Source organism: Mucilaginibacter jinjuensis (assembly GCF_028596025.1).
In the GTDB taxonomy this organism is placed as follows: domain Bacteria; phylum Bacteroidota; class Bacteroidia; order Sphingobacteriales; family Sphingobacteriaceae; genus Mucilaginibacter; species Mucilaginibacter jinjuensis.
In genome coordinates this window covers 2,245,682-2,303,352 of the sequence record NZ_CP117167.1, presented here as the reverse complement: position 1 = coordinate 2,303,352, position 57,671 = coordinate 2,245,682, and the positions used below count along the sequence as shown (strand labels likewise).

Genomic DNA, 57,671 nt, shown 5'->3' with positions numbered 1-57,671 from the left:
TGGAGGAATTTTGAATCCCCTTTATTAATGTTGAACAACCCGCCAACTTCCAGTCCCTTAACCCCAGCAGTATAACCTCCTATTAGGTTGAGCGAAAAATTGTTTACCACTTGGGGACTGAACATTCCATGCGTACTCAATCCGGGCGTAAGCGATACCTGAAACGGTCGTTTAGCAAAAAAATCAGGAATGTTTAAACTCTGTATCTTCTGGCGCGTTGAAATAAAGAGGTCACCCCAACCCGTATGCTCTATCCGGTTATGTTTATGCACGATATTTTTATAGCTACTATTATCTGCATGGCTGTTTACAAAAACAGCCTGCAAAAAATTAATACTCGTGTCCTGGTACCGAAATTTGCTGACAGTTAAACGAATCGGCGTACGGTAATCAGCTTTTAGCTTTAACCGGAAGTATCCGTGCTCATCACTCAAGGTTGCGGCAAGTTGCTGCTTTTCATAAATGCTCGCATTCACCAGGCGCTCGCCGGTACGCTCGTCTGCAACAATTCCGCTTATCGAATAATTGCTTCCTTCATCTGTTATATCCGTGTTAATCAGTGCAAAACGCCTTAACTGAGGCGTTATAATCAGATAATTTCTACGTTCTGTATATAAATAACGATTTTGAAAAAGACGTAATAAAACTGAGGATAAGGTTTCATCTTTTACAGATATCGAAACTAAACTGTCCCGTTCAACCAAATCACCATCATATGAAAAATAAAAATGTCCCTGCTTGCCCATTTCGTCTAACACATCTGCAACACGTGTGTGTTCAAGATTCAGGGTAAGGGTACGTTTTAATAAACTTTGCCCTATAGACGGATGACTAAATAAGCAGATAAAAACAAATGTGAAAAGTATAATGGCAAAGACTTCCGATCTGGCGTTAGAAAATTTCATTAAATTGTTATTTGAGCAGGATCGTATTATTGGTTCTTATAACGCTGATGTTGAATGTATGGCTAATGACATCCAGAACATTTTCTAAAGATTCGTTTTTAAAAGTGGTATTAAGCTGGAGCGTATCCAGTTTCCGGTTTTGAATAATGATATGGCTATCGTAAGCTTCATTTAATATGCTTATCATCTGCGTTAAAGGTGTATTGTTTGCGACAAATTCATGGGTACGGTAATACTGGTAAAGCCGGTCATGATTCACGGTTTTCACTAATGTGCCTTCCGATGCTCCTATTACCAACTTTTGACCGGGCCTGATAAATATAGTTTGGCTGCTCCTACTTACTGCCACAAGACCGGTTTCCACAATGATTTCAACTCTTCCGTTTTTACTTTTGACATTAAAGGATGTGCCTAAAACCTGAATCCGTACTTTTCCTGAATTGATAATGAAGGGCTGGTCAGCTTTATGGGCCACATTAAAAAATGCCTCCCCCTGGCTAAGCAGCACGCTTCTCTGTCTTCCTTTAAAACGATTTGGATAGTTGAGCACTGTATTTTGATTCAGTGTAATGATAGACCCGTCCGATAAGGTATCGGTTTTTACTTCGAACTTTGCAGTTGTAACCGATACATGAGAAACACGCTGTTGTAAAATATAAAACAAAGCACCGCCAGCCAGCAGCAATACAGCGGCTGCGATTTGTAACCAGTTATACGATTTAGAAAGCCGCACAATCCGGACAGGTTCTGCCTGGCGGTTTAACGACTGTTGATTAAACCGCTGCAATGAAGCTTGTGCATCCATTTCCGGCTTTAAATTCAAATCACTACTTATGTCCCAGATCACTTTAAACTGTGTAAAACGCCGCTCATTTGCAATATCAATAGCCCGCCATTTTTCGACCGCTTCCTGTTGGATCACAGTTGCCTCCCCCAGTATATAACTAATTAATATATCGTCGCTAATTTTCATTGTATGATAGGTTTCTAAAATGAATTAAACAGGACCCATAAAATTATTGGTAAATAATCCGTTAACTGTACGCGAAGCTTTTTTAACGCTCTGCTCATCTGCGTTTCCACGGTTTTTACTGACAGACCGAGTTGCTTCGCAATTTCCAGGTATTTGAGGTTCTCAAAGCGGCTGAGCTGGAATATCGTTCTGCACTGTTCGGGCAAGGTATTAATAGCCTGTTTTACTTTCTTTTCCAACTCTTTGTATTGCAATTGCGCCGCTGCGTCTTCAAATTGATTATTCTCAGAATTTGTAGCGCGTGCCTGGTAAGCTTGTTTCACTTTTTGGTGTTTTAAGTAATTCATGCATTCATTATAAACAGACCTGTATAGATAAGCCCTTAACGAAGTATGGACTTTAACGCCACCACGCATTTCCAGCATCCTCCAGAACATTTGATGCACCATTTCTTCAGCAATGACGTCATCGCCAACAAAGGTAAAAGCATATCTATGCAATGCATTGAAATGGGCAAGGTACATACTTTCAAATTCCGGACTGCCTCTTTTTAGCATAACTGGCTCCTGCCTTTGATCATGTTGGTTTGTTTCCAAGTTTGTCTAATTGAAAAGTAACGTTTTATTAGTGCAGACAATTCACGTACACCCCACCCTTACAACCCGTAATTTTATTTATAATTTAATTTTGCTCACGGCTCGCGCCCCGCATCTATCAAAGCCTCGCATCTGAATTTCCACTGTGTTTTAGTGGGGTCTTTACGAATAAAAAAACGGCAAAATATAAGTTGAGAAATCTATTTAGTCAAAACGAACAAAATCCGCATAAGCGAACAGAAATGCCTATTTGGCATCTAGTATTTCCAGTACCTTGTGGGCTGGTCACCGATGGATTAATTATCTAATCCACAGTTCCTGAATTCAGCCTAGTTCTTTTCCAAATAGATGTAATTCTAAATGGATAAGTCGGGTAGCTATTTAGTCCATTAAAAAGATTAAAGATTAGCGTCAATATAAATTTCGTGAGGTTCAAAATGTCCAATCCCCCGTACGTCCTGATCGGTCAGCAGCAGCAAAAGCCCGCTAAGATTTACCTGGAGCTGGGCTTTGAGACACTTCCGCATTTTTCTTATGCCTTTAAAAAGCAGTTCGGGCTGGCACCGAGCGAACTGTGCAGTCAGCAAAGCGAGGGGATCCTGCTAAGTAGACCTGATTCCCTAGATCATTTGCTGCATTGATAAAACCCGCGTTCAGGCAAAGCAATATCGCCAGGCGCAGGTTTTGCGCAAAACTTCTTAGTTCTCCCGTCTGTCGCAGCATTTGATATTCAATCGCAATTGCTTTGTGCCCGACGCGCAGGATATGCCGGCCGGGTCCTTTAGCAGGAGCTCCCTCATCAACCAAAGTTGGGCTTCGCCGGACCGGAAACTTCCGCTTTATATATCTTATTCACTGTAATAACTTTCAAAAGCCCCTTTACATTTCTGGATAAAATAAGCGGGATCTGTAAAGAGGCTTTTGTGGCACACCTATGGGTAGTATTTAACTATAATGAAGCTTTGAGCCCATCGATCAGTTTAACACTATTGGCCATTTTTTCCTGATCGGTCAGCCGTGAATCAAACCCTACAAATTTATACCGGATTATTCCCTGGCGATCAATGATAAATTGGGTTGGTATGCCTAACATCCCCAGCGTATTATAATATTTATTTTGCTTGCCATCAGTACCGGGCTCATCAAAGATCACATGAAAATCGTAATTGTGTTTTTTCATGTCTGCTTTGGCCAGCTGGATATAGTTCGGCGCTTTTTCTCGGGTGTCGATAAAAAGAAATACCACATCGGCATCAGCTTTATAATGATCCGTAATTTGTTTCATGGCCGGGAAGTTCTCATGACAGGGCACGCACCAGGTGGCCCAAAAATCAAGGATCACCACTTTCCCTTTGAGTGCAGCCAGACTGACGGTTTTGCCCGAAAAATCTTTCAGGTTAAAATCCGGCGCAGCTTGGTTGAGGGCAACCGTATCGACAACAGCAGCTGGGGTTTTGGCAGACGCGTAAAATGGCAGAAAGCTAATGGCAAAGAATGATAAACTGGTAAGTAATTTCATATTTAATTTAATTGATAACGAATGTTTGAAACGCAAGGTTGCTTCCCTACGATTGATTCAGTTGTTGCTCAAAAGGTTTTTTGAGCTGTGAAATGGTTTTGGGTCGATCTGCCATTAACGGTTTCGTCAACGTTTTATCGGCGCCTTTCGGGCTGTAACGATCCGCCCAAAGCACCATCTCACATAACAGCGGAAACAAATCGATCCCTTTTTGTGTGGGACGATATAGAAACTTCGATTTGTTTTCAGGCGAGGTCCCTTTGATGATGAGGTCTTCTTTGACCAGTAAGTTTAACCGATCAACGAGGATATTGCTCGCAATCTTTTCAGATGAATTCAGAAACTCACTGAAAGATCGTTTTTGTCTGAAAAGGATATCCCGCATGATGAGCAAAGTCCATTTATCTCCGAACAGATCAAGTGTAAAGCTGATCGGACAGGTCGATTCTATTCTGGCGTTATTCATGAGTTGTTGATAAAAGTTATTGCAAAATAAAACAGCTTTTTAAAAAAGTTATTGCAATTTGCAACAACAAAAGTAAACATATTTATTAATCTTCAAACGATGAAAATTGGAATATTAGGCGCAGGCACCATTGGTAAAACATTAGCGGAAAAATTAGTCGCAGCGGGCCATGAAGTGGAGATATCAAATAGCAGCGGCCCTGAAAGTCTGCAAACTTTCACTGCAAAAATCGGCCCGAGGGCTAGAGCAGTGAATAATCAGGAAGCAGCTGGAAACGAGGTGATCATTCTGGCGGTAAGATGGGAAAACACGGACGAGGTGTTAAGTCAGCTCAAAGATCAATTACAGGGAAAAATCCTGATCGATGCGACTAATCCTTTCAGTCAGAATAAGTGGTTATTCGTCCTGCCCAAAGGGGTTGCTGCCAGTGAGATCATCGCTGCTAAAGCACCCGGCGCTAAAGTGGTCAAAGCATTCAATAACCTGATCGGCGATTGGCTGGCCAGCCCGCAGATCCTGACTGGCAAAAGGGTGATATTTATTTCAGGAGACGATGATGACGCCAAAGCCACGGTAAGCCGCCTCGTTGCCGATCTTAATTTTGCGCCCATTGACTTAGGCACCCTAAAAGACGGAGAGCTATCGCAGGGAGGAAGAGCGCTTGCCGGTCAAAACCTGGTACTGCTCGAAGGTTAAGTCTTGGATCAAAAGAATCACGTAGCTGTTATGATGAAGCAAGACATCACCCTTGTTGAGCAATATTTATCATCTGCTACACAGAATTTTCGACATAATATTGTTCCCAAAGACTTGTTTCTTAATGTAAAGACTGTTTTGATAACTCAAAACAGTCTTTACAAAACGGCCAGAAATATACCTGCCGCCGGGCGACGATGTTTATTGAACAGCGGCACGAAAAGCGGTTGAATATGAGTGACCTGACTGAATTGTATTTGCACCTGATTATTTGTTCCTTTTGCCGGGTCTATAAGTGCAGCGTATGATGATCCATTGCACCTTGGATAAGATCATCCGTAGCGAAGCCGCTAAAACGGTCGTCCTGAGCAGTGATGTTAAAATACAGTTGCATCAAATGATCGATCAGAAGAACAGTGGACAATAACTATTAGCGATTATGGACCCCAACACATTCGAAACTTTAATTCTTCAATTAGCAGGATAGTACCCTTTTTCTTTCCTCGTATTTTATGTCTAAAGTTTAGTAAGTCAGCGATCGCTCGGAAATTGACTTTGCCTTTTTCCAAGTAATGATTAGTCATCTTAAGCAGTTGCTGCCCCTTGACCTCGCGGGTATGAAGGATACAACGCCTAAAGTCGCTCTTAGCTACCAGTTCCCAGAAGATAAGCTGCTGCATTTCCCGATATCAGTCTCTGTGATAGGTTGTTTTGTAGTTTCGTTTTGGCCGTGACTTCACTTCAGCCAGCCCACATTTTATCAATGACAGGGTTTTGCTACCGCTTAGGATCGAAAAAAGATTAATTGTGATATTGGATGGTTTTGATAAAAAAGAAAAATCAATCGACCTCATTAGTGAAATGATTCGATGGCGCGATATACTAAAATCATGACCACACAAATTTACGCGAGAGTTCAAGAGAAAAAAATCAATCGTGATATGGCCATGCTGGAAAAGAAACTACAGTATATTTAATGAATGCTACTAATCAAATCAAAGATCATCAAGTTTAAATGTAAACTAGCATTCGACTCTTCTTACAAATAATTCCTTTCAAAATCAATAACGCTATATGCCTTGCAATGGCAATAAGTATCAGTGTATTATTCTAAATGACTTACAACGAATTGGTAAAATAAGTTTGCGCTAGTGAAAGCAGCAAACTCTTGGTACTCATCCTTCTTCGGATTGCTTTTATGAGAATCTCCGAAATCAGATATAGATTTTATAATAAAAGGAGTCAGCTTAGGGTGGGAACAATTATCAGCCGCATAAAATATAGCGTAAGATTCCATGTCAAACCCCAATAATTGTCCATGTTGCTCTTTAATTTCATTAAGCTTGTTCTCGTTCGCGATAACAGCTGAGCCAGATGCAAAAGGCCCTATCCTAGCCATCAGTTTGTTATTATAATCATGAGGCCACGATGATTGTATTTGGTCCAAATATAGGTTTTTTAAAATAATATTTGAAAATTGCGCTGCCAATTCTTTATTTAAGGCAATTTGATTGATGTAGGGTTTGAATGCTTCTATACGCTTTTCATCTACTTTTTTGATGATGTGCTTTCCGCTGCCATAATCCCATACTCTATCTGCAATAATCGGATCGCCGATTTTGCCTTTACCTTTTATGCCAGCACAAATACCAACCATGCAAATATACTTTGGCCTGTAACGTTGGATCATCTTCATAGAAAGCACAAACGCGGCCGGCATTCCCATAGCATTATCTGTTGAAGCAACAATTACACTTATATTTCTGCTATTTTTTAAAATATCCTGTGTAATAGAATGTTGGGTCGTTAGGAAATTTATGTTCTGTCCAATGCCCATCTAACTCTTTTACACTCTTTTATTACCAAAAGCCTTAGCCATTCTTAAAGCTTATAATTATCTCGATAATCAAGGTATATTGCTACCTGTAATTTCTAATCAAAAACTAAACGCTTCTCTGAAAGAACTCGGCACTGAAATTGGTACGTCCAAGCACTTAACCCATCATGCGGCAAGAAAAACCTTTGCCTCAACAGTACTTATAAATAACGATGTTCCTATTGAAGTTGCCTCTTTTTTACTCGGGCACACTAAAGTATCTACAATCGAAGAATTCTATGCGAAGGTGCAACTGGAGCGGGTTACTAAACATCTTGCTAAAATTGCTGATCCACCAATCCATCCCGCTAAATAAATGTTGCCATAATTAGCACAAACGAACAAAAGCACTTGAATTCTATTAAATTTTTAGTTATATTTCATTTATAATGTTCATTCAAACTCAGTCAAAAATAAACGAGATATTCGGTTACTTAATCGGTTACCCAACAACCATAAAGTAATGAAATCCGCGATATTTAAGCGCATAAGGGTATGGGGTTCGAGTCCCGTCCACGCTGAATATTTGAGAGCGAAACTTTTGTCGCTAAACATAACCGAAGATTCTGTCAAATTTTACCTATAATATCTAATTTTTAGAGGTACGGACAATAATAACTCAATTAGGAGCATTCAGTATTTAAGTCTTAGCTTTATAATATTCTTAGATAGCTTTAATTTTAATGAACTAAATAACGTACTCTACTCAAGGCTTAGCGTATTAAATTTCTAAGGATACGTAAAAAGAATTTTTCAATATACCCAACAACAATTATTCTAATTCTTACTCTACAGACCGCCTTAATCGCCATAATCTTTCTCGTGCTCCACCGATTAGACGTTTTAATTTAAATCTACATTAAAAATTAAAAATGATTTTGATTTTTAATCTATACTTATAACTTTGAGATATAATTTCTTAGTAGTTATTATAAAACACCTAACCTATGTCTATTCGCAATTGTCTATCTCAACTTATAGTACTATTCTGGCTATACACAATCCAAACTATTTTCTCGCAAGCAGGAACTTAAATTTAGAACTTAGTATTTAATAATATCAACACTAGTTTGCAAGTTGCCTTGTTTAATTGAATGCGATAGGATCTATTGCGCTTTTCTCCAAGAATATATTATTCGAATATATATAACGGTTGTTTTCTGCAGAAACGATCAACCTGAGTACATACAGGTAAAGCTATGTAAAACCTTAATCCAAAAACAAATGAAAAATTCTAGACTGAAAGCAATGCTTCAAGCTGGGCAGTATCCAGCCAAATTAAATGGTAATGACGAACTCGTTATCTTAAATGAAGAAAATCTAAGCCATTTACAAGGCGGCGAAGGCGTAGAACCAAAATGCGGCACTAATGATTGTGGAATAAAATCTGCAACATGTACCACCAACTCTTGCACTGTCAACATCTAATTCCACAAACCGCAAGGAGGCGAAAGCCTCCTTGCTTATAACCTAAACCAATAATGAAATTTAAACTGTCACAATATATTCATCTATGTACTGATGATGACATTTTACCCAGCAGCTCGTTGCTTTACAGTACGAGATCGGGGGCTTTACTGGAAATTTCGAATAAGGATATTGAGTGCATGAAAAGAGGAGAATTTGATGCCTTGTCAGAAAAAATGCGAAAGAAACTTATTCAATTTGAAGTACTAGTTCCACATGCTGAAAACGAATTACTTAGCGTTTTAAATTACAACAAGTCTCAAACCAAAGACGAACGATCACTCAGCTTCACGATTCAGCCGTCAGGAAATTGCCAATTAGGCTGTCATTATTGCGGACAAGTACATACAAAAAAGGTTATGAAAGACGAAGTAGCCGATCGCATGTATAACCGAATTAAAGAAAAAGTGATCAATCGTACTGGTGCTGTAGAATCTATAGACATCACATGGTATGGTGGCGAACCATTAACGGGCCTGAGCAGTATAGAACACAACTCAAAAAGGTTAATCTCTCTAGCTGAAGATTATAATTTGAAATATTCTGCAAGTATCGTAACCAATGGACTTATATTAAAGGAAGAACTATTCAAAAAGTTTGTTCTCGACTATAAGGTTATGAACTATCAAATTACGATTGATGGAACGGGCGAATTTCATGACAAACGTCGAATGTTAAAAAGCGGTAATCCCTCATTTGACATAATTTTCAAAAACGTCGTTACCATCGTTAATTCAGAGTTCTATCAGAGTTCTAAAGCCAAAATAGCAATACGGTGCAACGTCGACGCGGAGAATAAAGATAATGTATTTGAATTGATTGACTTGTTAAGAACTAATAACGTTCTAAATAAGGTAAATTTTTATATATCCCCTATACATGATTGGGGCGATAATAATGCATCAAAAATAAACGGCATAAGCAAGGAAGAGTTTGCACAGCTTGAAATCGATGTATTTATGGAGCTTCTAAAAGACGGACTAAATGCAAACGATTTAGTACCGCAGCGCAAAACTTATGCGTGCATGGTTGTTAGTGAAACCTCAGAAGTATTTGACGCTTTCGGAAACGTATCTACTTGTTGGGAAATCCCACTAACTCCATCTTTCGAAAACACCCCTTATATATCCGGCAATCTACTTGTTGATCCAGATATTGACACCACCAAAGTCTTAATGCGAGATTGGTATAACGAGATACCTACAAATGAAACTTGGTGTAAATCTTGTAAATTTCTACCTGTTTGCGCGGGTTCCTGCCCAAAAGAATGGTATAGCAATAACCCTGCTTGCCCATCATTTAAATTCAACATCGATGATCGTCTATTTCTAAGTAAACTTCAACAATATGAACAATCTGTCTTATAACTGTAGCAACAAATTAAGCGTAATGGCAGGTTTACAAGAAGGAATCGAAGCTGTTCTTGGTAAATTTATCCTTGCCGAAATTAAACAATCGCAAACCAATGGCTTTAATGCGAGACACATTTTTCACGATCTTGAAGAAAATTTCAAAGATAATTTAACGGAAGACGAGGTTTCGACGATGTTTTATGCTTTTTTAAAATATGAAGAAGCGCTGTCTAAATTCAAACAAAAACAACCCTCCTCCGGCAACTTCATATTAACACATCTGCAAGCTTTGGAAATTGAATATAACAAAAGTGTTAGATCAGGGATGAATTCACTATTTAAAGCTGTGGTAGCCTATCAAGCCTACGCGGAGTTAAATTACGAAGCAGCTCTTTACGAATTATCTGATGCTATACAACTGGCAATAGATCAAGGTGAAACCTTTCCTTTGTTTCTCGCATGCGTTCAGGAGCAATGGTTAAATAAACTGCGCGTATTATTTAAAGCTAAAAACTTATCAATATTGGAATCCGAAACCATAGGGCTTATTGTGTATTCACTTACCGGCAGATTTGAAATGGATCCCAGGGCAGAGGCTGGCTTTTTTAAAATAAATTCAGAAATGCAGACGCTAATGTTGGATCACGTCTTAAGAAATATCATCCTACGTCTGTCGGGACAAGACTTGCAATCTATTCAGGGCCCTTTTTATTTTAATGATTTTATCCAGGCTATTATCAAAGGTTCGTGGGAAAGGATTTCCAAAACACAAGTATTTAATTTTAATAATAACGTTATTAAGATGCTAAGCACTCTATATGTTGGTGACGCAGTTGGATTTTTAGCACAGCTTTACGATAATTTTGATGCCTTCTTAACTGCTAATATTATTTTAAGAAGCATTGTGTTGATGGAGCTATATCATTTACAAATATTGAATAATTTAGATTTATCCAATCATCGCAACTATCCAACTTATTTTGAATGCTTCAACCAACTATGTGATCCGGGACTTGAAAGATATGATAATAAAAAAAGTGTAGCATAAAATGAGATTCCCCAATTTTTCACAATTAAACTTTACCGATTGCGGACCTACTTGCTTAAAAATAATATTAAAATATTACGGTAAGAATTGTAGTCTTGAATATTTGAAAAATATCTGTCCCGTTACTCGATCGGGAATCAGTCTTGGCGACATTTTAAATGCCGCTAGAATATTAGGGTTCTCCGCAACACCCGTTAAAGTAACCACAGATAGTTTAAAAAAGAATTTGCACTTACCTTGCATCCTGCACTGGCGAAGTGACCATTTTGTGGTATTGTATAAAATTTCAAAGTCAGATTACTATTATATTTCAGATCCGGGTTTTGGAAGATTAAAACTTTCTACAGCGGAATTTGAATCTTTATGGAAAGATAAGAATAAGATGGGTGTTGCCTTAAATCTTATCCCAAGCGAATCGCTTCTTGAAACTAACTTTCCTTATAGCACGCCTGGAAACGAGCTGAAAAAAACCATTGAATTCGTTAAAATCAATTTCAAAGGTCACTACGGTAAACTATCATTATTGTCCGCGTTGTTGCTTTTTGGGGCATTTTTGCTCTATTTGCTACCATTAACTATGCAAAGGTTAATCGATCACGGAGTAAATCAGAAAAGCTTAAGTGTAGTTTATCAAGTCTTTTTTATCCAGATTGCCATCATCTTAGGACAAACTGCCGGCGAATGGTTTAAAGGTGTAATACGTGTCAAGTTCAGCATGCATGTTAGTGTAAACATCATAAAAAATTTATTAAATAAGTTAGTCAAATTACCTTTAACTTATTTCGACACGAAATTAAATACCGATATATTGCAAAGAATCGAGGACCAGCAAAAGATAGAGTCGTTTTTAACTCAGAAAATAACGCAAGCTATTTTTTCACTTGTATTAATTGTTATTTTTTCTGTACTCCTGGCAAGCTATAACATTCGTATTTTCTATTTATTTTTTGGGTTGAGTTGCTTTTCCTTTATATGGATTTCTCTATTTCTTAATAAGCGAAAAAACATAGACTACTATACATTTAAGTTGGCTGCCGATAATAGAAATTCGCTTACGGAGATCATACAAGGAATGAAGGAAATAAAGATAAATAATGCCCAATCACGTAAGATCAGTCTTTGGACAGATATTCAAAGAGAATATTTCAAATTAAAGATAAGGTCCTTAAATCTAAACTTATACCAAACTATTGGAGTGGGAACTATTACGCAAGTCAAAAACATTTTGATTACTTGCTCCTGTGCGATCTGGGTTATTAATGGTAAGTTCACATTAGGAGAATTGCTTAGTGTGAGTTACATCTCGGGGATGATGTCAGCGCCAATGGAATCATTGGTCGATTTTATACAGACAGGCCAGGAAGCCAAGTTGTCTTTTGATAGGATCGATGAAGTTCACCAAAAATCAGACGAAAATGCGTACTCGGATTCGGGGGCTCCAATATCACCTGCTAAAGGGATTTATTTTAATGATGTAAGTTTTAAATATGAAGGTAGTTTTAATCCCTATGTACTAAGTAATTTATCCCTGTCGATTCCAATTGGTAAAACTACAGCAATAGTAGGCAGTAGCGGTAGCGGAAAAACAACCTTATTAAAACTGCTTTTAAAATTCTATGACCCACAAATTGGAGATATCTACATTGACGATCTAAACATGAAAGATATCAACTCAGACAGTTGGAGGGAGTGTTGTGGAACAGTTATGCAAGATGGTTATATTTTTAGCGGTACAATAGCCGATAACATTGCCCTTGCAGAGGTGGAACCCGATTTAAACCATTTGGATTTTTCTTTAAAAACAGCTTGCCTCGACCAATTTGTTAGCCAGCTCCCATTAGGTTTAAATACCAAAATCGGAAGCGGGGGTAGCGACTTAAGTGGCGGGCAAAAACAACGAATTTTAATAGCTAGAGCGGTTTACAAAAACCCGCAGTTTCTGTTTTTCGATGAGGCGACCAGCTCATTAGATGCTAAAAACGAACGGGATATTATGGAAAATTTAAATACCTTTTTGGCTGGAAAAACAGTTGTTGTTGTCGCACATCGCTTAAGCACTGTAAAAAATGCGGACCAAATTATAGTACTTGATGCAGGTAAAATTGTTGAAGTCGGCAGTCATGAAACACTCGCCAAAAATCAGAAGTATTATTACAGTTTGATTAAAAATCAATTGGAGTTGGGAAGTTAAAATTAATTATCTCCGTTCGCGCTCTTTAATTATTCAAAGCCGTCTTAACCGCATAGATGCAAAATAGCGTTTAAACAACTTATCGATAAAAAAAACAACCAGACCGACTGCAAACAGAAGCAAAAAACGACGTAAGGTTAAAAAAGACGAATCTAGCACTTTAAACACAAGGGAGTTAAAACTTATACAAGCGCATATAAAAAATATAACACCAGTAAAAATTATACTTCCGCATAATATTGTTGTCTTTACACTTGATTTGAACTCTTGCTTTTCCTCTATCCGATCAAGTACCTCCTCTGTCAAATGATTGATGGCAATGTTGGCAGGCGCATTTAGTGTCCGGTAAAGTCTTATATACATATCGGTGTCCTCGTTTTCGGGAACTAAAAAATGACCGTCGAGCATTTTTTGGATTTCCTCATCAGTTAATTTTCCCATCTTTTAGTTTTGAATAGCGTTGTAGGTTATCTTTTAATTGCTTACGTGCTCTGAACAAATAACTCTTCACTGTACCTGCTGGTAACTGGGTTATTTTTTCAATTTCGTCGTAACTATGTTCGTTAATGTGAAATAATGTTAAAACGGTTCTATACATTGTTGGTAATCGACCAATTTGCTCCATCAAAAAATCTTTTTCATTTTTTTTGATAAGCAAATCTTCCGGCGTCATCTCCAAACCTCCGTTTTCATTAGCGCTGTTTTCTATTTCGCGTACGTAGACCTTATTCTTCTTGAGATAATTAATTGATGTGGTATAAGCGATTTGAGCAATCCATGTAGACAACTTACTTTGAAAGTTAAATCTTTTCAAATTCTTGAAAACTTTTATGAAGACATCTTGCGTCACATCTTTTATATCATTTTCATCGGTAATAATCCTTGATACGAAATGCACCACCAGTCTCTCGTTCGCACTAATGATTTGCTTAAAGGCATCGAGGTCACCATCAATAGCCGCTATTATAAGTTCTTTCTCAGATCGCATTTAGTCGTGAGACAATCCGTGTAGAATAAATGTTGCAGAAACCTTTATGTATTTAGTTAAAATAATTGCAACATTTATTATCCGGGTAATGTCTCACTGATAAATTTAAAGCAAAATATCATGGAAAAGAATTTAACGCTCGTTATATTATTTGTTTCGACTTTTGGTTCTATCAGTTACATCATTGGTGCGGTCTTGAATTACCGGTTAAAATCCAAGTTCCTCAACAGAGGACTTAGTGATGTAAGCCTAATTAAGGCGATTGATAACATAAGAATAGACTCTAGGCTCAATGCGCTAAAATGGGCGTTGATCCTGAGTTTTTTGGGAATCGGTTTAATCATTAATAAATCCTTCGCATTAGATCCTAATTCAATTACGCCATATATCATCCTATCTTTCTCAATCGCTTTAGGACTTTTATTATTTTATCTGATTAAGTCTAAACCAGCCAAGGAAAAACAGTAATACAAAGCTATAGTCTATTTAAAATGATCGACAAACATCTGTAGATCATTTGCATAATCGTGGAATGACGAATCTAAGTTTCGATTAATCACAATAAACCTAATCTTATCACATGATAAACACATACATTGCTACGGCAAAATATTTCCTATTGCGTAAAAACTTTTCATTAAAGATTGTTTTAACTCTATTTATACTATTCTTATCAGTTTCCTGCGCAGGTCAAAAAATAATTGGGTCAATCGTTGATTCCGAAAATCATCCGGTTGATTCTGCGTTAGTCGAGTTATTTAAATCCTCCAACGGCCTGTCCGTACAGTATCAAAAAACTAATGCGCAGGGATCGTTTACATTTTTGCAGCTGGAATACACGGATTATTTTTTAAAAATATCCCGTTCAAATTTTCGGGATACTACGATTAAGGTCCATCTAAATCCTATCAAGAATGAGAGCCAAATAATCAATATAGGTTCCCCAACCATCAAGGAACTCAAGGAGGTCATTATTAAATATCAAAAACCAACATTTGAAAAAAAAATCGATCGATTTATATTTAACATGCAAAACTCAAGCCTGGCGGTAGGAAACAATTCATGGGATGTCCTGAGACAGACTCCTATGCTTAATGCAGACAACGATGGCAGCTTGTCCATTGCCGGAGTTAAGGGTGTTACGGTATATGTCAATGACAGAAAAATAAACTTGAGCGGCGATGATCTTTACCAGTATCTGCGAACCATGCCGTCCGAAAATATTGACAGAATTGAGATTTTGACTGTACCATCAAGCAAATATGCAGCTGGAAATCCAGGCGGTATAATTAATATAGTCTTAAAAAAAAATCAGTCACAGGGCTTAAATGTTATCGCTACGTTATCCGACCAACAGGCAACTTTAAATTCACAGGTTGCCTCGTCTCAAATCACATTTAGAACACCCACATTCAACGCTTTGTTATCGCTAAACGCGGCATCAACCAATCTACATTTGCAAACGAATAATCAAATTGGCTATTTGCAATCAAGTGAAAAGGAAAGCCTGATAACAGACATTGACATTAAGCCACAAAATAATTTAAACACCTCTCTTCAACTTGATTTTGATCTTTCAAAAAAATCTAAGATTTCGCTTTTAACAGATTATAGGTATACCAATACAGATAGACTCAGCGTAGCAAACGATAACATTGCAGCGAGTAACAATAATGAAGTTACATTATTAAGTGAAAGTCCTTTTAACGAGGGTCGGCACCTACTAAATAATAATCTATTTTATCAATATCAGACAAAAAATTCTAAATTGATTGTCAGTTCTGATTTTCTCCATTACACAAGCAATAGCGTATCGGATTTTACCTCTTATACGACAGATATTCCTCCCGCACTAAACAGCGCTGTCTCAACGTCGAATTTGCAGACCATTAATAGCTTGGGCTCTCAAGTTGACTATAGCTATACTATTACTAAGAAAACGCAGTTGCAAACAGGCCTCCGGTTCTCAAGCACTCATAACAGTAATAAATTTGACTATGATCAATTTAGTAATGGTGTATTTATGAATAATCCTAGGTATTCTGACGATTTTCATTACAGGGAAAAAATATTTGCAATGTACGCAACACTTCAGACAGCGATTAATAAAAAACTGGACGCCATGGCAGGAATACGTTTTGAGCAAACAGATTTAAATAACAATAGCGATTTTACAGGTGCAGAGTTCAAAACAAATTACTCAAACGTATTCCCTTCTTTATACCTGGATTATAAGGTGAACGATAATAATGATTTAAGTTTTGCCGTCAAAAGCGATATTTCCAGACCAACCTATAGTCAACTTAACCCATTTACCTATCTGTTAGGCACAAAATATTTTGTTTCTGGCAATCCACTTTTAAGACCATCCAATGCCCTTACCGCTGAAATTACATATAGTTATACTGACTCTTATATATTTCAAGCAGGCTATACCTACTCTAATCATTTAATTGGCCAGATCCCCGTCGTTCATAGGCCTGACACGATTATTTTAGAGCGATTTAACTATGGTAACTCGGATAATTTCCATTTTACCAACGTTATTGATCATGTTATCATTAAAGGGGTTTGGAACTTAAACTTAACAAATACATTTAGCTATCAATATCAAAATGTGCAAACTGCAACATTTGTCGGCGCAACTAAAAACTTAATGTATAATGGAAATCTGAAACAAACATTTCCAAATGTCCTTAAATCTAAAATAGATGCCGACGTTAGCTTCAACATTAACACTACTCAGAAATATGCAAATACTAAAGTTAGTCCTTACAGTGATTTGAACCTTGGATTTGTTAGAAAATATCCCAAACAAGGCATTATTATATCTTTATATGCCGCTGATGTTTTAAATACCATTAAGAACAAAAGCTTTCAAATCGACTCCGATACTTACCAAACTACTTTACATACCTTCGGTGACAGCAGATCTATACGTATTTCAATTACTAAGCGATTTGGAAACAATAAAGTAAAAAACCTATCTAAAAGAACTACTGAAAATAGTGAAGAAATTAATAGAATTAAATAGTGCCATAATAAGTAATCGGACTTACCAGCCCGGTGACAAACAGCATATTATTTGCCCCGGCTATGAATATAGAAATGCTGGTTGGAAATCGAAACCTAACGGACTCTATGAGAAATTTGTTATAATAATCTACAAATCAATAAGTATTCACGAGTTAGCCGGCTGATTTGCATTTTAAAATCCATTTATTTAATTTCGGGATAACAAAGTTCTTTAAAACAACTCATAATTACTGAAATAATTCGGTGTCTTTCAAGATGCTTCTTGATTTATAAAGTTATAAGTATCTGATATTTAAATACATAAAGGGACGGTTCGAGTCCCGTCCATTTTTACATACATTTTTCTTTAAATAATGACTTGTTCAATAGATTGCTACAATGAACATGTAAGTATAAGAGTGTAATCTTAATTAAGCATTTAAAGAACACTTAATTATATAATACTTTAACTTAAAATCTCAACGTCAGATATTGATAAAATAAGTTTGATCAAAGGCAGTACCTAATTAATGCTTTAATAAGAAATCAGAAAACTCAAAGACCCTATCCAATATAACTACGGCAATGCCCGTCACCATCACTGTGATGAGTTCAATAGTCAGATTTTTTACAACTGCTTTGTCTTTAACAGTGCGCCAAACAATAGGCAAGTTAATAACCGTACTTGCCAATGAGGACAGCACGGCCACATCACCTGCTATAGAGGCTGTTACTTTACCGTGACTAGCCATTGTAGCTGCTGCGACGGTAGTACTGGCGCTACTCACCAATCCGCCGAAAATACCGGTTGCCAGCATCCCATAACCACCAAATACTTTAGTTAGCAAAGTGCCGCCAACCTGGATAATTACAAACAATAACCCAAACCAAAGCACTTTTGTGATAGCAATTGGCGAGTCAAGTTGTATGGCAATAGTGGGGTGGGCTTCTTGATTTGTCTTGAAGTTGTCATTCCAAATCCATAGCGTTGAAACGAGCGACATAGCCACTAAAGGCATTAAGGTAGCCGTTAATGATGCAGGTGAGAATAACACCACCAGTACAAGGTTCCGTGCAAACATAGCAATGGTGGTTAAAAGGCAAAGTGTGGTCATCTTACGGCTCAAACCTGCGGTTTCAACTCTGGTGCTCATTTCAGCAACGGTTGCGCTGCTGTTAACCAATCCGCCAAAGATTGCCCCCATGTAAAGGCTGTTAGTACTAAAAATACGTAACAGCACATAGTTAATAAAGCCGATACCTGATATGGCAATTACGCTTAACCAGGCATCAGCAGGATTAAAGAGTTCCCAGGGTCGACATAGCGGTTAGGCATCAAAGGGTATATAACGAAACCTATGAGTCCTAATAAAATAGCGCTTCTAATTTCTGAAGGTTGCAGCCCACCTGCAAAGCGATTAAGCTCTGTCTTCCAGGCCAACAACATCGTCATTATTATGGCACCGGCAACAGGTGTAAAAATGTGACCGAGGCCAACCAGCACGCCTAAAATATAATTGGCAATTAAGGCCGCCGCTGTAGTTACTTCTAAAGTACGATCAACCAAAATGCTGCGCAGGTTGGTGAATATGACCAGCAGAAAAACGCCGATCATACATGCCATGATGAAATCGTGCCCGATGGTGGTAGCCAGCATTCCCAGCAACGCCACGATAGAAAAAGTACGGATGCCAACTTCTTTATGCGACCATTTTCTTTCCATACCGATCAGCATACCAATACCAACAGCAACAGCCATTTTAAAGCAATTGGTCCGGGTGGGTAGTTAAGAAAGTCCTGATTCATAGCGTTTGTTTTTACATCAATATACGGTTATTTAACCGCTAAACCATCTTCGATTTCTTCTGTTGCTATGGCAATTACCTGCTCACCACTCTTTAAATCACCGATTATTTCAATCTTGTTAGCGTTTTCAATGCCTGTAGATACATCAACTTTAACTGTTTTGCCATTGCGGATAGCTATAACATATTTACGCTCAGTAGAGGTAACTACAGCCGACTTCGGTACAATCAGAGCATTAGAACTGGCTTTTGATTGCAGGATTACATCAGCATACATACCTGGTGATAATGAGCCATTTTTATTAGGTACATCAAGTTCTACCCGTTCAGAGCGGTATTGAATGTTTACATTGCCTGCCTTACGGCTTACATTGGCCGTCATTTTTCTACCCGGCAAAGCACTCAGATAAAAATTCACTGCATCCTTATCTTTTAGTGTTACAGATAAGCCCTCCGGAATATCAACCTGCAAACGGAGGTGGCTAACCTGTTTCAGTTCTAACAGCGGCTTGTCTTTAGCTTCGGCACTAACTAATGCACCCGGGTGTGTGTTACGCTCTGTGATAATACCGTCAAACGGCGCAGTAACGTGCAGGTAGTCCATTAAAGATTGCTGAATTTGCCAGTTGGCTTTTTCAGAATTTGCTAATGCACTATCGGCCTCCATTCTGGATTTGGCGGTTGCTAAATCCATCGGGGCAATGGCTCCCGCTGTTTTTGCTGCTACTTTTAAGCGGTAATAGTTTTCTTTGTTAAGTGTGTAATCTGCCTTGGCGCGGGCATATTTTTCTTTGGCTTGTAATACAGCTTGTTGTACTTCGGGTGCTTCGAGTGTCATCAATAACTGGCCTTTGCTTACGTGCGAACCAATATCAACCAGTACACTTTTAACATACCCATTTACTTTAGGAAAAATGCTTACTTCTTCATAAGCTGCCAGTTGTGCAGGCAGCTTTACTGTTTGTTCCATGCCGGCCTTTTGTACAGTTACCAATTGATAGTGTGGCGGGGCATCGGCTGTGGCTTTTGTTTCTGCAGGTTTATGTTCAGAGCAACCGTACAATGCAGTTGCTGTAATTGCTATAATGATATTTTTTAATTGCATGGTGTATGGTAAATTAATCAGGCTGCTAATTCGGGTTCTTTAACAGGTTCTTCGTCTTCGGCTAATAGGGATACATCTTTAAACGATGCATTTTGCTGTATCCAGCCATAAACCAAAGGCACTATGTATAATGCAGCTGCGGTAGAGGCCATCAATCCACCAATTACAGCACGACCTAATGGGGCTGATTGGTCCCCAGATTCGCCCAGGCCGCTGGCCATGGGGATCATACCTGCTATCATGGCGAGGCTGGTCATCAGAATGGGGCGTAAACGGATACTTGCCGCCACTGATGCAGCTTTAAATGGATCTTTATATTCCAGCCGGAGGTTCTCAGCATTGGTTACGATCAGGATGGCGTTAGCAACAGATACCCCTACCGACATGATGATACCCATATACGATTGCAGGTTGAGTGTTGAGCCGGTGATGAGCAACATCATCAATGAACCCAACAATACAGCAGGTGCAGTTGATAATATAGATAGCGCAATACCGAACGATTGATAATTAGCTGCAAGCAGTAACAAGATTACAACTATAGCCGCTAATAACCCAGTTTGAAGTGAATCTAATGTTTCTGTTAAGAGTGACGACATGCCTCTCACCTCAGCTACTAAACCTGTTGGCGGTGTACCCATATCCTCAATTGCTTTTTGTACCGCGGTAGTGGCTGTACCCAAATCTTTTTTATAGATGTTAGCATTAATGGTTACAAACCGGCGCGGGCCCGAGCGGTCATATTCGCCGGGTAATGAATCGATGGAAATTGCAGCAATATCAGACAGCACTGGCCTCATTTTACCCGGTACAATCGGTATGGCCTGCAATTGCTCCATGCTGTTCATCATGTATTCGGGTATTTGCACCTGGGTATTGTAGGTGTATTGTTTCTTATCGTCAAGCCAAAGATTTTTCAGCGTATAGCGGCTTGATGCTGTAGCGTCTGAAATACTCTTAGATACATTATCAATGCTCAAGCCCGATTGCGCCAAGCGCTGCCTGTCGAGTTTAATATTGATGGTCGGAAACTTTAAGGGCTGTGCAACCTGCACATCGCGGAGGTAAGGCACTTCCTTTAAGCGTTTAATGAGCTTGGTGGAGTACGACTCAATATTTTTGATGTTTTTGGCTGCCACCCTAACTTCAATAGGTGTAGCTGCACCTTGCGACATCAGTTTTTCAGTTAACTCAATCGGCTCGAATGACAGATTAACGCGCGGAAACTGTTTGTGAATTGCTGCACGAATCTCATCTTTCAGATCGTCCATATTGGCTTTAAAGCTTTCTTCCAGTTGGACCTGGATAACCGCTTCATGCGTACCGCTGTTAAATACATACAAATTACTATGTCCGTAATTAGATGAAACCGGGCCAACGAATGCAGAAGTAATAGCCACATTGCCATGCACTGCCGAATCAACGATATTAAGAATGGTTTTTACATTACGCTCGGTAATTTCCAGCCTTGTACCGTCAGGTTCTCGTACCCTAAGCTGCAGTTGTCCGGCGTTGGAATGCGGTAACATATCTTTACCAATAATTACAAACCCTAGGCCAGTAAGCAGCAATACTGCTACTAAGTAAAACACTACAATAGGTTTACGCCTCGGCATCCATTTGTTAAGCGTATTTAACAAGCCAACTTTAATGCGCTGAAAGAAATCATTCTCCTCGGGATGTTTAATATCCTGCTCGTTATGTTTGTCTATCTCAATGGTTTCCTGATGATCCAGATCTAAGCCTGCATGGGCATGTGGTTGATTGTGGTGGTATTGAAACATCTCGGCCTTTAATAACCAATTAGCAATAATTGGTACCAATGTTTGCGCTGCGATGTAAGAAACAATCATGGCGAAAGCGATAGACAGGGATAGCGGTAGGAACATGGCCTTTGGCACGCCACTCATTACAAATGATGGCGCAAATACCGCCAGGATACAAAGCAGTATGAGCAATAGCGGAAATGAGATTTCCATACAGGCATCCTGTATGGCTTGCTTTTTGCCTTTGCCCATTTCAAAATGCTGATGAATATTTTCAATGGTAACAGTTGCCTGATCGACCAAAATTCCGATAGCCAATGAAAGCCCGCTTAGGGTCATCATGTTAATGGTTTGCCCGGCAAGCTTTAGAAAGAATACCGCACTCAACACCGCTACAGGTATCGTAATTACCACAACCAGGCTGCTACGCCAGTCGCGCAGAAAGAGGAGCACCATTAAGCCGGTTAGTACCGCGCCAAGGATACCTTCGGTCATTAAACTCTTGGCCGAATTCATTACGAATACACTTTGGTCAAACTCGTAACTGATATGCACATCTGGCGGCATCAAGCTTTGCATTTCAGGCATTACCTTGCGCAGATTCTGTACCACATCCCAGGTTGATGCGCTGGCTGTTTTTACGATAGGAAAGTATACAGAGCGTTTGCCGTTTACCAATGCGTAATCAGCAACAATGTCCGAGGCATCTTCCACCTTTGCCACATCCTTTACATAAATGGTGTTAACACCATTACTGATAATAGGTATTTCAGCAAAATCTTTTACCTTTTCTTCCTGCGAATTAACAGAAGAGATAAACATGGTGCTATCAATCCGCACATTGCCCGATGGCGTCATGGAGTTATTACGGGCTAAAGCCTCTACCACCTGCTCTGGCGAGATGTTCATCTCCCGGAGTTTTTGCGGATCAACCTTTAATATAACAGACCTTGCGTTAGACCCAAACGGTGGCGGCGCAGATAAACCCGGTACTTTACCAAACAACGGGCGAATCAAGGTGCTGGCCATATCAAAAACATCATTCAATGAACGTGTTTTAGTGCTGAACACAAGTTCGCCGATAGGTAAGGATGAGGCATCAAACCTCACCACCTCGGGAGGCAATGCCCCTGGCGGGAAAAAGGATAAACAACGGTTAACCTGAATGGCTACCTCGGCAGATGCTTCGGCCATATCTGTGCCTTCGTAAAAGGCCAGCTTAATAAGGGTTAAGCCCTGAATGTTTTTACTTTCAACACTTTTAACACCGTCTACATACAGAAACTGATCCTGCATTTTGGTCGAAAAAAAACCTTCCATTTGCTTGGCACTCATGCCACCGTACTGCTGTATCACATACATAGTGGGTGAGTTGAGACTCGGGAATATATCGATGGGTACTGTTCGTAGTGACAGTATCGAGAACAACAACAGACCAACGAACAACACCAATATAGTGATGGGTCTTTTTAAAGCTGCTTTTACCATTAATTTATCGTTTAATAGTTTGAATAAATAAATCGAGATTGCCTGTAGACGCAGCCCTGTCAAGGTTAGCCACATACCAATCGTTCAGAGTCTCTACGTAGTTTAACTGAGCTGAGTAGAGCACGAAAGAAGCGGTGGTTAAGTCAATGAGGTTAATAACACCGGCTTTATATTGCGCCTCCTTTTGGTTGTATACATCTGTAGCAGCCTGTAGCTGGATGGGTAATTCGTTGAGGTTTTGCTCGGCTGTTTGTATGGCTTGCAGAGCCTGGTTGTTGGCGTTGCGTAAGGCTAACTTTTGTTGTTCAAAATCAAACCCGGCGGCTTGAGACTGGTAGTGGTTAACAGCTACCTTATCTTTACGATGCACAATGTTTACCAGATCATACGTAATGCCAATGCCCGCTGCGTAATTGAACCGCTGGTAACCTAATCCACTGCCCAGTGAACGGTAATCGTCATTGTATTGAATGCTCGACCCACGGCCCCAACCGCCACCTGATAATATGATTTTGGGCAAATAACTTTTCTTTACCAAAGTTTCTGCACTTTGATATAATGCTTTTTGTCTGGTAAAATAATCAAGCAGTGGGTTTGCGGTACTATCAGCCAATTTGCTAAAGAGGTGTGATGCCACCACGTCATCGTCTTTACGTAAGGTATCTATGTTGATTTGTGTAGCATTGATACCCGTTAAAAAGCTCAACTGCTGCTGCATTTGCTTAATAGCACCAGCGCGTTGATTATAACTTACCTTAATTTTCGACAACTCTGCTTTGGCCAAAGATGAGTCCACACCTGGTTTAATACCGCTGCCGGTTAATGCCCCTATAATGGTATTTACTGATTGATACCGCTGAATATTCTGCTGGTCTATCTGTAACTGGTATAGGTTTTTGAGGATATTAAAATAGAGTTTACCGATCTGTAGCTTCACGATATAAACTTCCTTGTCAAAGTCGGCTTGTTGCAGGTTTGCGTAGGCTACGGCGTTTTCAACCTTGGCACCACGCAGGCCAAAGTTTACCAGGTCGTATTCAGCATAAGCAGATACGATATTCCCGGTTTGTGCATGGTAATTGTTATCGGCCCGGATAGAACCCGAGGTGGTGCGGAGAATACCTGCCATGGGTATGTAACTGCCTTCCACGTCGTTTGATGAGGCTATTGATAGCTCATCACCCACATTCAACTTGGGTAAGAAGGAGTTACGGGTATCTGTCACGTTGGCTTTAGCGCTATTGACCAAAGCTTGCTTTTGCAGGAGAACGGGCAAATGTTTTTGGGCCGAGTCTACCAGTTCTGATAGCGAAAAGGTGCTTTTAGTTTGTGCCGACAAAGTATGATGGCACAGCAATAGCAGCCCAAGTATAAATATAAGAGTGTAATTACTACGATGAAATTTCATTGAATCTGTTAGATAAACAGGCTGAATAAATAATTAAGAAGGATTAATGAGATACATTATCCGCCGCTGATTTCCTAAAATAAAAATCATTCAACAGCAAAGCATGGAAAACCATACAATACAATAAGCCTGTAAAATCAGATCTGGAGTTTGGATATACGCTGGTAATAACAATTACACGGACACACCTGGAAAACGGTGCTGTAATTATTACTCGTATTTGAACCGACAAGTAATGCGTAAAGCCAGCCGGCATAGCGGCGCAATTGCAGTAATATAAATACAAGGGGTAAAATAACTTTTACCTCGGTAGCATTTATTAAATCTGCCGCTTCGTCAGCATCTTCGGCATGAAATTCTTTTTTCTTAACCAATCGTTGAAGCAGGTTATAAACCCGCGTTGGGTCCCCGGCAAAACCGCCTGTTTGAGAAATATGATAAGCAAAAAACGGACGCATTAGGATCATCAAAACCGCGAAGGTATAGATGAGCATATTATGCGAAAGTCTTTGATTCATGATTATTACGCCTTTGTTAACATTAAATTAACAATTATGTAACAATGATAATCAAGCGATTCCATTTTAGCAATAAATAAAGAATTGAGACGAAAATATTACAATAATTGTTCTCGCTAGTTCAGGCTATGGTGTATTTAATTATCCTTTAAACTTTTAAGTCCTGCCTTTATAACTTTCAGCGTTGTAAAGTGCAGTTGATCATTGCCCTTGTCTAATCGGTTAATTAACCATTTCTTTTTTTTAAGATATTTTTGTGCTTTTTTTCTGTTGTTGATTAACATCCAATCTATGTTATAGATTAGATCGCAATACTTGACCGTCTGTGCGCCAGGACTGATTAGAAGCAGCCGTTTGTTTTCTTTGGCCTTACGTTCACGTTTTTTTAGTCGAGGATATGCTAAGGGCGTAAACACGTCAGTAAGCTCTTTTACCACAGATGTGATATAAATTGCATCGTTTGACTGATAACCGAAATTCACTAAAGTAGTCATCAGTTCTCCTGGCGTAATTGTGGTATCTTCCAGCAAATCATGGCAGAGACCTATCTCAGAACCGAACAAAGTGCATCGTGCAGCCATCTTAGATACTGCGGTAAGATGGGTATAATAGGGCTTTCCGGTTATTCTTATCTTCTTCCCCCGGTATTTATATTTTACCCATTTCTTCAATAATACTTTTGGACTTGCTTTCCGCTTGAGCATAACCATCTGCAATTTTATCTAATTATAAATAATTTTTACGAACTCTCAATCAAAGGTTGGCATCTCAGTTTGGAAAATTGTATTGGTACGTTTATAAACAGTAACAATTCGCATAAAATTACATAACTAAAATACCTTTCAAATTGATTCATTTCATTATTAGCAATCAATCAGTTATTATCATAACTTGGGCACGTTTAAAGTTGCATCTCATTCCATAAATTCTTAAATTTACTCAACAGAAGTTCTTTAAAACAACTCATAATTACTGAAATAATTCGGTGTCTTTCAAGATGCTTCTTGATTTATAAAGTTATAAGTATCTGATATTTAAATACATAAAGGAACAGTTCGAGTCCCGTCCATTCAATTTTCGATTTACCGTCGTACGATTCGTTATGTGCAAAAGCCTAATCTCATCCAAATTTGATTCTTTGCTGCGGCGAGCTATCTTCATCCAGTTTTTCCTCGATTCTCCTTAACAAGGCCAATTTAAGTTTATCCAGAAATACGGCGTACTCCTTTTTCCTGCGGGTGATGTCTGTGTATTTGTGGTAATAAGAACCAAGATCAACCTGAAAAACAGTTTGAAAAAAGTTGACAACCGATTTGATATCTGCGTTGCCGTTATTGAATACACCGACCGCTACTAAGGCATAAATTAATTCAACCAAGTCAGTTTTATTGAAAGTCCAAGTTAGCGGTAACTCCAATCCCAATTCGAGCGGTTTTCCATCCTGCACTATGTTTTTTTGCAGTTCCAAATTCAAAAAATCCTGATATTTTTCATTCGCTATGATTTTAGAGAGTTTATAATCGTGGCTCGTTGAATACATTTCGTCTTCTTCAAAATCTTCTAGTTCCACATGGACATCAAATCCCCCCCTGGTAAAGTAGACTTCATCCATCTGTGTGGAGCCAGATCGGTAATACTGGTAAAAAGAATGGTTGTGATCGAAGAAGCGCTTTAAGTCGGCTAGCTCATAGGTTATATATTCTTTAACTATCTCTTCCCCTCCCGTCGGTTTCTGCATCATGAAATTATACACGTTGATGAAGTAAATGTACTTGCTATAAAACTGGGGTTTTATGACTTTAAAAAAGTGGATCTCGTCATCGATATTTTCGAACGAATAGGTAGAAATGTATTTCTTTAATTTTGCCATTGCTTTTTTGCAACGTAAAATCGACGATTTGTAATGTTCGGTTAAAGAATCACCATTGAGAGAAATTTCATTCAGTTCGTTTTCCAATGCGTTGTAGATACGCTCAGCAAATATTTTCATAGGGTATTCCGATAAGTAGGCTTTCATTTATTACGCCAATCAGGAATAATATGTTACAACACATTTAACATTAAGGAAATATTTATTTAATTTTTAACTTAAGTATTATGATTTAGAAAAACACCCGAGCTCATAAAAAAAATGTATTTCATAGATAATCAACGGAGGATATTTATGAAACAGCAAATAATTGATGTAAACATTATGCCTCAACTAGATAGGGCCTGTACCCTTAATATGCACAAGGACAAAATCTTCGGTTTTACCTCGTGGAGAGATGGCAGCAATCAAGAGTTTCGGTAATTTGGCTTCTACACCTGCGAAGTCAAACAGATCAGGGATTGGCAACAGGAATGTAATATTCAGCATTGCCTGATGGAAAGCACTGGTATTTATTGGATGATCTTATATGCTATACTCACTGAGCTCAATATCGAAGTCATGGTGGCAAATCCCGTTCACATTAAGCAGATGCCGAAGCGTAAAACGGATCGTAAGGATGCTAAATGGCTTTGTATGTTATTACTACACGTATTACTACGTCCACGTTTTACGCCTGACAATTCACATTTGATAATCAGAGATTATTGCAGGAATCGTTTATTTTACACATGGCATGTCTTCACAGCATTGGCGGTATTGGAGTCAAATCAGCAGAAATCATTATAAGTGAGGCTGGAAAAGATATGAGCCGTTTTCCTACAGCGGATCATTTTACGTCCTGGTGCGGTATTGCATCAGGTAACAATGAAAGTGCAGGTAAAAGAAAAAACACTGCGATTAAAAAACGCAACAGTTTATCTAAGAGTTGCTATTATTGGCGCGGCATGGGCCGCTGTTCGTATGAAAGATTCTTACTGGCATGCCTTATTTGATAAGTTGCGTAAGCGGGTGAAAGCGCAGAAAGCGATTGTTGCTGTTGCAAGGAGATTACTTAAAGTGGTTTATAAAACACTGCAAACATTAACTGTTTACCAGGAAAAGGGGATTGCTCACTTTGTTGATTTGCAAGCCAAAGCGAATTTGTATCATAAAGCACGCCTATCATGGACTTCGGCCAGCGACCATCGAAGAACACTAAAAGCACGGAAAAGGTAATAGAGTAAAAGTCTGAAACCTAAGCTGCCAAATCTGTAGATAGCATCCAGGCTTGTTCCATGAGAACGCAGAGGAAAATTATTTTTATATGTATATCGGGGCTTATGGCTGTGGGATTACATGAACAAATTATTTGGCCGAACACACATATTCTAATTAGATTGCAACGAATTGCCATCTTGAATAAGGCAGAATCTTTTTATTTTAATGTTATAATTACCTTAAGCAAAATTCCGAATAACGCCGCATTCTCTTAACATATCTATACCATGATTGTAAAAAACCTTACCTTTTTATTATTATTTTATTCTGTTTGCCTAATATATTAAAGGCACAAGCTATGCGCGACACTGTAAGTCGTGAGGATAAATTGTATGCGCTTTCGATGATATGGAAGGAAGCTGATTATAACTTTGTTTTCTTTGATAAACAACCTAATTTAAACTGGGATAATCTTTATGTTGCCTATATTCCTAAAATATTAGCTACTAAAAATGTTTATGAATATTTCAAAGTGCTTCAGAGCTTCATAGGCAATCTAAAAGACGGCCACACTTTGGTGTCGACACCACAGGCGTTTCGGAATGATATTGATTCGCCACCGGTTTTCTACGTTGAGCATAACGGGAAACGTTATGTAAGTGCGGTTAACGAAACATTGAAAGAACAAGTGCCCATTGGTGCGGAAATAGTAAAGCTCGATGGTAAAACCAGGGACGATCTTTATTTGAATAACGAATGGAATGGTTTTAAAAATACGCCAATTGAACTGACGTTACTTTCACCGAATGGAAAAGAGTCGAAAATTTTAGTAAACCGAGATGTTAATATTCTCGGTCGGAGTAATAAGCTGAAAATGGTTCCGGTGGAAACGTCATCGGCAACAAAAGATTTTGAATATAAATCTTTATCACCGACGGTGGCGATAGTTACCTTAAACACATTTAACGATCCAAAAGTTATCAATGATTTCAGGCAAGTCTTGCCCGAAATCAGGAAACATCAAAACCTGATATTAGATATACGACGGAATCAGGGCGGGAATGATGCCTATGCCATTGAAATGGCAAAATACCTAACAGATAGACCATTTATCGTAGGATCAATGTGGAGGGCGCGAACCAATAATTCAGCTAATAAAGCCTGGGCCAGCTCAAATAAACTACTTGGGAAAACCGATACCCTTACTGAATATCTAACGAGGAATAGTTGGGATAAACATCCGGGAGATACAATTAATATATCCGATACCGTACGGCGGTTAAAAATGCAGATTTATGTGCTCACTTCTAAAAACACATTCTCTGCTGCCGAGGATTTCTTGATTTATTTGAACGGCAGTAAGAACATTACCCGTGTGGCCAAAATTCAGCTGGGAGTTCCGGCCAACCAATGTTTTTCAAGATACCAAAAGGATTTACGGTACGGATCTGCTCCAAGCTTGATGCATTCCCCGATGGCACAGATTTTATCGGGATCGGTGTAAAACCGGATGTTTACGTGGAGCCATTTTTTAGTTTAACCGGCGAAAAGAAGGATGTTGAACTTGATAAAACATTGGCACTAATAGCCGCAAAGAAGCATTAAATCTAAGTTTATAATTTAAACGAATATCGGGGAAATTACGTGGTTTATAAGTTCTATTTTTACAGGAAACGCATTTATTATAACCTAACCAATCCTGGTCTTAGCCAACACAGTAGCTATGATGGCTTTTATGTCGTCCTTGATTTGCTGGTAGTTGATTAAAATCTCGGCCGGATCAATATTCCTGATCAAAGGTATGGGCAAGTAAGAAGATTCCTCTTTCCTTATTGCATCGTGATCGTTTTGAATTTCATTATGAAATGTCTTTAACGGAATTTTATTATCAGGATCGTCGGCAACCATGCCTACAAATTCGCCAGAGGATAATGATGCAATTTTAGATGCAGGGACAGCATAATCCAGTTGAGTTGATTTACTGATGGATGTATCCTGGCTATTAATTGAAATACTTTCTTTTTCCTGATTGATTTTGCCGAAACGTTCGGATAATTGTTTAGCCGTATCACCCGTAACCTGTCCAACAATAATGTTACCTACAATATTTAAAATCACCTCCGCCTGCTCCCGCCCATAATCCTTTTTTAGCTGGCTGTAATCCTGGACGGCTAAGGTAACGGCAACTTTATTCGATCGCGCTGTGGCTATAAGGCTATCAATACCATTAAAATAAATGGTTGGAAACTCATCAAAGATCATACTGCACTTTTGCTGATTTTTACGATTAACCAGCTTATTTATTCTGTTGATGTACAGAGACAATACTGCTCCATAAACCTGCGATTTTTGCGGGTTGTTGGCAAGACAAACGACTTTAGGTTCATCCGGATTATTAATATCCAACGAGAAATCATTGCCGCTCAATACGTAATAAAGTTGCGGCGAGGACAAACGTGCCAGGCTTATTTTGGCACTTGCAATTTGTCCTTCTAATTGTTCATACGCCTCATTTTGCCAGGCAGAAACAAAGGGGTTAATCAGCACCTCTATTTCAGGTTCCTGTAATAACACTTCAAAAAGGTCTTCATAATCTACCTGCGCCAATTCGATCACATGAGGCAAAGTACAGTATCGCCCATTCTCATATTTCTTCAAAAACCACATGATCGCCGTAATAAAGTTAATTGGGGATTCGACAAAGAAATCGCCTTGTTTCTTTATCCACTCGCGGTTAAGGCCGAGCATGATCGTACGGCTTGAATCAATCGCATCAGTAATATCAATCATCGTATGGGGTTCTAAAGGATTAGCGCGGTGCATAATTTTTTCCAAGTTAATAATGTACTGATTTGGTTTTACGGGAAACAAATGGGCGTATCTCAGAAGCGCATTGTAAACGATTTTGGACAAATCATCATATTTAAAATCATATACCAACATGGTGAATCCCTTTTGTATATGTTGTGTAATGAAATGACGGATGACGAAATATGACTTACCCGAACCTGGGCTACCGCCAATTAGTGTACCCCTGAAAGGATTGATAATGTTTATCCAGCTATTGCGGCTTTTGCCTTTCAGATTATAAACTGCCGGTAAATTGATCGAGTATTCATTTTCTAACAGCCTTTCTTCCTGTGGGAACGATTCATTTTCCCTATTGAAAATATCCTTACCCAAATTGATTTTCAACATTCTGAAAAGCAGGCTTACCCCTGAAAGAATCAGCATATAACCAATGATTGTTACGCCTACATACAATATGGCTATTGTGGTTGCAGGGCAATGTATTGTAAGAAACAGCGTACTGATAAAGTACGTTATTGACCCTACAGTGCAATAAATAAAAATCCTGCTGGCCTTTATGGATTCATCCTTTTTTCCTTTGCTGCCAACAAGTGAAATCATCAAAAGAATTAGCGCTGCTAATTTCACATAAAGCACTTTAGCGAATACTTCCATCTTCGATAGCGGCAATAAAATGTGATTTACGACTGGCTTGGTCAAGCCTAAAATTTGAAAAGCCGGATAGCAGCTTAGATAAAAATGTATGATTAAAATAGCAATGCTTAGTAGCCGTGTAAAGTCAATTATCTTTCTTAGGGCTTGCTCGTTTTCACCAGTTTGCATGATGTTAAATGTTAAAGTGAATGACCTTTTCTTTTTTTCTTGCGCTTATTCTGTCGAAGCCTTCCTATGGCAGCCATGTCTTGTTGTTCTTCTTTGAATAGTATGCTTAACAATGAATCCCCATCGGCTGAAGTTGTAACTGAACCTGAAATATTGTCAGGAAATTTTGAAGCCTCGCTAACATTCTTTACCGGTTTGGGATCGATTTGATTGTGGCCAATATCCTCATGTTTAAACCAATTTATCAGTGTAGCAGCACTGTAATTTTTGCCTAAATCACTGCCGTTAAATACTGCCTTTGACCCATGATCTACGAACGTTATCCCATATAAACGGCTTTCTTCATTCTGCCGGAAAATGACCTGAATGCCATCATCTTTTAATTTTTTTTGAAACGCATTTTTGGAAACCGGCGCTAATAGTACCTTGTCAATCTTAGTTTTTACCTTCTCTTTAAGAGTTTTCGCAATACTTCATTTAATCGAAATCGATCTTCGAGCGCCTTCATAGTTGGCTTGCCATAGATACTGCTGGCCTTGATTGGCACCCCAAGTTTGTTTCCTTTTGCATCAAGCGCCCAATAAACCAAGCCGTTTTTTTCATACATTCTTGAATCTTTGGAGCCGCGATCAGCGGTAATATTATATTGATTGAGTACGGCGTTCAGTTCAGGAATGCTGGTAAATTTGTAGGCTTTAACTATTTCATTCACTACATTGGTGATTGATCTTTTAAGTTCTGACTTACCATAATCAACCTGTTGCAATGGCTTAGATAATACGGTTTGCTGCTTACCCTGGTCTTCTGCCTTCACCAAATTGTAAGTCATTTCAACTTGTTTTCGGGCACTTTCGGAGGCCCTGTTCGCAAGTAAATGAAAACTGATACGTTTTCCGTCCGGTTCGATATTAGTGGTAACAATATGCAGGTGAGGGTGTCCGGCATCATGATGCTGGTAAACCAAATAAGGCTGTTTACCAAAACCTAAACCATCCATATAGTCATCGGCAATTTGCTGTAGTATATTTCTCTCCAAATTTTCGCTCACCGCAAAATTTAACGAAACGTGCAACGCGTTTACGAGTGTCCGCTCGTTCCGATTTGTTAGGTCTTGCAGCCTTTGCAGCTTATCCGTAAACGTTAAGTTGGCCGGATCTTTAAGGTAGCCTTGCGCTGAAATCAGTTCTGCTTTGCCCACCCTTACTTTATGTTCATTGTAATTTATTGCTCCGCTGACGCTTCTGCCGGTTTTAATTTTTGCGACCATACATCCGAAAAACTTAACATACGTTCTTTAATCTGACCGATTGCCGGATCGACCTTGCTGCCAATAATAGAAAGCAGATTTAACCATAATCGGTTATCCGCATTTCCGTGCGCACTATTAATTTGTCGAACTGCCTGGTTCAGATTATTACCTATTGCATTCAACTCCTTTCTGAGCAATGCAAGTTCTTCCAGCATTTCATCCATTGATTTATCACGATGTACTACAACTATAGGCTTGCCCAATAAAATACTCCTGCAATACTCACTGAGTTTATTAAACCGGGTCTTTTTGAAGGCGGAATAAATGGACTGGTACTCGGCAGGTTTGAGCCTTGTCAGCAAAGTTTTTGATCTGTTATCACCCTGATTTTCCATATTTCTTATCTTATAAAATCTGACTTCGGAAGGTTTTCCAATGGCCCCGGACTGACTTTGGAAGAGAGGGCAAGATTTCGTTTGTAATACAAACGTTTATCTTGCTGATTGCTCATAAATGCAATCTCATCCTTTTTCAAAGTCTTCGATTTGGATCAGTTTAACATCAGTCACTTAGAACGACTCACTATAAAATGGAGACATCCTGAACCTGTGTTTTACTTCCTGCCGGTAGTTATAGATCCATTCAGCAGCACAAACTTTCCAGTTAATTATCGGTTGGCCGAAGACACTTTTCCAATCCCGCAATTCATGCTCGTTATAGAAATCGGAGGCATTGTCCAGCAGGCCTTTTTGGTCAAAGTAAATTTCGATACTAGCGAGAGTTGGTGGAACTGAAGTGCCGAATCCGTCATCATTTATGATCGCTATTTTATGGTGATTCCTTAGCGGTTTATCGATTGGAGGAACGATACGTTTTGCTTTTCGTTTCATACCATTTTCATTTGATCGTTCAACTTACCAGAGTTCATGAGCGCCTCGATTTCTTCGAGATTGTAATAAGTTATACCTCCCAACTTTTTGAAAGGTATTAAGCCTTTATCCCGGAGATATTGGAGCTTACTTTCAGACAGGCGTAACATCTTTTTGATCTCAAAAGCTTTGAGCCATTGGTGTCCAGGATGACCGGTATGTTCCTTCAATAGCTTTTTGATGTCAACGATCAGCAGTTGTTTGAAATCAATCAGGTCCTGCACTGTTATCAGTTGATCGCGACGGACTTTCGGGAAGTCATTTTGAGTTTCATTGTTATTTACCATAACTTAAAATTTAGCACAGCAAATGTGAGGAAGGGAAAAATATTTTTTTCACACCTCATGTAAGGGGTAGGTGTTTTTTTTACCTTTAGAACTTTTATAGCAATAATATTTCAGGGACTAAGGGTTCGAATCCCTAACTCTCCTATCCTAATTTGAGTTTATCGCAGGTGGGGCCGCCTAAATAAATAACATTAAAACCGCTTTTCATTGCTCACTGATTTATTGTTCAACCTTCAGATGATGTCGCCTTAACAGCTTAATCAAACAGAAAGCAATATTACGGTGGCAGGCGTCCTTAAAAAATTAACAAAAGATAAGTCGGATTGATTGTTATTTCATGAATGAAAAGGCTGTAGCACTGCACAGTCATTTTAAATATAAATTATTGTAAGTCATTAATTTAAGTTAATTTTAGTTAATGAGTTGATATCGAAGCTAACTTTGAGAAACCTACCTCTTACCAATTCGATCACACGCCTATTTATTGGGTTGACTCTCTATTTGATTTATTTAAAAATTGGAACCCAGCTCTAAAAATTCTGTAAAGTTATTTGAAAACTGTGTTTCCAATTACTTCATTCGATTGAAATCGTTTTGTTTTTCTAGTAAATATTGCACAGATGATTGTGCTCTTTCCTTTAAATAATCCAAATCGGCACCGATCAGTTTTCCATCAGATTTGAGGATTTTCCCATTCACCATGACTGTATCCACGTTGCTTCTGTCGGCTGCATGCACCACGGTACCAATGGCGTCATTGGATGGAAACAAGTTGATCGCATTCGTATCGATCAGAATGAGGTCAGCGGCTTTACCTGGTGTGATACTGCCTGCGACTTGGCCAAAGCCGGCGATCTCGGCCCCGTGGAGCGTAGCAGCTTCCAGCAAGGCTTTGGAGGTCACCGGCGCCGGCGCCTTAGCATCGCCATTATATTTTCGATTTTGCGCAAATGCCCTTTGTAAGGCAAATGCTACACGCATTTCCGTAAACATATCCCCGCCATAGGCGGTCTCCAGGTCAGTACCGATACCGGGACGCATCCCGTGGTCGATAGCATGCTGATAGGCGAAAACTCCTTCTTCCAGCCCATATTGGGCATCCGAACGAGGGTCGACCGTGACCTTAACACCGCAATCGGCCATGATCTTCCATGCTTCAGGTGTTAAGCCGGTACAATGATTAAAGATATTGTCCGGCCCAAGTTTGCCTTCCGCTTGCAGGCCTTTCAAAGAAGCAGATAGTTCTTTACCTAGGAATTCAGTGATCATCGGAACACCCAGGTGGCGCGCCACGTCCCAGCCATTCGTGCTGATATGGGTAAAAACACCCATTTTGATCAGCCCTTCTGAAGAAAACCTTTTCTTGTATAAGCGTTCTAGACCTGCCGGCCAAAATGATTGTTCCCATTCTCCGCCAAGCGGAAATGCCGGTGCATAGAGCGCCCGGATGCCCGTTGCTTCCAAAGCATCCAGCGCAGCCTCGGCGTGCTCATAACTACGGGTGTTGTGGGAGGCGTCGATCATCCCGGTGATCCCATGGTCTATGGCGCTCCACGCGGTCAGTAAATTACCGATAAGAATATCTTCCGGACGATAATGCAGGGCAAGCCCGAAATGTATTTCTTCTACGTAGCTCATCAGATCGCTGACGTCTGGCATCAGGCGGCGCAAACTACCCTGCCAGGCATGACGGTGGGCATCGGTAAAACCGGGTGAAAGGATCATGCCCTCCGCTTGGATAACTTGCGCATTTTCGATATTTATTTCGGTTTCAACAGCTTTGATCTTGGTGCCTTCGATTAAGACATCGCCCGAAGGAAGGTTGCCGATGTTCTTGTCCATGGAAAGGATGGTCGCTCCCGTTATTAAAATTCGCTGATTCGCTAAAGACATCATATATTTTTTCACAAAATTATGCCGTTCAGCGAGGGGCTTTTAATACGCCCTACGGAATTTTTGGTACAATCTACGGATTTTGTCCCCGGACCTTGGAGGGCGTCGTTTGCAGTTGTTTTTTATAAAAGCGCGTAAAATAGGACAGGTCGTTAAATCCTAACCGGTCCGCGATCTCCCCCACCCGCCATTGGGTCTGTTGCAGCAGGTTAGTCGCGTGCCCAGCCAGCTCCTGGTGAAGAAACTGCCCGACAGATTTACCCATGATGAGCTTGACCATGTCATTCAGATGATTAGGGGTTACATTCAGCCTCTCGGCATAAGTGTTCAGCGAAGGTAAACGCTGTATTTCCCCGTTCAATAGTTGTTCAAAATCTCCCCTGCAATGCTTGACGAAATCGCTAGCCAGGACAACAGCCGCCCTACTTTTGGGCAGAATATGTTTAGACGTGTCCGGATAAAGTGCCGCCGCCTTCCGAACCAATAAGTGCAGCTGAACCCTCATCAATTCAACGTCAACGCCGGATGGCGTCTGCATTTCTGCAAACATTTCTTCCATCAGTCCGGAAAAATAAGCCATTTGCTCTGCAGTCAGGGAAATGATCAAGTTGCCAGCTAAGCCTGTCTGGCTAAGCCAGCTTTTATTCTCCTGACCCGTGGTAAAAAAGTCCTCGGAGAAAGTACAGCAAAAACCCTCTTGATAGGCAGTTTGGGAATGCCATGACGTTAGCGTCAGCGGTGGGATCAGGCAAAGTGTATTTTCTTTTAACTGAAATACTTCAGCGCCGAAGTTGTAGATTCCAGCTCCTTTACGGATAAGGCATACCAGGTAGTTTTCTAAAACATGAGGCTCTACGGCATTTTTACAACTCCGGAAATGATCGTCTGTACGGATCACCGAAATGCCCTTAAGTCGTTCATTTTCAAGCAGCATCTGCTTATGCTCGCCGGTGAAATAAGCCTCCGGCAAGTTTTTTATCCGAAATGTTTTTTGGTGTTCCATAGCTATAAGTAATGGCGGCTGTAATGGAATTCAAACAATATTTAATTGTAAGGTTCCTTTATGCTCCTCGCCCCAGGTGCCCAGGTCAATAATAAACGGAATGAGGCTTTTTCCCAGATCTGTAAGAAAATATTCCACCCGTGGCGGCTTCTCTTCGTAATCTTGTTTGCTAACCAAACCGTGGCCGATCAGTTGATTCAACTGAATATTGATCACTCTCCGGCTGATACCGGGCAAAGCCCGCTCCATCGCGCTTGGGCGTGTAATGCCCTCATGCAGACAATACAGCAGCATAAACTTCCATTTACCATTCACCACTTGCCGGACCAGTTCAAATCCGCATCCCAATGTCAGCGGAATCTTCCTTTCATACATATCATCCCGATTAAATGCAAAATTACCGATCTTTTCGGCCTGCTCCTATAGGGAATAATTATTCCCTATGAATAATTATTCCGGGATTGTCAGGCACCGGTACCTCATTTAGCTTTGCCAAAAAAAAACCTATGAACACAGATCGGACTTTAAAAGATAAGGTAGCGCTCGTAACCGGCGCCTCTAAAGGCATTGGTGCCGGGATCGCACTGGAACTGGCCCGGGCGGGCGCAAATGTGGTGATCAATTATGCCACAAGTCCAAAAGACGCTGATAAAGTGGCTGAACAGGTAAGAGGGCTTGACGTCAAATGCCTGACCGTAAAAGCGGATATATCAAAAAAAGACCAGGTCAGCGAAATGTTCCGGGCCGGTATTGCCGCATTTGGCCGTATTGATATCCTGGTTAATAATGCCGGGGTCTATGATTATCCCCTTATAGCCGATGTTACCGAAGACGGGTATCGAAAAATGTTTGACATTAATGTCTTAGGACCTTTGCTGACCACTCAGGAAGCCGTAAAATATATGGAGCAAAGCGGTGGAAGTATTATCAATATCAGTTCCCTGGCCGCGCGCAAAACCGTGCAAGGCGCATCGCTGTACGCTGCAACCAAAGCTGCATTGAATGAAATCACAAAAGTAACCGCTCAAGAAGTTGGAAGCAAAGGCATCAGGGTGAATGCAATCCTACCCGGGTACGTAGATACCGAGGGCGCGCGTGCAATGGGAGAAGCAGCAGAGCTCTGGGCCAAACAATTAGTGGCAGCTACGCCGCTCGGCCGTGGCGGACTTCCGTCAGATATCGGAAAGGTGGCCGTTTTCCTGGCTTCAGAGAGCAGTTCCTGGATCACAGGAGAGTTAATCGCGGTATCCGGAGGTTTGTTATAAAAGTTATAACTTTAAATACCACTCGAACTTGTTAATTAGCAGTGATCCTCAGTTAAATGACTGACGAAATTCTGTGGGTGAGTAATTCGTTTTATTTTTAAATAGTTTATTGAACGACTGCGGGTAATCAAACCCTAAGTGAAAAGCGACCTCACTTACAGATAAGGATGTCGTCGATAACAATTCTTTGGCTTTGTCGATCAGTTTGGCATGAATATGCTGCTGCGTGGTTTGTCCCGTAAAGCTGCGCAGCATATCGCTCAGGTAGTTTGGCGAAAGATGCAGTTCGTCCGCAATGTACTGGACTGTTGGTAACCCGGAACTCAGGCGTTCCGGGTCGTTAAAATAATTATTCAGCAATTTTTCTAGGCGGGTCAGGATCTCGCTATTCTGTGGTTTCCGGGTAATAAATTGCCGGTTATAGAAACGGTTGCAATACTGCAACAGTAATTCGATCTGCGCGACGATCACGTCCTGGCTGTAATGGTCGATATTAGATTGGTATTCAAGAGCTATCTTATCCATGATCCCTTCTATGGTAGCCTCTTCCTGTTCCGATAAATGCAGTGCCTCACTTAATTCATAGGAAAAGAAACCATAATTACCGATAGTTTTAGCAAGCGGGTAGCCCAGCAAATAGCCGGCGTGAAAGACCAGGCAAATGCCTTCTTTAGCGGCATCGTCGCCCCTGGGATGGGACATGATCTGCTTGGGCGACAAAAAGGTCATTACGCCCGACCCGAAGTCATAATAATGCTGGCCATAAACGCATTTTCCCTTAAAGTTTTTCTTAATGGAAATACAATAAAAGTCGAACATAAAAAGCTCGGGCAGACTTTCTTTGATGACCGTGTCTTCGAACCGGTAAACGCTCACCAGGGGATGCCGGGGTTTGGGCAAACTCCAGAAATGATGTTCTTCGGCGATAGACTTGATGAGATAGGGTGCCTTATGCGCTTTCATATGATAAAGTTAAGGCTTTTTGCGCGGATGTAAGACTGACCGGCGGGTAGTCAATATATCCGGACGCACCGCCGGTATAATAAGTTTTCCTGTTGGCTACATTAAGCGGCTGATCTTCGCGAATGCGCCTGACCAGGTCGGGGTTGGCAATAAAAGGCTGACCGAAACCCGCCAGATCGATCACGCCGTCGCGGATCATTTCAACAGCCTTGCTGGTCGTCAGGCTACCGTCAAAGATCAGCGCTAAGGCTGGTGAATCTTTTCGCCATTGGATGAGCAATCGCCTGATCGCCTCACTCGTAGGTTCTGCGCCATCAGGCATGGTGAAAAAACCGGATTGATCCATGACATGGATATAGGCGGTCCTCCGGTCACCTAAGGCCTTTCCTGCCGCTAAGTATGTGTCCTCAATATCATCAAAATGCGGACAATCATTTAATGTTCCATAAGGTGAAAGGCGGACGCCTACCCGTTCCGGCCCGATGGCAGCCGACACCGCATCCACCGTTTCCAGTAAAAAACGCAGGCGGTTCTCCAGCGTTATAGCTGAATACTGGTCTGTCCGGTCATTGATCATTGGATTAAGGAACTGGTCGAAGAGATAACCGTTGGCAGCGTGCAATTCAATGCCGTCAAAACCCGCTTCCATCGCATTTTTTGCAGCTTGTACAAAATCGCCGGTGATCCTTTTGATCTCCGCGGTTGCCAATGCGCGCGGAACGGATGACTGAACGAAGCCAGGCTGGCCATTGTCATCCCAGCCGAAAGCGTTCGAAGACCTGGCTACACGGTTCGTGGAACTTACGGGCTGACGCCCGTTTTCCTGAATGGACGTATGGGATATGCGTCCGACATGCCATAGCTGCAAAAAGATCCTGCCGCCGACGCTTTTAACGGAGTCGGTCACTAAACGCCAGCCGGCGACTTGCTCAGGTGTGTATATGCCGGGATTAAAAAGGTAGCCCTGTCCTTCATTGGAGATGGGCGACCCTTCGGCAATGATGAGCCCGGCCGTAGCACGCTGCGTATAATAAAGCGCCATCTGTTCGGTGGCAATATCCTGTGGGGCACGAACGCGGGTCATCGGCGGCATCACGATCCGGTTAGGAAGCTCAAGCCCTGACAGTTCGAAAGGTGTGAATAGCTCTTTCATGACCGGTTTTCTTTAAAGTCTGTAGATACACTTATGGCCTCCCAGGCCGAGATTTCGTCCTGTAACCGTTGCAGCTGGCTGTTGACAATTCTCACCGCGTCACTGCCCATCAAAACGTGTACTGGTGGCTGGTCAGTATTGAAGACTTTGATAAATATATCCGGCGCCTTCTTCGGATCGCCAAGTTGTTTGCCATGCTGATTTTCATCCAGCCATTGTTTATGCTGGTGGATGTGTTCATAGTCAGCTATTGCTGGGTCAGCATAATGGACAGAACCTTTTCCAAGGAAATTGGTACGAAATGGTCCTGGAGCAATCGCTGTAACCTTTATACCCAAGGGTAATAATTCTCCTGCTAATGCATCGCTTAAACCTTCGATCGCATACTTCGAACTGTTGTAAACCGATGCACCGCTATCGCCTTTCCAGCCGGCAATGGAAGTTACGTTCATAATATGCCCCGAACCTTGGCGACGCAGCTGCGGCAAAGCCTGGCGGATGACATTAATGGTCGCAAATACATTAACCTCAAATTCGGTTTTGATCTCCTTAAGAGATAATTCCTCCAGCGCGCCCAGCATGCCGAAACCGGCATTATTGACCACCGCATCCAAGCGCCCGAATTTTTCAACAGTTCTTGAGATCGCTTCGGTAACGGACTGCTCGCTGGCCAGATCCACTTCGAGCGGCAAAAACCCGGGCAGGTCGCCGACATTTTCCTTTAGTTCATTTATCTTGCGGGTCGTGGCCGCGACCTTGTAACCTTCGGCTAATAACCTTTTTACTAAAACAAGCCCGATACCTTGCGATGCGCCGGTAACGAACCATACTTGCTGATCGTTCATAACTTTAATTTTTGGATGACACAAAGTTCTGCAGGTACGGGATGGCTTTCTTATCCAAACCTCTGAAAGGCTTATCCAAAATCCGGAAAGCTTTGAAGCTCATTTTAATTCATTGAAGGTTTCTCTTTGAACGCGACGGGGGTCAGGCTGGTCTTATTCTTAAAAAGCTTGTTAAAGGATTGCGGATATTCGAATCCCAGCTTAAAGGCTATTTCCGCTACGGTCAGGTTCGTTGCAGACAAATATTCTTTAGCTTTTTCGATCAGTTTTTCATGAATATGCTGCTGGGCGCTCTGGCCGGTGATACTGCGTAACAGATCGCTCAGGTAACGCGGCGACAAATTTATTTTGGAGGCCAGGAACTCAACGGTCGGCAGGCCAGAAGTTAAGCCCCGCTCGTTGATAAAATAATCATCCAGGATCGTTTCCAGTTGCGTTAACAGGTCATGGTTTGCCGTCCGTCGCGTAATAAACTGCCGTTTGTAAAACCGGTTGCTGTAATTCAACAGCGTTTCCAGGTGGGAGATCACAATATCCTGGCTAAAATCATCGATGGTATTTTCCAGTTCTATTTTGATATTTTCAAACAGGCCGAGTATAATGGCTTTTTCCTTTTCCGACAGATGCAGGGCTTCGTTGCTGTCGTAAGCGAAAAAGCCAAAACGTTTGATATGCTTACCTAATGGGTAATTTCTTAAGAAATCAGGGTGGAACAGCAGGGATATACCAAAGTATTCGGTATCGCGGGAAGTGGCGACCACCTGAGACGGGGCGACGAAAGTCATCGTCCCGTCGTCAAAATCATAATAGCTTTGCCCGTAACCGGTGCGTCCTTTTGTTCTCTTTTTAAAAGATATGCTGTAAAAATCAAACAGGAAATCGGTTGGCAGCTGTTTTTTATTGACTGCGACCTGGGTGTTATCAAAAACACTAACCAGCGGGTGCAGGGGTTTAGGCAGCTCCAGCGTACGATGCAATTCGATGATGGAAGTAAAACGATATGGTGGTGTGACTGCTTTTTTCACGGCTAACTCATCTGATTTAAAATTATGGATTAAAATCTGACCTACTCCCTCATGAGCCTTAAAAATTCTGCTTCGCTGTTTTTTTGTTTCAGGTCGATGTAAAAGGCAGCGTCATCGCCCACAATATAGCGAAGCCGGGAGGTATCATCCGTCGCTGCCAGGTAAATAGTTTCCGCAACGTCTGAGGCGGATGCTTTCGCCAAATGCGCTGTACGTTTCGCATAACGACTCATCAGCAGGCTTAATTCCGGATCGTAGTCAGGAATTCCATTTCGGATCATTTTCATACCCTCCCTGAAGTTTGTCGCTACACTGCCGGGCTCTATGATCTTTACAGCAATGCCCAGGGGCGCCAGTTCATGAGATAAAGCTTCCGAAAAACCTTCGACTGCAAATTTAGAGCTGTTATACAGACTGGAGAACTGTCCGGCAGTGATTCCCCCGAAAGAGGAGATATTGATAACAACGCCCTGCTTTTGTAAACGCATGGCCGGCAGCACGGCTTTGGTGACACTCATCAAGCCAAAAACGTTGACGTCATATTGTTTTTTTATCTGTTCAGCAGTGGCCGATTCGAATACGCCGATCAGGCCGTAACCGGCATTATTCAGCAAAACATCGATCTGTCCGAACCTTTCCATTGCCTTGCCTACCGCCTGGGCTATACTGGCCTGATCCGTCACATCCAGCGGAAGGATCATGGTTTTTGGCAGAGCGGCTAATTCTGTTTCCTTTTCTGGCGAGCGCATGGTGGCCACCACATTCCAGCCCTTGCGCTGAAATAACAATGCGGTTTCTTTTCCAAAACCTGAAGATGCTCCTGTAATGAATATGGTATTTTTCATGATGTAAGTTATTGTCCTAAAAATGTTTGTGCCATAAAATTGTGAAATGCGTCGTCGCCCAATTGCAATCGTTGCTGATAGATCGCTTTGGCATCATCCCCGGCGAGGTATCTCAACTGGTCTTTCCCGTCAGTTGCAGCCTCAAAAACTACTTCAGCGATCTTCTCAGCGGGTGTAAAGGTCACGCCGTCCACATTGGCGAAGAACCGGTTAAACAATTCATCGTAAGCCGGATGGAAGGATTTGTCATAAGAACGCCCCATGAAATCGGTTTGGATCGCACCCGGTTCGATCAGTTTAATACCTACCTGAATGCTTTTAAGCTCATAGGCCATGCTTTCACTCCAGCCTTCCAGTCCCCACTTGGTGGCATGATACAGCGAAGAGAACGGGAACCCGATCAGGCCGCCCAGGGAACTGGTGGTTATAAAAAGCCCTTTTTGCCGGGTACGGAAATAGGGAATAAACGCCTGTGTTACGCGGATAACCCCTAAAAGATTGGTATTGATCTGCCGTAGCAATTGATCTTCTGAAATAGCTTCCAATGGACCCGATAACCCATAACCCGCGTTGTTGAATACTACATCTACTTCAAAATCATGAACGACCTTTCCGGTGATTTCGCTGATCTGCTCCGTATTGGTCACATCCAAAGGCAATACGGTAACATGGGCTAATTGCGCGAATTCGGTTTCGTTTTCCGGATTGCGCATGGTAGCGATCACCTTCCAACCCTTATCATGAAACAATTTCGCGGTCGCCTTACCCAAACCGGACGACGCTCCGGTAATAAAAATAGTCTTGCTCATTTCTATGTTGAATTTGATCCTGCAAAGTTCAACAGGAATTAAATGGCAGGAGTATCCGTATTGAGTTTGATTGTATCCAAATACGTATCCGGTATTTCAATCCCGTTTGAGGAGGCTTTAAGGAAGGTCAATCTTTGAGAGATAATGCTGCAAGTTTACCGTTTTGTTAACTGAAAGGCCGGGAGTAGCCCAGGCCATGTCCATATTAACGATAATCAGTTCGTTACCGCGCAACACAACTTCCGCAGGCTGATCAAGCAATCCATTTTTGCCATCTTCATCACCGTTACGTTGTAATGTGACTACCTGGCCCTGCATATCAATGCGATGAATAGCGTTCCCGGTGAAATCAACCTGGTAAAAGCAGCGGCGCCTGGCATCAAAAATAATTCCGTCGGTGCCGTCCATCGCTTTGTTCTTAGCAAAAAGCGTTGTCTTAACCGGCTTATTATTACTATCGAGAACAGTTTTGTAAACAGCTCCTTCCTCGATCACTGTGGTATAAAGGTTCCCCTGGTCGTCGCAGACAATGCCGTCTGCTCCCGATTTCATCGGTTTGTTGGAGGTGAACTTGACCACCAGATGCGGATCACCCTGGTTGTTGGCGTAAGCTTTCATCTGTACCGGTTTTTTGCCGTTAAGTTCCTGCAACCGGTAAGCGTAAACGCCGCTAACAGTACCGGTATCCGTCAGTTGCAGCACAGATTCCGTAACGAATAAAGTATTACCTTTCCAGTACATCCCATTGCAACTCAGTAATTTTTCCACGACCACCTCCATGCTAACCGGTTGACCGTTTTTAACGTTGATGCGAATGATCCGTGAATTGTGTTTTTTATTAAAGAAGTATTGGCGATCGTTAATATAAAGATTCCCATCGGGGCCAAAAGCGCAGTCCATAGGGCCAACTTTGCCGGTTGCCGGGTTGAGGTCGCCAGGTTTAAAATCGTACCAGTGTCTGATCTTATCATCTGGCGTTAATATAGCCATAAAGGCAGGGGAAGCCTTTTTTATCTTTCCTTCTTTCAATAAGGTGTCATTGCTGAAATTAGGTACCGACATAATGACGTCATTACTATTCGGTACATTAGCCATACCATCGCAGGTAATATATTCTGGAGGAAGGGTAACGAGCGGCTTGACGCGGTTGGCAAGCGTATCTTTTAAATCCTTACTTGTATTAGAGGAGTTTCGCTTACACGCGGCCAGCAATAAGAATGCGCCCAGCAGCGATAAAAAAATCAGGTGTTTCATAGATTAAAGCTTTAAAAAAATGACATAGCAAACCGGGCCGGTATATCATAGCCCGGTTTGACTGAGTTTAGAAGTTTAATATTAAGTGATCAGACGTGACCCATGCTGGTTGGGGCATCTTTATCGATGAGCTTCTTGGATTTTAATTCAGCCCAAAAATCGGCAGGGATCTTTACCTGAAGTGATGCCGCATCATCTCTGATCTGCTTGGCCGTGCGCGCACCCACTACCATAGAAGCCACTACATCCGGATAAGAAGAAAATTGCAGTGCTGCGGTACGTAGATCAATATGATAACTGGCCGCGATTTTATTTAGCTGGTCACGCTTATCAAAATACTCTTTCGGGATCGGCTTCTTTGGATTATAGTTATACCGGTTACTGCCGGAGATAAAACCCGCGTTCAGACTCGAACCGATCACTACTTTGATGTTCCGTTTCCGGAACTCAGGAAACAGCTGATGCAAAGCGTTCTCATGGTCAATTAGTGAATATTGCGAAGCCACCAGGAAAACATCGGGTGTAGAATCACGCATCGTCATCAGGATAGGATCCGGTGTGTTCACTCCCAATCCCCAAGCCTTGATCAAACCTTCCTCACGCATCTTATTTAACTCGGGGAAGGCACCTTTTTTAGCGATATCATAATAGTCTGTCCAGGGCCGGTCAAACCAGGGAAAATCCGAAGACAGATCATGCACGAATACCATGTCGATGCTCTCAATACCGAGTCGCTGCAAACTGTCTTCAACCGATCTCCGCACACCAGGTCCTGTATAGTCATAAACTGGAGAATTTGGCGACCCGGCATGCGGAAACATTTCATGCCCGCGGTTATTTTTCGATGCCTTCAGTAATTTCCCCACTTTGGTCGAAATATAAAAGTCTTCCCGTTTTTGATTATGCAGGAAAGCGCCGAAACGTCTTTCCGCCAAACCGAGGCCATACCAGGGCGCCATATCAAAATAGCGCACGCCTGCTTCCCATGCGGCTGCGATAGTTTCATGTGCTTGTTCATCTGTTACTTCTTCAAATTCATTGCCGAGCGGCACCCCGCCGATACCAAAATGCGGCAGGGATTTGATCCAGTCATTTGCTGCTGTTTCCATAGGTTTTTCAATTAAATGTTCATTTTTAGAACCAGTTACGGCCAATAGTTGTTTGGGTAATGCTAAACCCACGCCGGCAGCGATAACGCTTTTGCCGGCCAGATTTAAAAAGTCGCGTCGTGTCGTCATAGGTTAAAAAGTTTTCTTATAGGGAAACATCATGACGTGATTGAAGTTTTTGCTCTGAGCGTCAAAGAATTTGCCTGTCGGTGTCAGTTTGAAGCTGTGCTCTTTCTGCTGACGGGGTATGACCGAAGTAATGCTTATAGGCTCTTGAAAAGTGACCGAAACTTTCGAACCCGACTTCCTGATAGATATCTCCTACAGGTATGGGCGTGTTCCGCAGTAATTCCCTTGCCTTTTCAAGACGCTGGTTCTGTATCCACCTGGCTGGCTGGAGTTCATAAATTTTGAGAAAGTCGCGCCTGAAGCTGGATAAGCTGCGGCCGGACATATAAGCCAGCTGCTGAAGCGGGAGTTTTTTTAAATAATTATCGCTAACAATGCGGCTGATATCGTGGATATATTTTCCGCGGTTATAAACCATGGCCTGTAAGGTGAGAGGATGAGCTTCGGCCAAGTGATGTAGCAGTTCAAACAGTTTGAGCTTTAAAAGAGCCGGAGAGATGGGCTCACGTTCGGCAAAGAAAGGCTGAAGTGATTCCAGATATTTAACCATCCGGTTCCCAAAGGACTGTCTGGTAACTCCAGCCTCACTAGAAGTGGGATTGCGATCAACGACAAACGATGTTTGGCGAAGAAAATCAGTAATTAATTTATCGCTTATGAAAAATAAAACGCTGTTCAAACTTGTACCGTCAGGGGCATTTACTACCTGGTGGGACTCGCAATAGGTATCCTTTTTAAACAGGATCATTTCCTGACGTCCAAAAACAAGGTCAGTTTCGCCAACGCGTATATGATGCTCGCCTTCCAGCACACACAGCAGCAAATGTTCCTCAATATATACATTTAACTTTTCGGCGTAAGGCTGGTTGCAGGATTCAACCACCAGGGTGCCTTCAAGTTGCAGTTTGTTATGGGCAGAAACATAATCGCCAAAATCGCCTGGTATCTTTATCGTTCTCATTATTCGATTATTGATTACCTGTTATCGATCAAAAAGGTTGTCCGGAAGGTGTGCCGGACTGTAGCCAAACTGCTTCTTAAAGGCAATTGAAAAATGGGACAAATTTTCAAAACCAACTTCCACAAATACATCAATCGGTTTTCTATGCTGTACAGCTATCTGATAACGTGCTCGTTCCAAACGCTTTGCTGTCAACCATCTTCCAGGCGTCATTTGAAAGAGCTGTTTAAAGTCTTTCTTAAATGTAGTGAGGCTACGGCCCGTCAGATAACCGAATTTTTCCAATGAAAGATTAAAGATAAAGTGCTGATCCATAAAGTCGGCAAGATCAATCTTACCAGGTTCCCCCGAGACTGCTAATACTCTTTTGGTCTGCCCGTCATATGCATCCAACAAGGTCAGGCACTCCCGGATCTTGAGCGAAGCCAATTCATCCGGAAGCTCATCATTCACATCAAAGTACGGCACAAGCGACTGAAAGAAATTTTCAATAAGCGGATGTTGCCTTACCTGTAAATGTCCTGACCATTTCTTTTCAGCTAAATTAATTGGCTTCTCCTGATAGAAACTGCGAAGTACATCGGGAGGAAAAAGAATCGAAACGGAGCGAAACGGTTCACTTTCGGCAGGAAGCTTAATCAGACGCCCTAATTGATTTCGAGGTATGAGAATGAGTGAATTGCGTTCAAAAGTGTAAACCTGGTCACTATAGATAATTTTCATTGTACCAGCAATGATGTATACAAGCGCGTGCTGATCAAGGATCAGTTCCCTGCTATAGTGCTTTTCCCGCTTGCACGACACAAATATCCTTCCTTTAGTTTGAGCAGCCGTTTCCAAATCCGTCTTTTGCATTTTTATTAGTTTAAGCAATTATACTAATCCTAAATCGATCAGGCTCCGGCCTGTGGCTAATACCGCATCCCTGGTAGGCCTCGGCTCCCAGTTCAGTAACCGGCTTGCTTTGTCATGGCTCACTTCTTTGTATAATCCCAAATGAGGTACGATAAGCCGCACTTTGGGGTTAAAAAGCCCGATGATTCTGATCAACCAGCTTGGCATTTCCCGCTGTGGAACTTTTGCTGCTTTTTCACCTAAACCCTCTCGCAGGATGCGGGCGATATCCAGGTTAGAGATAGCCTCTCCGGCCGAAGCCAGGAAGCGCTGACCTTTGGCGTCCGGATGCGTCATCGCTTTTACGTGCAGGTCTGCGACATCTCTTACATCCACCTGCGGAAAGGTGATTTTTGGCAAACCTTTGATCGTACCGCTGAGCATTCCCTGGATGAGGCGGATGGAATGAGAATAATCAGGCCCGAGAACAGGTCCCAGGACCGCGACCGGGTTGACCACGGAAAGCTCCAACCCTTTCCCTTCGCCATTGACGTAATCCCAGGCGGCCTTTTCCGACATGGTTTTTGATTTTTGATAGGCCGGAAGTGATTGTCGCAGATCAGACCAGTCCTCCTCTGTGTACGGCGATTGTTTGTTGGTACCATAACCTACTGCACCGAAGGCAGATGTCAGGACCACTCGTTTTACTCCGGCCTTTTTTGCTGCACGTAATACCCACAATACCCCGTTTACTGCCGGCCGAACAAATTCTTCTTCGGTTTTTGCTGCAGGATTAGGCGTAGGTGATGCAGGATGAATGACATAAGTACAGCCGGCGACAGCCTGATCCCAACCGGACTCCCGGCCAAGGTCGGCCTCTACAAAAGAAAGATCCTTAAAATTTCTAATGCCCCCTCTGGTTAACATCTCTTTTACTTCTTTGGTCCGCTCAAGCGAACGAACACTGGCCTTTACCCTGTAACCGTTATTCAAAAGCTCAATAATGCAATAGCTGGCTATAAAACCGGAACCGCCTGTAACTAAAACCAAGGGTTTCAATGATGAATTCTCCATAAACTTTTTTTATTCAAAGGTAGGTTGTACCCACTTTCGCGGCTTTGTTTTAACGGCGTATTTACTTTGCTCAAAAGTCATGATGGGGATTGAGTTCAATTCCGGAAACTCATGGGCGTGCTATTGGTTTGCTTTCTGAAAAAGTGGTTAAAGTGTGTTGGGTCATCGAATCCCAGACTAAAACCGATCTCGGCTACGTTCCAGTCGGTATGCTTTAGTAACGCCTTCGCCTCACTGGTTAGCCGCTCATAAATAACCGTAGACGTGGTTTTTCCGGTAGTCTGTTTTACTGCCCGGTTGAGGTGATTGACATGAACCGAAAGCTGCCGGGCGAAATCAGCCGGGCTTTTCATCTTAAACTGATCGCCGGGCTTTTCAATGGGGAACTGCCTTTCCAATAATTCCATAAACACCGCCGTGATTCTCTTACTGGCATCCGTATGTGCATATAGCTGACCGGACGGTTCCAATTTCAGTGCGGTATGAATGATCTCTGTGATATAATTCCGTATCAAATCATATTTGAATTGGTATTCACCGGCAACTTCCCTGATCATTTTTTCAAAGATAACGTTCACCTGTTCGGTGCTGACATTATCCAGAGCGTAAACAGGGCTTCCAGCGATCCGGTACATGGGCAGTTCCTTTAGGCTGTTGCGCAGGTATTCACTGTAAAAGCTTTCCCGAAAAATGCAAAAGTAACCACCAGCCTCCTCTTTTATCGGCTCAAAGGTATAGGGCGTATCCGGGTTAGAGAACACCAGCGTGCTGCCGTTGATCTCAATCGTCTTGTCCGCGTAATGAAAAAGACAATTCCCATGAATGAGTGCTATTTTAAAGAATTCTCTCCGCGCATATTTAACCGGCGCTTTATCCGGACCCACATCGTCTTTCCGGAATACATTGAAAGCGCCCAGCTCTACATAGGCCGGCTTCACCTCTTCCGGTATGCGCTGCCGGTAATACTCGTTAATGGATTGTTTTTCGATCATTGTTTTAATTTTTTACGTTGCATATGTTGCACCTTAATCGGAAACCAGTGCATTAAAATTAATTAATTTTAAATTAGATCCAGCAGCCAGGCCGGTTAACAATGGCTAACTATCCAAGTGGCACTTTTCCGTATACGTCATCGAGCATCTGCTGCTGGAGCTGGTTTTTCGCACGGGCAGCCAAAATTGTCTGATACGCCGGATAGCCTTTCAGGCCTACAATTGTAGGTTTACCGCCGGCCATGATCGTGTACTTGTCGTAGATCGGATAAATATGAATCGTGTCCAGTTCATCCATCATTTTGCTCAGACCAGGTTCCAAAATCGTTGCCAGGTCAGTTTGCGGGGCGACCCCCAATTCGATCCAGGCATTATACCTGACCGATGCCGGCCGGTGATGGGGCACCTTGGTGTCGGGGAAATGATCATCGTCATAATCTTCCAGCAGGTGATATCTTACCCTAGTTGTCTTCTCTAATTTAGCCAGACTACCAGCAAGGTTAATCAGACTTTGTTTTCGTTTTCCGGCACTCAGTGCCGGATCTAGAATAAACGATACCGCATATTCATCGTTTTCAGGTTTGCCCTGCGGCGTCATATTATTCGAAGTATCTTTAAGGGTTCCGGAGTTATCATTTTTAGACCATAAGGTAGCATTTAACCGTACCAGCATAGGCTCGTCATCCAACAAATATTTTTTAATAAACGGATGATTTTCGAATTTTCGGCGCCCGGCTTCATCATAATAGAAGGTGTGAGCGATTCCCTGAGGCTGATCTGCATCGCTCAACGGTTTTACGAAGCCTTGAAAACGGCTTGAAAGTACGCTGATGGCCGGTTTCCAGTGCAATTGACGATATAACCAAGTACCCGGTATGCGGGAAACAAGCGTGCCATGTATATCCCGCCAGTAATTGTGTCCGACCTCCAACGGAATATCAGTTCGTAACCAGGCATACACCGTTGTGCAATACAGAGCTGAGTTTTCGATCTCGGGAACATTTTGTCCATCGGCAGGCATTATTTCTGCGTCATGGCTGGGATCACTATTTCGGGAAAAGCCAATTGCCGGATTAATGAATAGGATACCGGCACCAGCCAAAGCCGTTTGCTGTAAAAATCTCCTCCTGGAACTTGTTATTTTTTCGTTTTTCATTTTCAAAAAATTTTATACCCTCAGTCAGGTTGAACTATTCTGTTACAAGTTATGAGGCATTACCATGCCTGCTCAGACGGAAGAATAAATATCTCCGAGACATCTACATGATCCGGGGCCTCCAGAGCATAGAGCATGCTGGAGGCAATATCTTCCGGCAGCAAAGGCGGATAGGTTGAATTAGCCATAGCTTCCTTGTACTTTGGATCTGTCGTATGTTGCTGAAGCTCCGTTGCTACAGCACCGGGTTGAATGGAGGTTACACGGATATGATGTTTTGGCGCGATTTCCATTCTCATGATATCAGAAAATGCGGCTACCGCGTGCTTGGTAGCACAATAAACCCCTAAACCCTGAAACAGCTTACGGCCTGCAATCGAGGAGGTATTGATGATATGACCGGATTTTTGCGCTATGAGATGGGGCAAGACCGCACCGGTAGGATTTAAGATACCCTTGATGTTGATATCAACCATTTTCTCCCATTCATCTAATTTCAGGGCATCAATATCGGAAAGATACATCACGCCGGCATTGTTGATCAGGATATCTATTTTTCCATAGGTTTCCAGTAGCAGGTCGACGCCCTTTGTTACTGAATTCCGGTCGGTAACGTCCATTGTAATAATTATACCTTCACCACCTTCCGCTTGAATTTCTGCTAACACACCCTCAAGTTTATCCGTTCTTCTTGCTGCCAGGCCTACTTTAACACCTTTTCCTGCTAACGCCTTTGCAACGGCTTCTCCAATCCCGCTGGATGCTCCTGTAACCAGCGCTATTTTCTCTTTTAAGTTCATTTCAAAAAGTTATAAGTTTTTGTTTGAAGGCAAAGTTAGGCTCCGGCACCATCGTTACATTGACAGATAGAAACAGTTCATTGTATAATCCAAACATTAGCCTTGCAGCCTGCCATAAATATTGGTCAGAACGCCGCCGCCATCCACAGTTATAGTTTGCCCTGTCATATAATTTTGCTCCATCAAATGAAGATAGGTTAGCGCAAGGTCTTGTGGCCCGGCTATTTTACCCAAGGGAAGCTGTGATGCAGCCTGGCTAAATAAATGTTCCCTGGCTTCCGGTGGCACCAGCGACCATAGCTCTGTGTTCACGATACCAGGTGAAACCGCGTTCACCCGAATTGGCGCCAGCTCGATGGCCATTGCGCGTGTGAAGCCCTCCATTGCTGCAGTCATGCTGGCGCCGATTGCCCAGCCCTTGCCCGGACTCTGCCCGGCAATACCGCTGGTTAAAGTAATAGAACCGCCCGGATTGATATAAGGCGCAGCGTATTTTACAGCGGCCATGGCACCCCAATAGCGGATATCAAAGAACTTTTTGCTGCTTTTAATGTCGATCTCGCTGAGTATTCCCGAATAAAAGGTTTCGCCGGCAGTATAAATTAAGTGATCGAAAAAGCCTGTCTGTTCAAACAGCCTTTTGATCTGCTCTTCATCGCCGGCATCTGTACAGATACCCGATGCATTTTCAGGCAGCTGGCTAAGAGCCTTTTCCATACGTTCCGCATCACTTGATGCGATAATAACCAAGGCTCCACTGTTTGCGGCAGCAATAGCAGCGGCTAAGCCGATGCCTGCACTGCCGCCAATGATGACGACTTTTTTCCCTTCCAGAATTGATTGATGTTTTTGCATAGCTGAATTCTTTATAATTAATACAAAGCTGCTGCATAGTATAAGAATGAATGTGCCTCAATCAAGGTTTGTCGTGTCTGGAAATGCTTACGGGTAATCCGCGTGGTTTGAGATACAAGTATCCTTGATTGAGGCACACGGGTAAATACAGGGTTGATGACCTTTGCCTGAAAACAAAGAGATCTATGAAAACAGTAAAATTAGGAAGCCAGGGCCTTGAAGTTCCTGCGATCGGCCTGGGCTGCATGAGCCTGGCTGGCAGCGATATCCAATTCATCTACGGAAAAACAGACGAGCAAAGTGGTGTGGCTGTGATCGAACGGGCACTTGAATTAGGCTGCAACTTTTTAGATAGCGCCGATGCTTACGGACCCTTGTCTAACGAAATATTAATAGGGAAGGTAATAGAAGGAAAACGAAATCAGGTGATCCTCGCTACCAAATGCGGTTTTGAAATTGATGACGCAGGTCAGTTTACCGGCAAGCTGAACGGCAGCAAGGCTTACATAAAAAAAGCGGCTGAGCGCTCACTGAAAAATCTAAAGACCGATTACATCGACCTTTATTATTTGCACCGCCCTGATCCTTCAACACCGATCGAAGAGACCATGGAAGCTATGGCTGAACTGGTGAAAGAAGGCAAGATCCGCTACGCCGGTCTCTCTGAAGTTTCTGCGGCTCTGATCCGTAGGGCTCATGCTATCCATCCCTTAACAGCGATCGAAACAGAATACTCTCTATTTGAGCGTACATTGGACGAAGATGGCACCACAGATGTGTTGACAGAATTGGGTATTGGGCTTGTGCCGTATTCACCGCTGGGCCGGGGATTTTTATCAGGTGAACTGAAAAGTCCCGATGATTTCGATGAGAACGATGTACGCAGGCATTTTGAACGCTTCCAGGGTGAAAATTTTTATAAAAACCTGGAATTAGTAAAAGTATTACAAAACATCGCTTTGGAAAAAAACGCCACCGCTTCACAACTGGCGCTGGCCTGGATCACGGCTAAAGGGCATGTGCCTATTCCCGGAACACGCAAGGTGAAATACGTGGAGGAAAACATTGCAGCCGCTGACATTTCCCTGAGCGTACAGGAACTAGCCAGGCTGGAGGCCATATTGCCGCTGGGTACCCAGCAGGCAGGCTCAAGAAGCGATGCAAAAACGACACCGGCTGCTGAAGATAATTGATAGCTATCAGTTAAATGATAGAGGGTTATTTCCAATAATCCTCTATCTTGTTTAAGATTTCCATGAAAAATAAGGTTCCATATATCATCAATTCTATCACAGAGCTGCATACGTTGCTCGGTTTACCTAAACCGAAACATCCGCTCATCAGTATCTATCGTTATGAGCAGATCACTGAAAAAGAAAATGCGTTACTTGATTATTTCTGCCCGCAGTTCTACAGTATTGCGATCAAAAGGAACTTTAATGGTAAGATCCGCTACGGTCATAGTCATTATGATTTCAGCGAGGGAATGATGTGTTTCATTGGACCCGGTCAGCTATTAGCGCAAACCGCAGGTGAAAACACCCCGGAAGAAGGTTTTTGCCTGATGTTCCATCCGGACTTCCTCTCGGGGCATCCGCTTGGCAGCAAGATCAAAAATTATGGTTTCTTCTCCTATGAACTTACCGAAGCCCTGCACCTTTCCGACGACGAAAGAATAAAAATTGAAAGCATCGTTGCTGAAATTGATACTGAGTACAGCGCCCGCATCGATGCGCTAAGTCAGGACGTCATGATCGCACAGATCGAGTTGCTGCTGCATTATTCTCAAAGGTTTTATAACCGGCAATTTATCACACGTCGTACGCTAAATCTGGGTTTGTTAGCTAAGATCGATGAGGAACTGGACATTTATTTAAAGAACGAAGCCGCTCAGAAAGGCTTGCCAACCGTGCAGTTACTCGCCGATAAATTACATGTGTCGCCAAACTACCTGAGTGATATGCTCAGAACAAATACCGGCTTCAGTACCCGCCAGCATATTCAAAATAAATTGATCGAAAAAAGCAAGACCCTGCTGTTAACTACCAACGCCTCGGTCTCAGAAATCGCTTATCAGCTTGGATTTGAGCAACCGCAGTCTTTAAGTAAGTTATTTCGTCAAGTGACCGGGCTAACGCCTACAGGATTCCGCACCCAGCTGAATTGACTTATGGAATTGTCTTCGTGAATAGGCCTGTTTTTAATTGTTATTACCGATAAACGGTAAATTCAATGGAACTGATACAAACTTAATTTTAGGAGCAGCAAGCTCGATGATAGCATCGGTGGTTTTCCTGCTTTATAAAGATAGAAAAGACAAAAAAAAGACAAGCAGAAATACGCTTCATCAATAAGCGAATATATTGGGTATGAACCGACTGTTGCCTATGGCGATGTTTTAAATTTGTAATGCCCTTTGAGTAAAGTTAAAACAGTTACGCAAATAGCTATCTGCTTTAATCTTTCTAAAAGAGATTATCCCCAATCAAAAAATTTTCTCCTAGGGATCTAAAGTGGGGTCGGTAATCAAACGCAGACCGCCTGTTTCGATGATTACGGTGGGGCCGCCTAAATAAATAACATTAAAACTACTTTTCATTGCTCACTGATTTATTATTTAAACTATGGATGATGCCGCCTTAACAAGTTTAATTAAACAGAAAGCAATATTACATTGGCATCCACCCTTAAAAAATTAACAAAAGATAAGTCGCACTATATTGTTATTTCCTGAATGAAATGAGAGTCTCTGTAATAGTTATTTTTAGCTAAAGGAAAAGTCCTATAAGGCTTAGAGATGCCATTTATGATCTGACAGTTAAAAGATCGTAACCTACCATTCAATATGAATATGATTTAATAAATCAAATCGCAACAATCTTGGTTTGTTATTAAATATGGAAGAAATCATAGACATCGTAACGGCTTATGAAAAAGCGGTAAAGGAGAATAAAAAAACCGCTTTAGCCACCGTAGTATTGGTAGAAGGCTCTGCCTACCGGAGGCCGGGTGCCAGAATGCTGATCACGTAAGACGGGCAACTGACCGGCGCGATCAGCGGTGGATGCCTGGAGGGGGACGCCTTAAGAAAAGCGAGAATGGTTATTTTACAGCAAGAACCGCTGCTGGTCACCTATGATACGATGGATGACGACGATGCAAAACTTGGTGTTGGCCTCGGTTGTAATGGCATTATCCATATTTTAATTGAGCCAATAAACGATAGACAAACCAATCCCATAACTTTATTAAAAGCTGCGATCGCGTCAAACGGTTATTCCATATTAGTTACGGTTTTTAATATTCATGACCGGAAAGCATCGCAACCCGGATCGTGCTTGTGCCTGGTCAATGGCAACAGCATTCATAACGGGCTGGATGATCTTGCTTATCGTACCGAGTTGCTGGAAGACGCAATCAATGCATTGAATACGCAGCGTTCAGCGATCACAACTTATGAGAGTTTTACTGCTTTCGTCGAATGCGTAAAGCCGCTTATTTCCCTGGTTATTTTAGGAGCGGGAAACGATGCCATTCCTTTAACCAGGATTTCAGCCATCTTAGGCTGGAATACCACCGTAATAGATGGACGGCCGAATTATGCGAACAGCGAGCGGTTTCCATCACCGAATAAGCCTGTTGTCGCTAAGCCTGAAAAGATTTTAGATAACATCAAAATTAATAAATGGACGGCATTTGTACTGATGACGCACAATTACAATTATGAAATAGCATTCTTACAGGAAATCTTACCCTTGCATCCGTCTTATATCGGTGTTTTAGGCCCGAAGAATAAACTGGAACGTATGCTGGATGAGCTGGAAAGCAACGGCACGACCATTACCGAAAGAAACCTTCATACCATATACGGCCCAGTGGGGCTGGATATCGGTTCAGAAACATCGGAAGAGATCGCGCTATCCATTGCGGCTGAAATTAAAGCGGTGTTTTCCGAAAGGAACGGACACTTTTTAAAGTATAAAAATAACGTAATTCACAGTGCATAAATGACAGCTTTAATAATCTTGGCGGCTGGTGAATCAAGCAGGTTGGGGCAGCCTAAGCAAAACCTTATTTTCAAAGGAAAGACGCTGTTGCAACTCGCTGTTGATGCAGGATTAAAATCTGATTGTGCTACCGTCATAGTTGTACTTGGAGCTAATTCAAAGCAAATCAATCCAATACCAGAAACAGCAACGCTATGTAATAAGAACTGGAAAGAAGGCATGGCATCTTCCATAAAAATGGCAATGCTTGAAATCGACAAAGATGCAACCTTCGATAAAGTAATTATAATGTTATGCGACCAGCCATTTGTAAATGCTGCGTTGTTGAATTCCCTGATTAAAAAACAAG

General features: G+C 41.7%; 57 protein-coding genes and 2 pseudogenes (2 of these 59 running past the window's edge). 19 read left to right on the top strand and 40 right to left on the bottom strand.

Annotated features, from left to right (window positions below; genetic code table 11):
• The 5 genes from PQO05_RS10520 to PQO05_RS10500 all read right to left on the bottom strand — a co-directional run.
• Window positions 1–905: the start of a peptidase associated/transthyretin-like domain-containing protein gene (locus PQO05_RS10520; RefSeq protein ID WP_273632842.1), read on the bottom strand. Its footprint begins 1,228 nt before the window's first position; only the first 905 of its 2,133 coding nucleotides appear in the window; the start codon lies at window positions 903–905; its stop codon lies beyond the left edge, outside the window.
• Between the two features lie 7 nt (window positions 906–912).
• On the bottom strand, window positions 913–1,878 hold the full coding sequence (locus PQO05_RS10515) for a FecR family protein (protein WP_273632840.1): 966 nt from the start codon (window positions 1,876–1,878) through the stop codon (window positions 913–915).
• 14 nt (window positions 1,879–1,892) lie between these two features.
• The gene (locus PQO05_RS10510; RefSeq protein ID WP_273632838.1) at window positions 1,893–2,474 is read right to left on the bottom strand and encodes an RNA polymerase sigma-70 factor; all 582 of its coding nucleotides are present in this window, start codon (window positions 2,472–2,474) and stop codon (window positions 1,893–1,895) included.
• 949 nt (window positions 2,475–3,423) lie between these two features.
• On the bottom strand, window positions 3,424–3,993 hold the full coding sequence (locus PQO05_RS10505) for a TlpA family protein disulfide reductase (RefSeq protein ID WP_273632836.1): 570 nt from the start codon (window positions 3,991–3,993) through the stop codon (window positions 3,424–3,426).
• A gap of 46 nt (window positions 3,994–4,039) precedes the next feature.
• Window positions 4,040–4,459 carry a winged helix-turn-helix transcriptional regulator gene (locus PQO05_RS10500; RefSeq protein ID WP_273632834.1) on the bottom strand — a complete coding sequence of 140 codons (420 nt, stop codon included), beginning with the start codon at window positions 4,457–4,459 and terminating at the stop codon, window positions 4,040–4,042.
• 99 nt (window positions 4,460–4,558) lie between these two features.
• Between PQO05_RS10500 and PQO05_RS10495 the strand changes: the two genes are divergently transcribed.
• Entirely contained in the window at window positions 4,559–5,155 is a 597-nt protein-coding gene (locus tag PQO05_RS10495) for an NADPH-dependent F420 reductase (RefSeq protein ID WP_273632831.1), read from the top strand.
• Between the two features lie 304 nt (window positions 5,156–5,459).
• Window positions 5,460–5,582: a hypothetical protein gene (locus PQO05_RS10490; protein ID WP_273632829.1), complete on the top strand. Its 123-nt coding sequence runs from the start codon at window positions 5,460–5,462 to the stop codon at window positions 5,580–5,582.
• A gap of 678 nt (window positions 5,583–6,260) precedes the next feature.
• Here the strand turns inward: PQO05_RS10490 and PQO05_RS10485 are convergent.
• Window positions 6,261–6,992 (bottom strand): 5'-methylthioadenosine/S-adenosylhomocysteine nucleosidase family protein, encoded by a 732-nt coding sequence (locus tag PQO05_RS10485; protein WP_273632827.1) that lies wholly within the window; start codon window positions 6,990–6,992, stop codon window positions 6,261–6,263.
• Between the two features lie 79 nt (window positions 6,993–7,071).
• Between PQO05_RS10485 and PQO05_RS10480 the strand changes: the two genes are divergently transcribed.
• The 5 genes from PQO05_RS10480 to PQO05_RS10460 all read left to right on the top strand — a co-directional run bounded on the left by PQO05_RS10480 (window position 7,072) and on the right by PQO05_RS10460 (window position 13,089).
• Window positions 7,072–7,347 carry a tyrosine-type recombinase/integrase gene (locus PQO05_RS10480; RefSeq protein ID WP_273632825.1) on the top strand — a complete coding sequence of 92 codons (276 nt, stop codon included), beginning with the start codon at window positions 7,072–7,074 and terminating at the stop codon, window positions 7,345–7,347.
• A 908-nt stretch (window positions 7,348–8,255) separates the two neighbouring features.
• Window positions 8,256–8,459 (top strand): hypothetical protein, encoded by a 204-nt coding sequence (locus PQO05_RS10475; RefSeq protein WP_273632823.1) that lies wholly within the window; start codon window positions 8,256–8,258, stop codon window positions 8,457–8,459.
• A 53-nt stretch (window positions 8,460–8,512) separates the two neighbouring features.
• Complete coding sequence (locus PQO05_RS10470) at window positions 8,513–9,865, top strand: radical SAM/SPASM domain-containing protein (protein ID WP_273632821.1); 1,353 nt, start codon at window positions 8,513–8,515, stop codon at window positions 9,863–9,865.
• Window positions 9,866–9,887: 22 nt separating this feature from the next.
• Window positions 9,888–10,898 (top strand): hypothetical protein, encoded by a 1,011-nt coding sequence (locus PQO05_RS10465; RefSeq protein ID WP_273632819.1) that lies wholly within the window; start codon window positions 9,888–9,890, stop codon window positions 10,896–10,898.
• Between the two features lies 1 nt (window position 10,899).
• Window positions 10,900–13,089 (top strand): peptidase domain-containing ABC transporter, encoded by a 2,190-nt coding sequence (locus PQO05_RS10460; protein ID WP_273632818.1) that lies wholly within the window; start codon window positions 10,900–10,902, stop codon window positions 13,087–13,089.
• A gap of 33 nt (window positions 13,090–13,122) precedes the next feature.
• Here the strand turns inward: PQO05_RS10460 and PQO05_RS10455 are convergent, their stop codons facing one another.
• Both PQO05_RS10455 and PQO05_RS10450 read right to left on the bottom strand, forming a co-directional pair.
• Window positions 13,123–13,530: a hypothetical protein gene (locus PQO05_RS10455; protein WP_273632816.1), complete on the bottom strand. Its 408-nt coding sequence runs from the start codon at window positions 13,528–13,530 to the stop codon at window positions 13,123–13,125.
• Window positions 13,514–14,077, bottom strand: a complete 564-nt coding sequence (locus PQO05_RS10450) for an RNA polymerase sigma factor (RefSeq protein ID WP_273632814.1) — start codon at window positions 14,075–14,077, stop codon at window positions 13,514–13,516. Before PQO05_RS10450 ends, PQO05_RS10455 begins: the two co-directional genes overlap by 17 nt.
• A 120-nt stretch (window positions 14,078–14,197) precedes the next feature.
• Between PQO05_RS10450 and PQO05_RS10445 the strand changes: the two genes are divergently transcribed.
• Window positions 14,198–14,545 (top strand): hypothetical protein, encoded by a 348-nt coding sequence (locus PQO05_RS10445; protein WP_273632813.1) that lies wholly within the window; start codon window positions 14,198–14,200, stop codon window positions 14,543–14,545.
• Window positions 14,546–14,657: 112 nt separating this feature from the next.
• Window positions 14,658–17,111 (top strand): TonB-dependent receptor, encoded by a 2,454-nt coding sequence (locus tag PQO05_RS10440; RefSeq protein ID WP_273632811.1) that lies wholly within the window; start codon window positions 14,658–14,660, stop codon window positions 17,109–17,111.
• Between the two features lie 508 nt (window positions 17,112–17,619).
• Here the strand turns inward: PQO05_RS10440 and PQO05_RS10435 are convergent.
• From PQO05_RS10435 to PQO05_RS10395, 9 genes are all read right to left on the bottom strand, one after another.
• The gene (locus PQO05_RS10435; protein ID WP_273632809.1) at window positions 17,620–18,333 is read right to left on the bottom strand and encodes a DUF4010 domain-containing protein; all 714 of its coding nucleotides are present in this window, start codon (window positions 18,331–18,333) and stop codon (window positions 17,620–17,622) included.
• Between the two features lie 38 nt (window positions 18,334–18,371).
• Complete coding sequence (locus PQO05_RS10430) at window positions 18,372–18,851, bottom strand: MgtC/SapB family protein (RefSeq protein ID WP_273632807.1); 480 nt, start codon at window positions 18,849–18,851, stop codon at window positions 18,372–18,374.
• 74 nt (window positions 18,852–18,925) lie between these two features.
• Window positions 18,926–20,002: an efflux RND transporter periplasmic adaptor subunit gene (locus tag PQO05_RS10425; RefSeq protein WP_273632805.1), complete on the bottom strand. Its 1,077-nt coding sequence runs from the start codon at window positions 20,000–20,002 to the stop codon at window positions 18,926–18,928.
• A gap of 17 nt (window positions 20,003–20,019) precedes the next feature.
• On the bottom strand, window positions 20,020–23,256 hold the full coding sequence (locus PQO05_RS10420) for an efflux RND transporter permease subunit (RefSeq protein WP_273632802.1): 3,237 nt from the start codon (window positions 23,254–23,256) through the stop codon (window positions 20,020–20,022).
• 4 nt (window positions 23,257–23,260) lie between these two features.
• A complete protein-coding gene (locus PQO05_RS10415) occupies window positions 23,261–24,664 on the bottom strand; it encodes a TolC family protein (protein ID WP_273632800.1) in 1,404 nt (467 codons plus the stop codon).
• 137 nt (window positions 24,665–24,801) lie between these two features.
• Window positions 24,802–25,182 (bottom strand): hypothetical protein, encoded by a 381-nt coding sequence (locus PQO05_RS10410; RefSeq protein ID WP_273632798.1) that lies wholly within the window; start codon window positions 25,180–25,182, stop codon window positions 24,802–24,804.
• A 137-nt stretch (window positions 25,183–25,319) separates the two neighbouring features.
• Complete coding sequence (locus PQO05_RS10405) at window positions 25,320–25,886, bottom strand: hypothetical protein (protein ID WP_273632796.1); 567 nt, start codon at window positions 25,884–25,886, stop codon at window positions 25,320–25,322.
• 416 nt (window positions 25,887–26,302) lie between these two features.
• Window positions 26,303–27,172: an RteC domain-containing protein gene (locus tag PQO05_RS10400; RefSeq protein ID WP_273632795.1), complete on the bottom strand. Its 870-nt coding sequence runs from the start codon at window positions 27,170–27,172 to the stop codon at window positions 26,303–26,305.
• Between the two features lie 213 nt (window positions 27,173–27,385).
• Window positions 27,386–27,541, bottom strand: a complete 156-nt coding sequence (locus PQO05_RS10395) for a hypothetical protein (protein ID WP_273632793.1) — start codon at window positions 27,539–27,541, stop codon at window positions 27,386–27,388.
• A gap of 6 nt (window positions 27,542–27,547) precedes the next feature.
• Here PQO05_RS10395 and PQO05_RS26765 point away from each other — a divergent pair, with 6 nt between their 5' ends.
• The 4 genes and pseudogenes from PQO05_RS26765 (at window position 27,548) to PQO05_RS10385 (ending at window position 29,756) form a co-directional block, all read left to right on the top strand.
• Window positions 27,548–27,841, top strand: coding sequence for an IS110 family transposase (locus tag PQO05_RS26765; RefSeq protein WP_420490454.1), 294 nt, complete (start codon window positions 27,548–27,550; stop codon window positions 27,839–27,841).
• Window positions 27,784–27,903, top strand: a pseudogene (locus PQO05_RS26760) (transposase); the annotation flags it as partial. The gene PQO05_RS26765 and the pseudogene PQO05_RS26760, both read left to right, overlap by 58 nt.
• 16 nt (window positions 27,904–27,919) lie before the next feature.
• Window positions 27,920–28,270 (top strand): hypothetical protein, encoded by a 351-nt coding sequence (locus PQO05_RS10390; RefSeq protein ID WP_273632791.1) that lies wholly within the window; start codon window positions 27,920–27,922, stop codon window positions 28,268–28,270.
• Window positions 28,271–28,610: 340 nt separating this feature from the next.
• On the top strand, window positions 28,611–29,756 hold the full coding sequence (locus PQO05_RS10385) for a S41 family peptidase (RefSeq protein ID WP_273632789.1): 1,146 nt from the start codon (window positions 28,611–28,613) through the stop codon (window positions 29,754–29,756).
• Between the two features lie 185 nt (window positions 29,757–29,941).
• Here PQO05_RS10385 and mobC read toward each other — a convergent pair whose 3' ends face one another.
• From mobC to PQO05_RS10345, 8 genes are all read right to left on the bottom strand, one after another.
• Entirely contained in the window at window positions 29,942–31,885 is a 1,944-nt protein-coding gene (gene mobC / locus PQO05_RS10380; RefSeq protein WP_273632787.1) for a conjugal transfer protein MobC, read from the bottom strand.
• 442 nt (window positions 31,886–32,327) lie between these two features.
• On the bottom strand, window positions 32,328–33,152 hold the full coding sequence (locus PQO05_RS10375) for a relaxase/mobilization nuclease domain-containing protein (RefSeq protein ID WP_273632784.1): 825 nt from the start codon (window positions 33,150–33,152) through the stop codon (window positions 32,328–32,330).
• The gene (locus PQO05_RS10370) at window positions 33,107–33,529 is read right to left on the bottom strand and encodes a plasmid mobilization protein (RefSeq protein WP_273632781.1); all 423 of its coding nucleotides are present in this window, start codon (window positions 33,527–33,529) and stop codon (window positions 33,107–33,109) included. The genes PQO05_RS10375 and PQO05_RS10370 overlap by 46 nt, the downstream gene beginning before the upstream one ends.
• Window positions 33,530–33,703: 174 nt before the next feature.
• Window positions 33,704–34,024 carry a hypothetical protein gene (locus PQO05_RS10365; protein ID WP_273632778.1) on the bottom strand — a complete coding sequence of 107 codons (321 nt, stop codon included), beginning with the start codon at window positions 34,022–34,024 and terminating at the stop codon, window positions 33,704–33,706.
• The gene (locus PQO05_RS10360; RefSeq protein ID WP_273632776.1) at window positions 34,021–34,350 is read right to left on the bottom strand and encodes a helix-turn-helix domain-containing protein; all 330 of its coding nucleotides are present in this window, start codon (window positions 34,348–34,350) and stop codon (window positions 34,021–34,023) included. The genes PQO05_RS10365 and PQO05_RS10360 overlap by 4 nt, the downstream gene beginning before the upstream one ends.
• 570 nt (window positions 34,351–34,920) lie before the next feature.
• Complete coding sequence (locus PQO05_RS10355; protein ID WP_273632775.1) at window positions 34,921–36,192, bottom strand: amidohydrolase family protein; 1,272 nt, start codon at window positions 36,190–36,192, stop codon at window positions 34,921–34,923.
• Between the two features lie 124 nt (window positions 36,193–36,316).
• Window positions 36,317–37,246 carry an AraC family transcriptional regulator gene (locus PQO05_RS10350; RefSeq protein WP_273632774.1) on the bottom strand — a complete coding sequence of 310 codons (930 nt, stop codon included), beginning with the start codon at window positions 37,244–37,246 and terminating at the stop codon, window positions 36,317–36,319.
• A gap of 30 nt (window positions 37,247–37,276) precedes the next feature.
• Complete coding sequence (locus PQO05_RS10345; RefSeq protein ID WP_273632773.1) at window positions 37,277–37,621, bottom strand: winged helix-turn-helix transcriptional regulator; 345 nt, start codon at window positions 37,619–37,621, stop codon at window positions 37,277–37,279.
• A gap of 131 nt (window positions 37,622–37,752) precedes the next feature.
• On the opposite strand from PQO05_RS10345, the gene PQO05_RS10340 reads away from it, so the two are divergent.
• Complete coding sequence (locus tag PQO05_RS10340; protein ID WP_273632772.1) at window positions 37,753–38,511, top strand: SDR family NAD(P)-dependent oxidoreductase; 759 nt, start codon at window positions 37,753–37,755, stop codon at window positions 38,509–38,511.
• Window positions 38,512–38,559: 48 nt separating this feature from the next.
• Here the strand turns inward: PQO05_RS10340 and PQO05_RS10335 are convergent, their stop codons facing one another.
• The 15 genes from PQO05_RS10335 to PQO05_RS10265 all read right to left on the bottom strand — a co-directional run bounded on the left by PQO05_RS10335 (window position 38,560) and on the right by PQO05_RS10265 (window position 53,315).
• Window positions 38,560–39,474, bottom strand: coding sequence for a helix-turn-helix domain-containing protein (locus tag PQO05_RS10335; RefSeq protein WP_273632770.1), 915 nt, complete (start codon window positions 39,472–39,474; stop codon window positions 38,560–38,562).
• The gene (locus tag PQO05_RS10330) at window positions 39,461–40,627 is read right to left on the bottom strand and encodes an alkene reductase (protein WP_273632768.1); all 1,167 of its coding nucleotides are present in this window, start codon (window positions 40,625–40,627) and stop codon (window positions 39,461–39,463) included. Before PQO05_RS10330 ends, PQO05_RS10335 begins: the two co-directional genes overlap by 14 nt.
• A complete protein-coding gene (locus tag PQO05_RS10325) occupies window positions 40,624–41,472 on the bottom strand; it encodes an SDR family NAD(P)-dependent oxidoreductase (protein WP_273632766.1) in 849 nt (282 codons plus the stop codon). Before PQO05_RS10325 ends, PQO05_RS10330 begins: the two co-directional genes overlap by 4 nt.
• A gap of 104 nt (window positions 41,473–41,576) precedes the next feature.
• The gene (locus tag PQO05_RS10320) at window positions 41,577–42,497 is read right to left on the bottom strand and encodes a helix-turn-helix domain-containing protein (RefSeq protein WP_273632764.1); all 921 of its coding nucleotides are present in this window, start codon (window positions 42,495–42,497) and stop codon (window positions 41,577–41,579) included.
• A 41-nt stretch (window positions 42,498–42,538) separates the two neighbouring features.
• The gene (locus tag PQO05_RS10315; RefSeq protein ID WP_273632762.1) at window positions 42,539–43,342 is read right to left on the bottom strand and encodes an SDR family oxidoreductase; all 804 of its coding nucleotides are present in this window, start codon (window positions 43,340–43,342) and stop codon (window positions 42,539–42,541) included.
• Window positions 43,343–43,350: 8 nt separating this feature from the next.
• The gene (locus tag PQO05_RS10310) at window positions 43,351–44,151 is read right to left on the bottom strand and encodes an SDR family oxidoreductase (protein ID WP_273632760.1); all 801 of its coding nucleotides are present in this window, start codon (window positions 44,149–44,151) and stop codon (window positions 43,351–43,353) included.
• A 117-nt stretch (window positions 44,152–44,268) separates the two neighbouring features.
• Window positions 44,269–45,405, bottom strand: a complete 1,137-nt coding sequence (locus PQO05_RS10305; RefSeq protein WP_273632759.1) for an SMP-30/gluconolactonase/LRE family protein — start codon at window positions 45,403–45,405, stop codon at window positions 44,269–44,271.
• Between the two features lie 89 nt (window positions 45,406–45,494).
• Window positions 45,495–46,643, bottom strand: coding sequence for an aldo/keto reductase (locus tag PQO05_RS10300; protein WP_273632756.1), 1,149 nt, complete (start codon window positions 46,641–46,643; stop codon window positions 45,495–45,497).
• A gap of 61 nt (window positions 46,644–46,704) precedes the next feature.
• A complete protein-coding gene (locus PQO05_RS10295) occupies window positions 46,705–47,604 on the bottom strand; it encodes a helix-turn-helix domain-containing protein (protein ID WP_273632754.1) in 900 nt (299 codons plus the stop codon).
• A 21-nt stretch (window positions 47,605–47,625) separates the two neighbouring features.
• The gene (locus PQO05_RS10290; protein WP_273632752.1) at window positions 47,626–48,459 is read right to left on the bottom strand and encodes a helix-turn-helix domain-containing protein; all 834 of its coding nucleotides are present in this window, start codon (window positions 48,457–48,459) and stop codon (window positions 47,626–47,628) included.
• 18 nt (window positions 48,460–48,477) lie between these two features.
• Window positions 48,478–49,512 carry an SDR family oxidoreductase gene (locus PQO05_RS10285; RefSeq protein ID WP_273632750.1) on the bottom strand — a complete coding sequence of 345 codons (1,035 nt, stop codon included), beginning with the start codon at window positions 49,510–49,512 and terminating at the stop codon, window positions 48,478–48,480.
• Window positions 49,513–49,607: 95 nt separating this feature from the next.
• On the bottom strand, window positions 49,608–50,504 hold the full coding sequence (locus PQO05_RS10280) for an AraC family transcriptional regulator (protein ID WP_273632748.1): 897 nt from the start codon (window positions 50,502–50,504) through the stop codon (window positions 49,608–49,610).
• Between the two features lie 109 nt (window positions 50,505–50,613).
• Window positions 50,614–51,660, bottom strand: a complete 1,047-nt coding sequence (locus PQO05_RS10275; protein WP_273632747.1) for a twin-arginine translocation signal domain-containing protein — start codon at window positions 51,658–51,660, stop codon at window positions 50,614–50,616.
• Between the two features lie 59 nt (window positions 51,661–51,719).
• Entirely contained in the window at window positions 51,720–52,460 is a 741-nt protein-coding gene (locus PQO05_RS10270) for an SDR family oxidoreductase (RefSeq protein ID WP_273632744.1), read from the bottom strand.
• Between the two features lie 96 nt (window positions 52,461–52,556).
• Complete coding sequence (locus tag PQO05_RS10265) at window positions 52,557–53,315, bottom strand: SDR family oxidoreductase (protein WP_273632743.1); 759 nt, start codon at window positions 53,313–53,315, stop codon at window positions 52,557–52,559.
• 185 nt (window positions 53,316–53,500) lie between these two features.
• Here PQO05_RS10265 and PQO05_RS10260 point away from each other — a divergent pair, with 185 nt between their 5' ends.
• The 5 genes and pseudogenes from PQO05_RS10260 to PQO05_RS10240 all read left to right on the top strand — a co-directional run.
• Window positions 53,501–54,508 (top strand): aldo/keto reductase, encoded by a 1,008-nt coding sequence (locus tag PQO05_RS10260; protein WP_273632741.1) that lies wholly within the window; start codon window positions 53,501–53,503, stop codon window positions 54,506–54,508.
• A 62-nt stretch (window positions 54,509–54,570) separates the two neighbouring features.
• Window positions 54,571–55,482, top strand: coding sequence for a helix-turn-helix domain-containing protein (locus PQO05_RS10255; RefSeq protein WP_273632740.1), 912 nt, complete (start codon window positions 54,571–54,573; stop codon window positions 55,480–55,482).
• Window positions 55,483–56,212: 730 nt separating this feature from the next.
• A pseudogene (locus PQO05_RS10250) lies at window positions 56,213–56,395 on the top strand (XdhC family protein); the annotation flags it as partial.
• Between the two features lie 18 nt (window positions 56,396–56,413).
• Window positions 56,414–57,322 carry an XdhC family protein gene (locus PQO05_RS10245; RefSeq protein WP_273633527.1) on the top strand — a complete coding sequence of 303 codons (909 nt, stop codon included), beginning with the start codon at window positions 56,414–56,416 and terminating at the stop codon, window positions 57,320–57,322.
• Window positions 57,323–57,671: the 5' portion of a nucleotidyltransferase family protein gene (locus PQO05_RS10240; RefSeq protein WP_273632738.1), read on the top strand. It continues 230 nt past the right edge of the window; only the first 349 of its 579 coding nucleotides appear in the window; the start codon lies at window positions 57,323–57,325; its stop codon lies off the right edge, out of view.

What these genes read in the sequence shown, in the direction of transcription:
- PQO05_RS10515 (WP_273632840.1), bottom strand. Translation starts at nt 1,878, where the DNA reads ATGAAAATTAGCGACGATATATTAATTAGTTATATACTGGGGGAGGCA.
- PQO05_RS10505 (WP_273632836.1), bottom strand. Translation starts at nt 3,993, where the DNA reads ATGAAATTACTTACCAGTTTATCATTCTTTGCCATTAGCTTTCTGCCA.
- PQO05_RS10500 (WP_273632834.1), bottom strand. Translation starts at nt 4,459, where the DNA reads ATGAATAACGCCAGAATAGAATCGACCTGTCCGATCAGCTTTACACTT.
- PQO05_RS10495 (WP_273632831.1), top strand. Translation starts at nt 4,559, where the DNA reads ATGAAAATTGGAATATTAGGCGCAGGCACCATTGGTAAAACATTAGCG.
- PQO05_RS10490 (WP_273632829.1), top strand. Translation starts at nt 5,460, where the DNA reads ATGATGATCCATTGCACCTTGGATAAGATCATCCGTAGCGAAGCCGCT.
- PQO05_RS10485 (WP_273632827.1), bottom strand. Translation starts at nt 6,992, where the DNA reads ATGGGCATTGGACAGAACATAAATTTCCTAACGACCCAACATTCTATT.
- PQO05_RS10475 (WP_273632823.1), top strand. Translation starts at nt 8,256, where the DNA reads ATGAAAAATTCTAGACTGAAAGCAATGCTTCAAGCTGGGCAGTATCCA.
- PQO05_RS10470 (WP_273632821.1), top strand. Translation starts at nt 8,513, where the DNA reads ATGAAATTTAAACTGTCACAATATATTCATCTATGTACTGATGATGAC.
- PQO05_RS10465 (WP_273632819.1), top strand. Translation starts at nt 9,888, where the DNA reads ATGGCAGGTTTACAAGAAGGAATCGAAGCTGTTCTTGGTAAATTTATC.
- PQO05_RS10460 (WP_273632818.1), top strand. Translation starts at nt 10,900, where the DNA reads ATGAGATTCCCCAATTTTTCACAATTAAACTTTACCGATTGCGGACCT.
- PQO05_RS10455 (WP_273632816.1), bottom strand. Translation starts at nt 13,530, where the DNA reads ATGGGAAAATTAACTGATGAGGAAATCCAAAAAATGCTCGACGGTCAT.
- PQO05_RS10450 (WP_273632814.1), bottom strand. Translation starts at nt 14,077, where the DNA reads ATGCGATCTGAGAAAGAACTTATAATAGCGGCTATTGATGGTGACCTC.
- PQO05_RS10445 (WP_273632813.1), top strand. Translation starts at nt 14,198, where the DNA reads ATGGAAAAGAATTTAACGCTCGTTATATTATTTGTTTCGACTTTTGGT.
- PQO05_RS10440 (WP_273632811.1), top strand. Translation starts at nt 14,658, where the DNA reads ATGATAAACACATACATTGCTACGGCAAAATATTTCCTATTGCGTAAA.
- PQO05_RS10430 (WP_273632807.1), bottom strand. Translation starts at nt 18,851, where the DNA reads ATGGCTGTTGCTGTTGGTATTGGTATGCTGATCGGTATGGAAAGAAAA.
- PQO05_RS10425 (WP_273632805.1), bottom strand. Translation starts at nt 20,002, where the DNA reads ATGCAATTAAAAAATATCATTATAGCAATTACAGCAACTGCATTGTAC.
- PQO05_RS10420 (WP_273632802.1), bottom strand. Translation starts at nt 23,256, where the DNA reads ATGGTAAAAGCAGCTTTAAAAAGACCCATCACTATATTGGTGTTGTTC.
- PQO05_RS10415 (WP_273632800.1), bottom strand. Translation starts at nt 24,664, where the DNA reads ATGAAATTTCATCGTAGTAATTACACTCTTATATTTATACTTGGGCTG.
- PQO05_RS10410 (WP_273632798.1), bottom strand. Translation starts at nt 25,182, where the DNA reads ATGAATCAAAGACTTTCGCATAATATGCTCATCTATACCTTCGCGGTT.
- PQO05_RS10405 (WP_273632796.1), bottom strand. Translation starts at nt 25,886, where the DNA reads ATGCTCAAGCGGAAAGCAAGTCCAAAAGTATTATTGAAGAAATGGGTA.
- PQO05_RS10400 (WP_273632795.1), bottom strand. Translation starts at nt 27,172, where the DNA reads ATGAAAATATTTGCTGAGCGTATCTACAACGCATTGGAAAACGAACTG.
- PQO05_RS10395 (WP_273632793.1), bottom strand. Translation starts at nt 27,541, where the DNA reads ATGCTGAATATTACATTCCTGTTGCCAATCCCTGATCTGTTTGACTTC.
- PQO05_RS26765 (WP_420490454.1), top strand. Translation starts at nt 27,548, where the DNA reads ATGGAAAGCACTGGTATTTATTGGATGATCTTATATGCTATACTCACT.
- PQO05_RS10390 (WP_273632791.1), top strand. Translation starts at nt 27,920, where the DNA reads ATGAAAGTGCAGGTAAAAGAAAAAACACTGCGATTAAAAAACGCAACA.
- PQO05_RS10385 (WP_273632789.1), top strand. Translation starts at nt 28,611, where the DNA reads ATGCGCGACACTGTAAGTCGTGAGGATAAATTGTATGCGCTTTCGATG.
- mobC (WP_273632787.1), bottom strand. Translation starts at nt 31,885, where the DNA reads ATGCAAACTGGTGAAAACGAGCAAGCCCTAAGAAAGATAATTGACTTT.
- PQO05_RS10375 (WP_273632784.1), bottom strand. Translation starts at nt 33,152, where the DNA reads ATGGTCGCAAAAATTAAAACCGGCAGAAGCGTCAGCGGAGCAATAAAT.
- PQO05_RS10370 (WP_273632781.1), bottom strand. Translation starts at nt 33,529, where the DNA reads ATGGAAAATCAGGGTGATAACAGATCAAAAACTTTGCTGACAAGGCTC.
- PQO05_RS10365 (WP_273632778.1), bottom strand. Translation starts at nt 34,024, where the DNA reads ATGAAACGAAAAGCAAAACGTATCGTTCCTCCAATCGATAAACCGCTA.
- PQO05_RS10360 (WP_273632776.1), bottom strand. Translation starts at nt 34,350, where the DNA reads ATGGTAAATAACAATGAAACTCAAAATGACTTCCCGAAAGTCCGTCGC.
- PQO05_RS10355 (WP_273632775.1), bottom strand. Translation starts at nt 36,192, where the DNA reads ATGGACAAGAACATCGGCAACCTTCCTTCGGGCGATGTCTTAATCGAA.
- PQO05_RS10350 (WP_273632774.1), bottom strand. Translation starts at nt 37,246, where the DNA reads ATGGAACACCAAAAAACATTTCGGATAAAAAACTTGCCGGAGGCTTAT.
- PQO05_RS10345 (WP_273632773.1), bottom strand. Translation starts at nt 37,621, where the DNA reads ATGTATGAAAGGAAGATTCCGCTGACATTGGGATGCGGATTTGAACTG.
- PQO05_RS10340 (WP_273632772.1), top strand. Translation starts at nt 37,753, where the DNA reads ATGAACACAGATCGGACTTTAAAAGATAAGGTAGCGCTCGTAACCGGC.
- PQO05_RS10335 (WP_273632770.1), bottom strand. Translation starts at nt 39,474, where the DNA reads ATGAAAGCGCATAAGGCACCCTATCTCATCAAGTCTATCGCCGAAGAA.
- PQO05_RS10330 (WP_273632768.1), bottom strand. Translation starts at nt 40,627, where the DNA reads ATGAAAGAGCTATTCACACCTTTCGAACTGTCAGGGCTTGAGCTTCCT.
- PQO05_RS10325 (WP_273632766.1), bottom strand. Translation starts at nt 41,472, where the DNA reads ATGAACGATCAGCAAGTATGGTTCGTTACCGGCGCATCGCAAGGTATC.
- PQO05_RS10315 (WP_273632762.1), bottom strand. Translation starts at nt 43,342, where the DNA reads ATGAAAAATACCATATTCATTACAGGAGCATCTTCAGGTTTTGGAAAA.
- PQO05_RS10310 (WP_273632760.1), bottom strand. Translation starts at nt 44,151, where the DNA reads ATGAGCAAGACTATTTTTATTACCGGAGCGTCGTCCGGTTTGGGTAAG.
- PQO05_RS10305 (WP_273632759.1), bottom strand. Translation starts at nt 45,405, where the DNA reads ATGAAACACCTGATTTTTTTATCGCTGCTGGGCGCATTCTTATTGCTG.
- PQO05_RS10300 (WP_273632756.1), bottom strand. Translation starts at nt 46,643, where the DNA reads ATGACGACACGACGCGACTTTTTAAATCTGGCCGGCAAAAGCGTTATC.
- PQO05_RS10295 (WP_273632754.1), bottom strand. Translation starts at nt 47,604, where the DNA reads ATGAGAACGATAAAGATACCAGGCGATTTTGGCGATTATGTTTCTGCC.
- PQO05_RS10290 (WP_273632752.1), bottom strand. Translation starts at nt 48,459, where the DNA reads ATGCAAAAGACGGATTTGGAAACGGCTGCTCAAACTAAAGGAAGGATA.
- PQO05_RS10285 (WP_273632750.1), bottom strand. Translation starts at nt 49,512, where the DNA reads ATGGAGAATTCATCATTGAAACCCTTGGTTTTAGTTACAGGCGGTTCC.
- PQO05_RS10280 (WP_273632748.1), bottom strand. Translation starts at nt 50,504, where the DNA reads ATGATCGAAAAACAATCCATTAACGAGTATTACCGGCAGCGCATACCG.
- PQO05_RS10275 (WP_273632747.1), bottom strand. Translation starts at nt 51,660, where the DNA reads ATGAAAAACGAAAAAATAACAAGTTCCAGGAGGAGATTTTTACAGCAA.
- PQO05_RS10270 (WP_273632744.1), bottom strand. Translation starts at nt 52,460, where the DNA reads ATGAACTTAAAAGAGAAAATAGCGCTGGTTACAGGAGCATCCAGCGGG.
- PQO05_RS10265 (WP_273632743.1), bottom strand. Translation starts at nt 53,315, where the DNA reads ATGCAAAAACATCAATCAATTCTGGAAGGGAAAAAAGTCGTCATCATT.
- PQO05_RS10260 (WP_273632741.1), top strand. Translation starts at nt 53,501, where the DNA reads ATGAAAACAGTAAAATTAGGAAGCCAGGGCCTTGAAGTTCCTGCGATC.
- PQO05_RS10255 (WP_273632740.1), top strand. Translation starts at nt 54,571, where the DNA reads ATGAAAAATAAGGTTCCATATATCATCAATTCTATCACAGAGCTGCAT.
- PQO05_RS10245 (WP_273633527.1), top strand. Translation starts at nt 56,414, where the DNA reads ATGGTTATTTTACAGCAAGAACCGCTGCTGGTCACCTATGATACGATG.